At 67.9% G+C, this 57671-nt stretch carries 53 protein-coding genes; 39 read left to right on the top strand and 14 right to left on the bottom strand.

Annotated elements, in window-relative coordinates; translation table 11 throughout:
• Positions 1-36: 36 nt before the first annotated feature.
• Together DFR31_RS08505 and DFR31_RS08500 are read left to right on the top strand one after the other, a co-directional pair.
• The gene (locus DFR31_RS08505; RefSeq protein WP_121442260.1) at positions 37-1323 is read left to right on the top strand and encodes a metallophosphoesterase family protein; all 1287 of its coding nucleotides are present in this window, start codon (positions 37-39) and stop codon (positions 1321-1323) included.
• Positions 1320-4748 (top strand): hypothetical protein, encoded by a 3429-nt coding sequence (locus DFR31_RS08500; RefSeq protein WP_121442259.1) that lies wholly within the window; start codon positions 1320-1322, stop codon positions 4746-4748. The genes DFR31_RS08505 and DFR31_RS08500 overlap by 4 nt, the downstream gene beginning before the upstream one ends.
• A gap of 15 nt (positions 4749-4763) precedes the next feature.
• Here the strand turns inward: DFR31_RS08500 and dcd are convergent, their stop codons facing one another.
• From dcd to DFR31_RS08485, 3 genes are all read right to left on the bottom strand, one after another.
• Positions 4764-5330: a dCTP deaminase gene (dcd, locus tag DFR31_RS08495; protein ID WP_121442258.1), complete on the bottom strand. Its 567-nt coding sequence runs from the start codon at positions 5328-5330 to the stop codon at positions 4764-4766.
• Positions 5331-5484: 154 nt separating this feature from the next.
• Positions 5485-6843: a magnesium transporter gene (mgtE, locus tag DFR31_RS08490; protein ID WP_121442257.1), complete on the bottom strand. Its 1359-nt coding sequence runs from the start codon at positions 6841-6843 to the stop codon at positions 5485-5487.
• A 66-nt stretch (positions 6844-6909) separates the two neighbouring features.
• Positions 6910-7755, bottom strand: a complete 846-nt coding sequence (locus tag DFR31_RS08485; RefSeq protein WP_170153645.1) for a magnesium transporter MgtE N-terminal domain-containing protein — start codon at positions 7753-7755, stop codon at positions 6910-6912.
• A gap of 620 nt (positions 7756-8375) precedes the next feature.
• Between DFR31_RS08485 and DFR31_RS08480 the strand changes: the two genes are divergently transcribed.
• Together DFR31_RS08480 and DFR31_RS08475 are read left to right on the top strand one after the other, a co-directional pair.
• A complete protein-coding gene (locus DFR31_RS08480; RefSeq protein WP_121442255.1) occupies positions 8376-9248 on the top strand; it encodes an undecaprenyl-diphosphate phosphatase in 873 nt (290 codons plus the stop codon).
• A gap of 80 nt (positions 9249-9328) precedes the next feature.
• Positions 9329-11344, top strand: coding sequence for a M48 family metallopeptidase (locus DFR31_RS08475; RefSeq protein WP_121442254.1), 2016 nt, complete (start codon positions 9329-9331; stop codon positions 11342-11344).
• 6 nt (positions 11345-11350) lie between these two features.
• Here the strand turns inward: DFR31_RS08475 and crcB are convergent, their stop codons facing one another.
• Both crcB and DFR31_RS08465 read right to left on the bottom strand, forming a co-directional pair.
• The gene (crcB, locus tag DFR31_RS08470) at positions 11351-11707 is read right to left on the bottom strand and encodes a fluoride efflux transporter CrcB (protein ID WP_245971158.1); all 357 of its coding nucleotides are present in this window, start codon (positions 11705-11707) and stop codon (positions 11351-11353) included.
• Between the two features lie 5 nt (positions 11708-11712).
• The gene (locus DFR31_RS08465; RefSeq protein ID WP_211328274.1) at positions 11713-12075 is read right to left on the bottom strand and encodes a fluoride efflux transporter FluC; all 363 of its coding nucleotides are present in this window, start codon (positions 12073-12075) and stop codon (positions 11713-11715) included.
• 108 nt (positions 12076-12183) lie between these two features.
• Between DFR31_RS08465 and metG the strand changes: the two genes are divergently transcribed.
• The 9 genes from metG (at position 12184) to DFR31_RS08420 (ending at position 20426) form a co-directional block, all read left to right on the top strand.
• Positions 12184-14211: a methionine--tRNA ligase gene (metG, locus tag DFR31_RS08460; protein ID WP_121442251.1), complete on the top strand. Its 2028-nt coding sequence runs from the start codon at positions 12184-12186 to the stop codon at positions 14209-14211.
• A gap of 24 nt (positions 14212-14235) precedes the next feature.
• Positions 14236-14817, top strand: coding sequence for an electron transport complex subunit RsxA (rsxA, locus tag DFR31_RS08455; RefSeq protein WP_121442250.1), 582 nt, complete (start codon positions 14236-14238; stop codon positions 14815-14817).
• 64 nt (positions 14818-14881) lie between these two features.
• Positions 14882-15445: an electron transport complex subunit RsxB gene (gene rsxB, locus DFR31_RS08450; RefSeq protein WP_121442249.1), complete on the top strand. Its 564-nt coding sequence runs from the start codon at positions 14882-14884 to the stop codon at positions 15443-15445.
• Complete coding sequence (gene rsxC / locus DFR31_RS08445) at positions 15442-16983, top strand: electron transport complex subunit RsxC (protein ID WP_121442248.1); 1542 nt, start codon at positions 15442-15444, stop codon at positions 16981-16983. The genes rsxB and rsxC overlap by 4 nt, the downstream gene beginning before the upstream one ends.
• 2 nt (positions 16984-16985) lie before the next feature.
• Positions 16986-17975 (top strand): RnfABCDGE type electron transport complex subunit D, encoded by a 990-nt coding sequence (locus DFR31_RS08440; RefSeq protein WP_121442247.1) that lies wholly within the window; start codon positions 16986-16988, stop codon positions 17973-17975.
• On the top strand, positions 17972-18607 hold the full coding sequence (gene rsxG, locus DFR31_RS08435; protein ID WP_211328273.1) for an electron transport complex subunit RsxG: 636 nt from the start codon (positions 17972-17974) through the stop codon (positions 18605-18607). Before DFR31_RS08440 ends, rsxG begins: the two co-directional genes overlap by 4 nt.
• Positions 18608-18617: 10 nt before the next feature.
• Positions 18618-19295 carry an electron transport complex subunit E gene (locus DFR31_RS08430; RefSeq protein ID WP_121442246.1) on the top strand — a complete coding sequence of 226 codons (678 nt, stop codon included), beginning with the start codon at positions 18618-18620 and terminating at the stop codon, positions 19293-19295.
• Between the two features lie 28 nt (positions 19296-19323).
• Positions 19324-19959 (top strand): endonuclease III, encoded by a 636-nt coding sequence (gene nth, locus DFR31_RS08425; RefSeq protein WP_121442245.1) that lies wholly within the window; start codon positions 19324-19326, stop codon positions 19957-19959.
• Between the two features lie 17 nt (positions 19960-19976).
• Positions 19977-20426, top strand: a complete 450-nt coding sequence (locus tag DFR31_RS08420; protein WP_121442244.1) for a DUF1841 family protein — start codon at positions 19977-19979, stop codon at positions 20424-20426.
• A gap of 6 nt (positions 20427-20432) precedes the next feature.
• Here DFR31_RS08420 and DFR31_RS08415 read toward each other — a convergent pair whose 3' ends face one another.
• The 3 genes from DFR31_RS08415 to thiE form a co-directional block, all read right to left on the bottom strand.
• Entirely contained in the window at positions 20433-22424 is a 1992-nt protein-coding gene (locus DFR31_RS08415; RefSeq protein WP_121442243.1) for a VTT domain-containing protein, read from the bottom strand.
• A 67-nt stretch (positions 22425-22491) separates the two neighbouring features.
• Positions 22492-23781 (bottom strand): glutamate-1-semialdehyde 2,1-aminomutase, encoded by a 1290-nt coding sequence (hemL, locus tag DFR31_RS08410; protein ID WP_121442242.1) that lies wholly within the window; start codon positions 23779-23781, stop codon positions 22492-22494.
• Positions 23782-23841: 60 nt separating this feature from the next.
• Entirely contained in the window at positions 23842-24501 is a 660-nt protein-coding gene (gene thiE, locus DFR31_RS08405; protein WP_121442241.1) for a thiamine phosphate synthase, read from the bottom strand.
• A 124-nt stretch (positions 24502-24625) separates the two neighbouring features.
• Between thiE and DFR31_RS08400 the strand changes: the two genes are divergently transcribed.
• The gene (locus DFR31_RS08400) at positions 24626-24796 is read left to right on the top strand and encodes a rubredoxin (RefSeq protein WP_121442240.1); all 171 of its coding nucleotides are present in this window, start codon (positions 24626-24628) and stop codon (positions 24794-24796) included.
• 36 nt (positions 24797-24832) lie between these two features.
• Here DFR31_RS08400 and DFR31_RS08395 read toward each other — a convergent pair whose 3' ends face one another.
• Positions 24833-26158: an MFS transporter gene (locus DFR31_RS08395; RefSeq protein ID WP_121442239.1), complete on the bottom strand. Its 1326-nt coding sequence runs from the start codon at positions 26156-26158 to the stop codon at positions 24833-24835.
• A gap of 125 nt (positions 26159-26283) precedes the next feature.
• On the opposite strand from DFR31_RS08395, the gene DFR31_RS08390 reads away from it, so the two are divergent.
• The 14 genes from DFR31_RS08390 (at position 26284) to zapD (ending at position 41183) form a co-directional block, all read left to right on the top strand.
• On the top strand, positions 26284-27621 hold the full coding sequence (locus DFR31_RS08390; RefSeq protein ID WP_121442238.1) for a DEAD/DEAH box helicase: 1338 nt from the start codon (positions 26284-26286) through the stop codon (positions 27619-27621).
• Positions 27622-27641: 20 nt separating this feature from the next.
• Entirely contained in the window at positions 27642-28262 is a 621-nt protein-coding gene (locus DFR31_RS08385) for an acyl carrier protein phosphodiesterase (protein ID WP_121442237.1), read from the top strand.
• 90 nt (positions 28263-28352) lie between these two features.
• Positions 28353-29306, top strand: coding sequence for a TAXI family TRAP transporter solute-binding subunit (locus tag DFR31_RS08380; RefSeq protein ID WP_121442236.1), 954 nt, complete (start codon positions 28353-28355; stop codon positions 29304-29306).
• 66 nt (positions 29307-29372) lie between these two features.
• Complete coding sequence (locus DFR31_RS08375) at positions 29373-31490, top strand: TRAP transporter permease (protein ID WP_121442235.1); 2118 nt, start codon at positions 29373-29375, stop codon at positions 31488-31490.
• A gap of 115 nt (positions 31491-31605) precedes the next feature.
• Positions 31606-32034: a CBS domain-containing protein gene (locus DFR31_RS08370; RefSeq protein WP_121442234.1), complete on the top strand. Its 429-nt coding sequence runs from the start codon at positions 31606-31608 to the stop codon at positions 32032-32034.
• Positions 32035-32050: 16 nt separating this feature from the next.
• Complete coding sequence (locus tag DFR31_RS08365) at positions 32051-32884, top strand: motility protein A (RefSeq protein WP_121442233.1); 834 nt, start codon at positions 32051-32053, stop codon at positions 32882-32884.
• A complete protein-coding gene (locus DFR31_RS08360) occupies positions 32874-33659 on the top strand; it encodes an OmpA/MotB family protein (protein ID WP_211328272.1) in 786 nt (261 codons plus the stop codon). The genes DFR31_RS08365 and DFR31_RS08360 overlap by 11 nt, the downstream gene beginning before the upstream one ends.
• Before the next feature lie 81 nt (positions 33660-33740).
• On the top strand, positions 33741-34889 hold the full coding sequence (locus DFR31_RS08355; RefSeq protein ID WP_121442232.1) for a GGDEF domain-containing protein: 1149 nt from the start codon (positions 33741-33743) through the stop codon (positions 34887-34889).
• Complete coding sequence (locus DFR31_RS08350) at positions 34886-35569, top strand: rhomboid family intramembrane serine protease (RefSeq protein ID WP_121442231.1); 684 nt, start codon at positions 34886-34888, stop codon at positions 35567-35569. The genes DFR31_RS08355 and DFR31_RS08350 overlap by 4 nt, the downstream gene beginning before the upstream one ends.
• Positions 35570-35787: 218 nt before the next feature.
• Positions 35788-37524: a type IV-A pilus assembly ATPase PilB gene (gene pilB / locus DFR31_RS08345; protein ID WP_121442230.1), complete on the top strand. Its 1737-nt coding sequence runs from the start codon at positions 35788-35790 to the stop codon at positions 37522-37524.
• Positions 37525-37548: 24 nt separating this feature from the next.
• A complete protein-coding gene (locus DFR31_RS08340; protein ID WP_121442229.1) occupies positions 37549-38802 on the top strand; it encodes a type II secretion system F family protein in 1254 nt (417 codons plus the stop codon).
• 16 nt (positions 38803-38818) lie between these two features.
• Complete coding sequence (locus DFR31_RS08335; RefSeq protein ID WP_121442510.1) at positions 38819-39682, top strand: prepilin peptidase; 864 nt, start codon at positions 38819-38821, stop codon at positions 39680-39682.
• Positions 39683-40339, top strand: coding sequence for a dephospho-CoA kinase (coaE, locus tag DFR31_RS08330; protein ID WP_121442228.1), 657 nt, complete (start codon positions 39683-39685; stop codon positions 40337-40339).
• Positions 40326-41183, top strand: coding sequence for a cell division protein ZapD (zapD, locus tag DFR31_RS08325; RefSeq protein WP_121442227.1), 858 nt, complete (start codon positions 40326-40328; stop codon positions 41181-41183). The genes coaE and zapD overlap by 14 nt, the downstream gene beginning before the upstream one ends.
• 26 nt (positions 41184-41209) lie before the next feature.
• On the opposite strand, the gene DFR31_RS08320 is transcribed toward zapD, so the two are convergent.
• The 3 genes from DFR31_RS08320 to secA are packed head-to-tail and all read right to left on the bottom strand — an operon-like array spanning position 41210 to position 46115.
• Positions 41210-42157 carry a Nudix family hydrolase gene (locus DFR31_RS08320; RefSeq protein ID WP_121442226.1) on the bottom strand — a complete coding sequence of 316 codons (948 nt, stop codon included), beginning with the start codon at positions 42155-42157 and terminating at the stop codon, positions 41210-41212.
• A 7-nt stretch (positions 42158-42164) separates the two neighbouring features.
• On the bottom strand, positions 42165-43370 hold the full coding sequence (gene argJ, locus DFR31_RS08315) for a bifunctional glutamate N-acetyltransferase/amino-acid acetyltransferase ArgJ (protein ID WP_121442225.1): 1206 nt from the start codon (positions 43368-43370) through the stop codon (positions 42165-42167).
• Positions 43371-43379: 9 nt separating this feature from the next.
• Complete coding sequence (secA, locus tag DFR31_RS08310; RefSeq protein ID WP_121442224.1) at positions 43380-46115, bottom strand: preprotein translocase subunit SecA; 2736 nt, start codon at positions 46113-46115, stop codon at positions 43380-43382.
• A 111-nt stretch (positions 46116-46226) separates the two neighbouring features.
• Here secA and DFR31_RS08305 point away from each other — a divergent pair, with 111 nt between their 5' ends.
• Entirely contained in the window at positions 46227-46685 is a 459-nt protein-coding gene (locus DFR31_RS08305) for a DciA family protein (RefSeq protein WP_121442223.1), read from the top strand.
• Between the two features lie 9 nt (positions 46686-46694).
• Here the strand turns inward: DFR31_RS08305 and DFR31_RS08300 are convergent, their stop codons facing one another.
• Entirely contained in the window at positions 46695-48224 is a 1530-nt protein-coding gene (locus DFR31_RS08300; RefSeq protein ID WP_121442222.1) for a DUF1631 family protein, read from the bottom strand.
• A gap of 170 nt (positions 48225-48394) precedes the next feature.
• On the opposite strand from DFR31_RS08300, the gene DFR31_RS08295 reads away from it, so the two are divergent.
• The 10 genes from DFR31_RS08295 (at position 48395) to DFR31_RS13865 (ending at position 56558) form a co-directional block, all read left to right on the top strand.
• Complete coding sequence (locus DFR31_RS08295) at positions 48395-49444, top strand: class I fructose-bisphosphate aldolase (RefSeq protein WP_121442221.1); 1050 nt, start codon at positions 48395-48397, stop codon at positions 49442-49444.
• Positions 49445-49740: 296 nt separating this feature from the next.
• Positions 49741-52053 (top strand): putative monovalent cation/H+ antiporter subunit A, encoded by a 2313-nt coding sequence (locus DFR31_RS08290; RefSeq protein WP_121442220.1) that lies wholly within the window; start codon positions 49741-49743, stop codon positions 52051-52053.
• A 1-nt stretch (position 52054) separates the two neighbouring features.
• The gene (locus tag DFR31_RS08285; RefSeq protein WP_121442219.1) at positions 52055-52477 is read left to right on the top strand and encodes a Na+/H+ antiporter subunit B; all 423 of its coding nucleotides are present in this window, start codon (positions 52055-52057) and stop codon (positions 52475-52477) included.
• A 1-nt stretch (position 52478) separates the two neighbouring features.
• Positions 52479-52826 (top strand): Na+/H+ antiporter subunit C, encoded by a 348-nt coding sequence (locus DFR31_RS08280; RefSeq protein ID WP_121442218.1) that lies wholly within the window; start codon positions 52479-52481, stop codon positions 52824-52826.
• Positions 52823-54328: a Na+/H+ antiporter subunit D gene (locus DFR31_RS08275; RefSeq protein WP_121442217.1), complete on the top strand. Its 1506-nt coding sequence runs from the start codon at positions 52823-52825 to the stop codon at positions 54326-54328. The genes DFR31_RS08280 and DFR31_RS08275 overlap by 4 nt, the downstream gene beginning before the upstream one ends.
• The gene (locus DFR31_RS08270; protein WP_121442216.1) at positions 54325-54804 is read left to right on the top strand and encodes a Na+/H+ antiporter subunit E; all 480 of its coding nucleotides are present in this window, start codon (positions 54325-54327) and stop codon (positions 54802-54804) included. Before DFR31_RS08275 ends, DFR31_RS08270 begins: the two co-directional genes overlap by 4 nt.
• A gap of 11 nt (positions 54805-54815) precedes the next feature.
• Positions 54816-55088, top strand: coding sequence for an MrpF/PhaF family protein (locus tag DFR31_RS08265; protein ID WP_121442215.1), 273 nt, complete (start codon positions 54816-54818; stop codon positions 55086-55088).
• Complete coding sequence (mnhG, locus tag DFR31_RS08260; RefSeq protein ID WP_211328271.1) at positions 55081-55500, top strand: monovalent cation/H(+) antiporter subunit G; 420 nt, start codon at positions 55081-55083, stop codon at positions 55498-55500. Before DFR31_RS08265 ends, mnhG begins: the two co-directional genes overlap by 8 nt.
• Positions 55501-55531: 31 nt before the next feature.
• The gene (gene nadC / locus DFR31_RS08255; protein ID WP_121442214.1) at positions 55532-56389 is read left to right on the top strand and encodes a carboxylating nicotinate-nucleotide diphosphorylase; all 858 of its coding nucleotides are present in this window, start codon (positions 55532-55534) and stop codon (positions 56387-56389) included.
• Between the two features lie 10 nt (positions 56390-56399).
• Positions 56400-56558 (top strand): hypothetical protein, encoded by a 159-nt coding sequence (locus DFR31_RS13865; RefSeq protein ID WP_170153644.1) that lies wholly within the window; start codon positions 56400-56402, stop codon positions 56556-56558.
• Here DFR31_RS13865 and DFR31_RS08250 read toward each other — a convergent pair.
• The gene (locus DFR31_RS08250) at positions 56555-57334 is read right to left on the bottom strand and encodes a tetratricopeptide repeat protein (protein ID WP_147436965.1); all 780 of its coding nucleotides are present in this window, start codon (positions 57332-57334) and stop codon (positions 56555-56557) included. The two genes, DFR31_RS13865 and DFR31_RS08250, sit on opposite strands and share 4 nt — an antisense overlap.
• Positions 57335-57671 lie beyond the last annotated feature (337 nt).

Raw genomic sequence — 57671 nt, 5'->3', positions numbered from 1 at the left:
TGATACGTCAGCCAAACAGACGATGCACCGATACCCATGACGCTTGATATCCTCGCGGTGGGCGACCTCCACCTGGGCCGCCGCCCCGCCGGACTCCCCGAATCCGTCACCCTGCACCACGACCCCGCCGAGCTCGGCCCCGCCGCGGCCTGGCAGCGCCTCGTTACCGCCGCGATAAAGCATGGCGTGGATGCCGTGCTCTTCGCCGGCGATGTGGTGGAGCGGGAGCAGGACTTCTTCGAGGCCTACGGGCTGCTCCATACCGGCGTCCGGCGCCTGGTGGATGCCGGCATCCGCGTCATCGGTGTCAGCGGCAATCACGACACCGCGGTGCTCCCCCGCCTGGCGGAGGAACTCCCCGGCTTCGAGCTGCTCGGCGCCAATGGGCGGTGGCAGACCACCCGGATCAGTGGCCGCAACGGCAGCGAGGTGGAGGTCCACGGCTGGTCCTTTACGGAGGCGCAGCGCGCTGTCAGCCCCTTGGCCGGGCATCAGTTCCCACCGGCACCCTGCCCGAGAATCGGGCTGCTCCACTGCGACCGGGACCAGAGCGACAGCCCCTACGCCCCGGTCAGCTCGGCGGAGCTGGCTGCCAGCGGGCTGGACGCCTGGCTGCTTGGCCACATCCATCAACCCGATGCGCTCTCTGCCCACAGCCCCTCGGGCTACCTCGGTTCCGTCAGCGCCCTGCGCCGCACCGAAACCGGGCCCCGTGGCCCCTGGCTCTACCAGTTCGACGGCGGTGGTGTTGCCAGCCTGCAGCAGTGGCCGCTGGCACCGATGCAATGGTACGAATTAAGCGTGGATCTGGGAGACCTTTCCGATGCGGCCGATGGTCGCGCCCGGCTGCTCACGCGGGTCCGTGAACTGCAGGAAGAGGCCCGGGCCCAGGACTGGCAACCGCGCCTCGTGGGCGTGCGCGCGCGGCTCACCGGCCGCACGAACCTCGGCGGTGCGGTGCACGAGCACCTGACCGGGGCGCTGCGCGACAATCCCCTGCTGCCCGGCCCACCCGGTGTCTTTGTCGACCGCATCCGGCTGGAAACCCTGCCGGAGCTCGACCTGGCCCAGCTGGCCCGGGAGGCCAGCCCCGCCGGGCTACTGGCCGCACAACTTCTCACCCTCGAGGCCGGGCCGACCGACGCCGACTGGCCCGGCCTGATCCGGGACGCCCGGGAAGCCCTCGCAGCCGAGGCCGGGCACAAACACTGGCAAGACCTGGAAGCCGTCCCGCTGGACGACGACGCCGTGGCGGACTGGCTCTGGCAGGCCGGCACCGCCACCCTGGACGCCCTGCTCGCCCAGAAGGCCGCCGACGCATGAAGCTGACTGCGCTCCACATCCAACAGCTGCCGGGCATCGAACCCGGCTTTCAACTCGATGACCTGGACCCCGAGGTCAATTTGCTGCTCGGCCCGAACGCCTCGGGCAAGAGCAGCGTGGTCCGCGCCCTGCGCCACCTCATGGAGGCGCGCAACGATGACCCACCGGGGCTGATCCTGTCCGCCACCTTCAGCGACGACGCGCACCAATGGCAGGTGGAGCGACTGGGCCGGGATATCCACTGGCGCCGCGATGGAACGCCCTGCGCCCCGCCTCCCCTGCCCGGCGCGGACGGGCTGGGTTTCTACTGGATCGGGCTGGATCGCCTGCTGGAATTGACCCGCGAGGACCGGGCGGTGGAGAGCGCGCTGCGCCGGGAGATGCAAGGCGGCTACGACCTGCAGAGCCTGCGCGACCACCCCCTGCTGACCCTGCCGCCGCGCCGCGGTCACCAGGCGGCGCGCGAGGTGCTCCAGGGCGAACAGGCACTCCGCCAGCTGGAGCGCGCCCACCAGGCGCTGGCCGCCGACGAGGCCAGGCTGCCCGCCATCCGCGAGGAACTGACCGCTGCCCGGGCCGCCCGCGAACGCCAGGAGGCCTGCCAGCTCGCCCTGCAGGCCCTGGAGGCCGCCCGCGCCCTGCAGGAGCAGGAGGAACGGCTGGCCGCCTACCCCGATCCGATGCCGGCCGGTCTCACCCGGGCGCGCGTGGACGAGCTGGAACGCCAACTCGCCGAACAGGGGCGCGCCCTGCAGCGTGCCCGGGAGGACCGCGATCGCGCCGAAGCGCAATGGCAGGGCACCGGCCTGGCGGAGGGCTTGCCGCCAACCGACGAGTTGCAGACGGCATCCAGCGAGGCCCAGCGGCTGGCCCGCCTGGAGGAGCAGGTGGTGCAGCGCCGGGCCCGGCTGGAGGCTGCCCGCCACGCCGCCGCCGAGGCGGCCCGCGCGCTGGGCCGCGACCCTGGCGAGGACGCCAAGCTGCCACCGCTCTCGCCGGACCGGCTCGCCGGACTGGAGGAGCGGGCGCGGAAGGTGCACGCGGCTGACGAGCGGGTCCAGGCCCTGGAGGCTCGGCTGGAAGCCCTCGGCGATGCCCCCGACAGCGACCCACCCGCCCCACTGGAGCAGGGCGCTCATGAACTGCGCCGCTGGCTGCGCCAACCGAAGCCCCAACCCCTGCAGTGGTTCGGCCTCGGCCTCACCGCCTTGGGTGGCACCGGCACTACGGCCCTCGGGCTCACGTTTGGCCACTGGCCCACCGTCGCCAGCAGCCTGGTCGTGCTGGCCGGCCTCGGGGCCAGTGGCGTGGTGCTGTGGCGCCAGCGGGACCGTCGCGACAGCCAGGCCCGCTTCGCCGACCTGCCGCTGACGCCCCCGGAGGACTGGACGGAGACCGGCGTCCACCAGCGCCTGCAGGCGCTGGAACGGGCCCATCACCAGGCACGCAGCCGCGAGCAGCGGCGCCATGAGGCAGATCAACTGCACGCCGAACTCACCCGTGCCCGGAGTGACCAGTCGGCTGCTCGGCAGGCGCTGCAGGCCGACGCCGCCCCCCTCGGACTGGACGCCAGCCTGCCCCTCTCCCTGGAGCGCACCGCGCACCTCCTGGCCCGCCACCAGCAGGCACGGGAGGAGCTGGCGCGCGAACAGGCCGCGTTGACGCGCCAGACCCAGGACATGGACGAACTGCGCGCTGCCGTCCAGACCCGACTGGCCCACTGGGACGCCGCCCCTCGGCAACTTGCCGGCGAACAACTTACCGGCGAGAAGCTGACCGCCGCCGTGGACGCGCTGCGTGAACGCGCGCAGACCGCGGAACGTGCCCGTCAAGGCGTGGACAACGCGGACCGACTGATCCAGGACCGGGCCCGGCAACAGCGCGATACCCAAGAGGCCCTGGAGCAGCTCTACCGGGACGCCGGTCTTACGCCGGCGCAGCGCCCCCTGCTGCTGGAGCGCATCGACCAGCTGGAGGCCTGGCAGGCCTGTCGCCAGGCGCGCGATGAAGCCCGCAGCAACTATCGCCTGCGACGACGTGACCTGGAGGACCGGGCCGGCGGCGACATCCTGGAATGGCTGGAGTCGGGTGACGAGCCGGCCCTACGCCGCGCCGCCGACGAGGCGGCCGAGCGCGCCGCACGGGTGGAGGCCCTGCAGGAGGAACGCGCCGCCATCAACAGTCGCCTGGAACAGGCGCGCCGGCGCCACGACCTGGAGGAGGCCCTGGCACGGCGGGACGAGGCCCGGGAGCGACTGACCGAAGAGCGGGACCACGCGCTGCGCGCCAGTGCCGGGCGCTTCCTGCTGGACCGGGTGGCCCGCCGGCACGAGCAGGACCACCGCCCCGAGGCGCTGGCCCGCGCCGACCAGCTCTTCGGCCGCTTCACCCACCAACGCTACGGGCTGCGGCTCAGTCCCTCGCAGGCGCTACAGGCCGTCGACCACCGCAGCGACCGGCCCCATCCCCTGGATACCCTGTCCACCGGCACCCGCATGCAGCTGCTGATCGCCCTGCGGGTCGCCTGGCTGGAACAGCTGGAGCGTCAGACCCGGCCCCTGCCGCTGATCCTGGACGAGGCCCTGACCACCACCGACCCGGAGCGTTTCCAGGCGGTTGCCGGCAGCCTCGCGGCCCTGCTGGAAACCGGGCGGCAGGTCTTCTACCTCAGCGCCCAGCCGGAGGATGCCCAGCGCTGGGAGACCGCCCTGGGCCGCGTGCCCCACTGCGTGGACCTGGCCACCCTCCGCGCCAGCGGGCGTGCACTCTCCGAACAGCAGCTGCAACTGCCAGCGCAGGCAACCGTACCGGATCCTGCCGGACACACCGCCGAGAGCTACGCCCAGGCACTGCAGGTACCGGGGGTCAACCCGTGGCAGCACGCGGGCGAGATCCACATCTTCCACCTGCTGCGCGACCAGCTGGATACGCTCCATCGGCTGTTACGGGACTTCCGGATCCGGTACGCGGGGGAGCTGGAACGCCTGCTGGCGGACCCGGCCCTGCGCGAACAGCTCCCAGAGCCGCTCCACCAGCAGCTGCACTGCCGGCTCCAACTGGCACGGCACTGGCTGCACGCCTGGCGCCGGGGGCGCGGGCGGCCGGTCACCCGGGGCGTGCTGGAGGCCAGCGGGGCCGTCAGTGAGACCTTCATCGCGCGCGTTGCGGAGATCAACGACGCCCACGGAGGGGACGCCCGTGCCCTGCTGGAGGCCTTGCGGAACGGCGAGGCGTCCGGATTCAGAAAGGCGAAGATCGATGAACTGGAGGCCTACCTGCAGTCGGAGGGCCACCTGGACCCACAACCAAGGCTGGACAGCGCCGAGCGCTACCGCGCCGCGCTGGCCAAGGTGGAGCTGCCACTGGAGGCGATCGGGCGCGACGCCCGGGTCATCGACTGGCTGGAAGCGGCCCTGCTGGCCTGAGCCACCCGGTGCGGTTCACCCCCGGGGCAGGGTCACACCGCGCTGGCCCTGGTATTTGCCGCCCCGGTCCTTGTAGGAGGTGTCGCACTCCTCGTCGGACTCGAAAAACAGCATCTGCGCCACACCCTCGTTGGCGTAGATCTTCGCCGGCAGCGGGGTGGTGTTGGAGAACTCCAGGGTGACGTGCCCCTCCCACTCCGGCTCCAGCGGCGTGACATTCACGATGATGCCGCAGCGGGCATAGGTGGACTTGCCCAGGCAGATGGTCAGCACCGTACGCGGGATGCGGAAATACTCGACGGTGTGCGCCAGGGCGAAGGAGTTGGGGGGGATGATGCAGACATCCGACTCCACGTCGACGAAGCTGCGACTGTCGAAGGCCTTGGGATCGACGATGGCCGTATTGATGTTGGTGAAGATCTTGAAGTGCGACGAGCACCGCACGTCATAGCCGTAACTGGAGGTGCCGTAGGAGATCACCTTCTGGTCATTGACCTCGCGCACCTGCCCGGGCTCGAACGGCTCGATCATGCCGGTCTGCTCGGCCATGCGGCGAATCCACTTGTCTGACTTGATGCTCATGGGCCTCGAAGTACCGCTCCTTGGGGGTTACCGCCCGCCAGTCTACCGGGAATGGACCGCGAATGCGCCCCCGGTGGGGACCACCGGGGGCACGGACAAGCGCAGCAGGATATCCACCCAGTCCATGGCGCACCTCCGGCGTGCGGGCCGCCCGTCAGGCGGCGCCGCTCACATCCAGCATCGCCGTGGCGATGGCGAAGTAGATGAGGATGCCGAAAATATCGGCGATGGAGGTGATCAGCGGCGCACTGGCAGTGGCCGGGTCCAGCTTGAAGCGGGCCAGGATGAAGGGCAGCAGCATGCCGACCATGCTCCCCATGAAGACCACGGCCACCATGGACAGAGCGACCACGTAGGCGATATCCATGCCACCGCGGTAGAACCCGAGGAAGGATACGGCCACCGCCAGGGTCACACCCAGCGCCACGGAGACCATGGCCTCCTTGCCCCACAGCCCGAGCCAATCCTTCGATCTGACGTCACCCGTCGCCAGACCACGCACCATCAACGTGGCGGACTGGGTGCCGGCGTTACCCGCGGTGTCCACCACCAGCGGCAGGAAGGTGACCAGCACGATGACGGCGGCCAGGGTGTCCTCGTAGGCGCCGATGATCTCGCCGCCGAACATGTTGATGAAGACCAGCAGCACCAGCCAGCCCACGCGACGCTGGTAGAGAGCCCAGAGGCTGGCGTCCCGCAGGCCCAGGTTGAGCACGCCCACACTACCCAGCTTGTGGAAGTCCTCGGTGGCCTCGGCCTCGGCCACGTCCATCACGTCGTCGAGGGTGACGATGCCCAGCAGCACGCCCTCGGAGTCCACCACCGGCAGGGCCGAGAGGTCGTAGTGCTGCACCGTCTCAACCGCCTTCTCCCGATCCTCGAAGGCAGAGACGCTGATGTAGCGGTAGTCCATGACGGACTCCACTTCGCTGTCAGGCTCCGCCAGGATGAAGCGGCGGATGGACAGGGCGTCCAGCAACTTGCCCTCGCTGTCGGTGACGTGGATGACGTTCACCGTCTCGCCCCGCTCTTTCTGGGCGCGGATGTGGGCCAGCGCCTGCTCGATGGTCCAGTTCGGCCGCACCGAGATGTACTCGGGCGTCATGAGACGACCGACGGATTCATCCGGGTAACCCAGCAGCTGTTGCGCACGCCGGCGGTCCCCGGCAGGCAGCATTTCCAGCAGTCGCTGGGTGGCCGGGGCAGGCAACTCCTCCAGGAGTGCGGTCCGGTCGTCGGGCGTCAGATTGGCCAGCACCTCCCGGGTCTCCTCGTCGGTCATGTCCTCGAGGAGGGCATCCTGGTTGTCCGGCGAGAGGTAGGCGAAGACCTCGTTGGCCTGGTGCCGGGGCAGAAGCTTGAAAAGGAAGATGCGTTCTGCCTTTTCAAGCTCCAGCATGATTTCGGCGATGTCCTGCGCGGCCTCGTCGGCAACGGCTTCCCGGACCTCACTCCACCGGCGCTCGGCCAGTGCCTGCTGGATGCGGGGAACCAGCGTGTTTTCTTCTTCCATTGTTTACGCCTCCTGCAAATTGGGCGGGCCGCCCCGTCACTGTAGACGGGGCGGGTTAATGTGGTGTTAAGCCAAGGTGCCGAAGAACAGCGTGACCATGAGGGGCAGCCCCAGCAAGCCACCCGTGACGAGTCCCAGGCTGAGCATGCGCCGAAGCCCGCCCCCACGGCGACGGGCCCGCACCTCGTCAACGGTAACCGGGGGCAGGTCGCGACCATGCAGCGCACCGGCCAGGGCACCCCGCTCGTCCAGCACCGGCAGCACACCGACGCCAGCGCGGGCCATCAGGCCGCGAACCCCGCTCAGGGCCTGCTCCGGGGTCAGTGCCAGACCGATACCCAGCAGTTGCCGCTCCACCGGCGCCGCGGCCTCACGGCCGGCCAGGCTTCCCCGGGTGACGAAACCGAGGTAGCGGCCACGCTCATCCACCACGAACAGCACGTGGGCCTGGTGGCGGAGGAGTTTCTTCATGGCCCCCTCCACCGGCGTACCCCGGGTCACGGCCAGGGTATCGGGGCGCATGTACCGGCCCACTGCCCCGGTCGGCTGCTCCAGGGCGCCGAGCAGGGCCTGGCGGCGCTCCGCCGGCAGAGCACGCAGAATGTCCTGCAACCGGTTGACCGGGGTCTCGTCCAGTGCCAGGACCAGTTCCGGCAGCGGTACGGGGGTCAGCAGGCGGGCGGCAGCCTCCGCCGGCAGTGCACTGAGCAGACGCTGCCGCGCGCCCACGCTCATTCCGCGAAAAATCTTCAGGGCACGGCGGTAGGGCAGGCGGTTGAAGAGGACAGGGATATCGCTCCCGTCCAATGCGGAAAACAGACGCACCTGCTGGGTGATATCGAGATGCAGGCAGAGTTCAGCCGCGCGGCGGGTGCGGCCGAGATGCAGGTTATGGATGATGGCTTCGATCATGGCTCCGGCTCCATGGGTCAGGCATACGCGAGCGTTTTCGCCCGGTCGCCGGAGCCGGTGCATCAGCCTGGGAACGCGCCTCGTTGCGGGGACACAGGCACCATGCCACCGGCGTCCGCCAACCGGACACCACGGCGGGCCGACGGCGGCTGGCCGTCGGCGCTGGTACTCGGTAGCGGAACGTCGTCGTCGGTGAGCATGGTCACCTCCCGGCATAAGGCCCTGGCGCGCGGTGTCGCGCGACCGCACTGCCACTAAGCGCTGGGAGGGGTTGCCGACTGCTGGAGCTCGGCTGTGAAGACCCGCTGCGGCCTGATTACCGCGCGGGATTCTACGGGCGCCGTGCCCGGGGGGAATCAGGCGGGGTAATACAGGCTCGCCTCAGCGCCGCCATTGGCGTGGCCAGGGCTGGTTAAATTGAAAGTCGATCTAGGGACCGATGGGTTCATCAACGGCTGCGCGGCTTTGAGTTAACCGCACTACCTCTTGTGGCCTAAAACCGTTTCACAAAATAACCCCGTTTCCCGCTGCCTGTCAAACTGAGCAAGGCTGTCTTGACCACTCACACCGGGCCGGGTAGAAGGAGCGCTTCACCGCCCCACCCAAAAGGATTTCATCGCATGGCCTTGTGGATAGCCGCCCTGCTTGGGGTCATTCAGGGCATCTTCATGTTCCTCCCGGTCAGCTCCACCGCTCACATGGTGCTGACCGAGCACTGGCTCATCGCACGCGGGGAGACCCTGCCGCCGCCGGAGAGCCCGGAGATGATCCTGTTTGCGCTAGTGGTCCACGTGGGCACGCTGGTCTCCATTGCGGTGGTGTTCTGGCCCAGCCTCTGGCGCTTCAGCGGGAACGCCCTGGGGGGCGCCTGGGAGTGGGCCGGCCGGGGTGGTCGCGGCGGGCTGCCCCTTTACTGGCGGCTCTTCTGGCTGGGCATGTTCTCGGTACTGTGCACCGGGGTGCTGGGCCTGACCCTGAAGGCCACCTTCGAGCACATCTTCGGCTCACCCATGATGATCGCCGGCACGCTCACCCTGACCGGCATCCTGCTCTGGTGGACCGACCGGCTGGCCCCGCGCCGGCGTGGGTTGAAGGGCATCAACCTGAAGGTGGCCGGTGTCATCGGCCTGGCCCAGGGCTTTGCCCTGATGCCCGGGCTCTCCCGCAGCGCAATGACCATCGTCTTCGCCCTGTTCACCGGGCTGAAGCGCCGCTGGGCGGCCGAGTACAGCTTCTTTCTGGCGATCCCCACCATCTGCGCGGCCACCCTGCTCCAGGCCATCGAGGTCTACCGCCTGGGGCTGCCCAACACCGTGGGCTTCTCGGCGCTGGCCGTGGGCTTCGTGGTGGCCGCCATCGTCGGCATCATCTCCCTGAAACTGGTGATCTACTTCTTGTATCGGGCGCGCCTCAAGGTATTCTCGTTCTATGTCTGGGCGCTGGCGCTGGGCATAGCCACCGGGTTGATCGACCTGGCACCTGCTGCGGGCTGACGGCAACGCCGGCGCGCCCCCGCCCCAACGGGCCACCGCCCCGCGATCACCGTTCCAACAAGGGATGAAGGAACACCGACATGAACTTTTTCGAGCATCAGGACCGTGCACGCCGCACCACCCTCTGGCTGATCCTCTTGTTCGTACTGGGGGTGATCGCCATCGCCGTGGTGGTCAATGCCCTGGTGCTGTTCTTCCTGGGTGAACCACCCCCGGCCGGCGCCCCGCCGGCGCGGTGGGTCGAGGACAACCTGGAGCTGTTGATCACCTCCACGGTGCTGGTGGTGGCCGGCATCGGGCTGGCCAGCGCCTTCCGGGTGGCCAGCCTCTCCGGCGGCGGCAGCAAGGTGGCGGAGATGCTGGGCGGCACCCGCGTCACCCCTGACACCCGCGACCCCAAGCGGCGCCAGCTGCTCAACGTGGTGGAGGAGGTGGCGCTGGCCTCCGGCACGCCGGTGCCCGATGTCTACGTGCTGGAGGAGGAGAAGGCCATCAATGCCTTCGCCGCCGGCTACAGCCAGAGCGACGCCGCCGTGGCAGTGACCCGCGGTACGCTGGAGAAGCTGAACCGCGAGGAACTGCAGGGCGTGGTGGCCCACGAGTTCGCCCACATCGTCAACGGCGACATGCGCCTGAACATCCGCCTGATGGGGGTAGTGTTCGGGTTACTGGTGCTCACCGTGGTGGGCCGGTTCATGACCCGCGCCATCTTTGTCGGCGGCGGCAGCCGGGAAGGCAAACAGGCCGCCATGGGCATCGCTGCCCTGGGGCTGGCGCTGATCCTGGTGGGGGCGCTGGGGGTGTTCTTCGGCCGGCTGATCAAGGCGGCGGTCTCGCGCCAGCGCGAATTCCTGGCCGACGCCTCGGCGGTGCAGTACACCCGCAACCCGGACAGCATCGGCGGTGCGCTGAAAAAGATCGCCCTGCACAGCCGCGGCTCCGGCCTGGAATCCCCGGAGACCGAGGAGGTCAGCCATATGCTGTTTGCCTCGGGCTTTGCCTCCATGAGCGGGCTGCTGGCCACCCACCCGCCGCTGGAGCAGCGCATCCGCGCCGTCGACCCGCAGTTCGACCCCGAACGCGACCTGGCCGCGCTGGCGCAACAGGAAAAGCGCCGCAAGGAGGCCCGGGCTGAAGCGGAAGCGGCCGCCCGCCAGTCACGGGAAGAGGCACAGACCGGTGGGCGCAGCGGCATTCCCGGCGTCACCCCGCTGCCCGGCATGGAGGCCCTGCCCCAGGGGGCCATCCTGGCGGCGATTCTCGCCGACGTGGACCAGCCCGACACCCGCCGCCACCAGGGCGCGGCCCGCCTGATCGAGCGCCTGCCCGATCCGCTCACCGATGCAGTGCACAGCGACCAGGCCGGTCTGGCGGTGCTCTACCTGCTGATCAGCGACGACCGCAAGGTGCGGGACCAGCAACTGCAGCAGGTGGCAGAGGACTGGGGGGACGAGGCCGCAGAGACCCTGCAGGGGTGGCTTGCGGCCGACTGGACCCTGGCACCGGACCAGCGCCTGCCGGTGCTGGAACTGGCCCTGCCCGCGCTCCGCCACCAACCGCGGGAAGACCTGGCGGCATTGCAGGCCACGGTGGAGGCGCTGATCGCCAAGGACGGCCAGGTCTCGGTGTTCGAGTTCGCGCTGGCACAGCTGTTCAACGGGCACCTGCGCGATGTACTCAACCCCAGTGGCGCGGACCGCGGCCACGCCCGGGTCAATGCGGATAAGGTGGAGGGCATCCGCCAGCTGCTCTCGGTGCTGGCCGCGGCCGGCGCGGAGGGCGACAAAGAAAGCGCCCGGGCCGCCTATGCCGCCGGCATGGCCGTGCTCTACCGCGAGAACCAGCCTCCCAGCTACGGGATCCCCGAGAACTGGCCCAAGGCCCTGGGCACGATGCTGCCCCGACTCGACCGCCTCTCCCCGGGCAACAAGCGCAAGCTGGTGGAGGCGATGGTGGCCACCGTGGCCCACAACGGGCAGGTGAACATCCGGGAGGCGGAGCTGCTGCGCGCGCTGGCCGCCGCACTGCACGTCCCCATCCCGCTGATCCTGCCGACGACGGCCGAGGGCGCGGCGCACGAGGGCGGGGCCGAATAACCGGCCTCAGTCCCGCGCCAGGGCTATACCGGCCGCAGCCCCGAGCAAGGCCACCAGAAGCGTGGCACCCACGTACAGCGCGCCCCACACCCAGGCCCCGTCCTGCAACAGGGCCAGGGTCTCCAGGCTGAAGACCGAGAAGGTGGTGAAGCCGCCACACACCCCCGTCATCAGAAACTGCCGCAGGTGCGGCGCCAGTGGCCAGGCCCCGTCCGGTGCCGTGCGTATCGCCACCCAACCGATGACCAGACACCCCAGGCCGTTCACCAGCAGCGTATCCCAGGGGAAGGCGCCCCAGGGGGCCAGGCCGAGCAGGTACCGCAGTGCAGCGCCCAGCGCCCCACCCAGCGCGACCCAGATCATCACCCTCACAGGCCACCCCCCAGCCATAAGCCGAACGCGGCCGCCCCCAGGCAGCCGGTGAAGGAGATCAGCACGTAGAGTGCGGCCACCGCTCCACGGCCGTCGTCGATCAGCTGCACCGCCTGGAGCCCGAAGGAGGAGACCGTGGTGAAGCTGCCACACACGCCGAGCATGAACAGCAGCGCCAACTCGCCGCCCGGCGCCAGCACCGTGGCCAGCCAGCCGATCAGCAGCGACCCGAGGCCATTCACCGCCAACGTGCCCCAGGGAAAGTCCCCGGGGACCCGGGCCGTGACGGCGGCATTCAAGGCCCAGCGCGCCACCGCCCCCGCGGCCCCGCCCAGCGCGACCCAGAATAATCCCTGCAAGATCAACCCCCCAATGTGCCACCGGCGACAATCTGGCATACTGTACGGCTTATTCGAGTCGCCCCGAAACCGGGCCGAACCCGCTCACCAACCCCAAAAGACACCGGCATGACGCGAAAGATACTGGTCACCAGCGCCCTACCCTACGCCAACGGCCCCATCCACCTGGGCCACCTCGTAGAGTACATCCAGACCGATATCTGGACCCGCTTCCAGCGCCTGCGCGGCCATGAGTGCTACTACGTCTGCGCCGACGACGCCCACGGCACGCCCATCATGCTCAAGGCGCGGGAGCGGGGCATCAGCCCCGAGGAGTTGATCGCCGAGGTGGGCGAGGAGCACCAGCGCGACTTTGCCGACTTCCTGATCGAGTTCGATAACTACCACAGCACCCACTCGGACGAAAACCGCTACTTCGCCGAGCTGATCTACTCGCGGCTGGACGAGGCCGGCTACGTGGACCGCAAGGTCATCAAGCAGGCCTACGACCCCAAACTGGAGATGTTCCTGCCCGACCGCTACATCAAGGGCGAATGCCCCCGGTGCGGCGCGGACGACCAGTACGGCGACTCCTGCGAGGCGTGCGGGGCCACCTACACCCCGGCGGAGCTCGAGAACGCCGTCTCGGTGGTTTCCGGCGAGCGCCCGATAGAGCGCGAGTCCGAGCACTACTTTTTCCGCCTGCAGGAATTCGAGGCCATGCTGCGGGAGTGGGCAAGCCCCGAGCACCTGCAGACCGAGGTGGCCAACAAGCTGGCGGAGTGGTTCGAAGACGGCCTGCGCAGCTGGGACATCTCCCGCGATGCGCCCTACTTCGGCTTCCGCATCCCCGGCACCGAGAACAAGTACTTCTACGTCTGGCTGGACGCGCCCATCGGCTACATGGCCAGCTTCAAGAACCTGTGCGATCGCAAGGGCATCGACTTCGACGAGTGGTGGAACCCGGACTCCAGCGCCGAGCTCTACCACTTCATCGGCAAGGACATTATCTACTTCCACGCCCTGTTCTGGCCGGCGATCCTGCACGGGGCGGGCTTCCGCACGCCCAACGAGATCTGCGCCCACGGCTTCCTCACGGTCAACGGGCAGAAGATGTCCAAGTCACGCGGGACCTTCATCATGGCCCGCACCTGGCTGGACCATCTCGACCCGGAGTACCTGCGCTACTACTTCGCCGCCAAGCTGGGCGCCAGCGTCCACGATATCGACCTCTCTCTGGACGACTTCACCCAGCGGGTCAATTCCGACCTGGTGGGCAAGCTGGTGAACATCGCCAGCCGCTGCGCCGGGTTCATCAACAAGCGCTTCGAAGGGCGCCTGGGCGACACGCTGGACGACCCGGCGCTCTACCGGCAGTTCACCGCGGCCGGGGAGCACATCGCCGAACTCTACGAGAAGCGCGAGTTCTCCCGCGCCATGCGCGAGATCATGGCCCTGGCCGACCAGGCCAACCAGTACGTGGACGAGCAAAAGCCCTGGGTGCTGGCCAAGCAGGAAGACCAGGCCGACCGGGTGCAGGACATCTGCACGCTGGGGCTCAACCTCTTCCGGGTGCTGGTGGTCTACCTCAAGCCGGTACTGCCGAGGCTGGCCGCCGATGCCGAGGCCTTCCTGAACCTGCCGGAGCAGGACTGGGCCGACGCCAAGACGCCCCTGCTCGACCACGAGATCCGCAAGTTCAAACCGCTGATGACCCGGGTGGACCCGGACAAGGTGGAGGCCATGCTGGAAGACTCCAAGAAGACCCTACAGCCCAAGGGTGACCCGCAACCCGCCGAGGACAGCCCCCTGGCCAAGGACCCGATCGGCGAGCAGATCGAGATCGGCGACTTCACCAAGCTGGACCTGCGGGTGGCCCGCATCGAAAAAGCGGAACACGTGGCGGGCGCCGACAAGCTGCTGCGCCTGGAGCTGGACCTGGGCGGGGAGACCCGCCAGGTGTTCGCTGGCATCAAGCAGGCCTACCAACCGGAAGACCTGCAGGGCAAGCTCACGGTAATGGTCGCCAACCTCAAGCCGCGCAAGATGAAGTTCGGCGTCTCCGAGGGCATGGTGCTGGCTGCCGGCCCTGGTGGCAGCGACCTGTACGTGCTGGAACCGCACGAGGGTGCCCAGCCGGGGATGCGGGTCAAGTAAGCCCCGGCCACGCCGGCTGACGCCATGACGGAACTGGCACTGATCCTGGTCTCGACGGTCCTGGTCAACAACTTCGTGCTGGTGAAGTTCCTGGGGCTCTGCCCCTTCATGGGCGTCTCGCGGCAACTGGAGACGGCCATGGGCATGGCCCTGGCCACCACCTTTGTACTCACGCTCTCGGCGGTCTGCAGTTACCTGGTCCACGCGTACCTGCTGGCGCCGCTGGGGGTAGAATACCTGCGCACCATCACCTTTATTTTGGTGATCGCGGTGGTGGTGCAGTTCACCGAGATGGCGGTTCGCCGAGCCAGCCCGCTGCTGCACCAGGTGCTGGGCATCTACCTGCCGCTGATCACCACCAACTGCGCCGTGCTCGGCGTGGCGTTGCTCAACCTGCAGGAGCAGAACAGTTTCCTGGAATCCGCGGTCTATGGTTTCGGGGCGGCCGCCGGCTTCTCGCTGGTACTGGTGTTGTTCGCGGCCCTGCGCGAGCGACTGGAGGTGGCCGATGTGCCCCTGCCCTTTCGCGGCGCTTCGGTGGCGCTGGTGACAGCGGGCATCCTGTCCATGGGCTTCATGGGCTTCGCCGGCCTGGTTCGCCTTTAGCCAAGGCGGCCCGCCCGGCGACACCCGACGACGGCCACCGGCCTGAACGGTCACGGAGTCGATCATGCTGACATCCATACTGGCAATCACGGCCCTGGCTCTCGGCAGCGGCGCGCTGCTGGGCTTTGCCGCCGTGCGCTTCCGGGTGGAGGGCAACCCCATCGCCGACCAGGTGGATTCAGTCCTTCCCCAGACCCAGTGCGGCCAGTGCGGATTCGGCGGCTGCCGCCCCTACGCCGAGGCCATCGCCGCCGGCGAGGCCGAGATCAACCGCTGCCCGCCGGGGGGGCAGGACACGGTCCAGACCCTGGCGGACCTGCTGGGCGTGGAGCCCCTGCCGCTGGACGAGGAACGGGGCGAGACGCCGGACACCCCGCGGGTGGCCTGGGTGGACGAGTCGGTCTGCATCGGCTGCACCCGCTGCATCCAGGCCTGCCCGGTGGACGCCATCCTGGGGGCACCGAAACAGATGCATACGGTGATCCGGGACGAATGCACCGGCTGCGACCTCTGTGTGGACCCCTGCCCGGTGGACTGCATCCACATGGTGCCGGTAGAGCTGGACCTGGCGGAGTGGCACTGGCCACTGCCCGCCGACGGGCCGCGCTCCAGCCGGGAGGCGGCGTGAGCGGGCCGTTGCACGGCTTCCGCGGCGGGCTCGACCTGGATGGCAGACGGCATACCCGCGATCAGGCCATCCGGCCCGGGCCCCTGCCCCGCACCCTGGTACTCCCGCTGCACCAGCACATCGGTGAGCCGGCCGAGCCGGTGGTGGCAGTGGGCGACACCGTGCTGCGCGGCCAACCAGTGGCCCGCGCTGACAACTACGTCTGCGCCCCGGTGCACGCCAGCAGTTCGGGCACGGTGATCGCCATCGAGGACCGCCCAGTCCCCCACCCCTCCGGCCTGTCCGCGCCCTGCATCGTGATCGAGACCGACGGTGAGGACCGGTGGGCCCCGCCGCTACCGCCCATCGACGACCCGACGGACACCCCGGCGCGGGTCCTGCGCGCCCGTATCCGCGAGGCGGGCATCGTCGGCCTGGGCGGCGCAGCCTTCCCCACCGCCATCAAACTCAACCCGCCCGCCGATACGCCGCCGGACACGCTGATCGTGAACGGGGTGGAATGCGATACCCACCTCACCTGCGACGACCGGCTGATGCGGGAGCGGCCCACGGAGATATTATCCGGAGCGGCCATCGCTGCCGGCATGCTGGGCGCCGGACGGGTCCGGGTCGCCGTGGAGAGCGACAAGCCGGAGGCGGCCCACGCACTGGAGCGGGCCCTCGAGGACAGCGGGCTGGCCCACGGTCCGTTGGCCTGGACCATTGACCGCATTCCCGAACGCTATCCCGCCGGCAGCGAACGGCAGTTGATCGAGAACCTCACCGGGCGCCGGGTGCCGCCGGACGGCCTGCCCAAGGACGTCGGGGTGATCACCAGCAACGTCGCCACCTTCGCCGCCATCCACCGGGCCGTTCTATACGGCGAGCCGCTGACGCAGCGCATCGTCACGGTGACCGGCGATGGCGTCCGCCAGCCGGGCAACCTGGAGGCGCGCATCGGCACGCCGGTCAGCGAACTGGTCGCCCATTGCGGCGGCTACCACCCCCGGGTCGCGCAACTGGTGATGGGCGGCAGCCTGATGGGCCGCTCCCTGCTGGACGACGCCGTCCCTGTCATCAAGGGCACCAACTGCCTGCTGGCCGCCACCCCGGCCGAGCTCACCCCGTCGGCACCGGCGATGCCCTGCATCCGCTGCGGCGCCTGCGCCGAGGTGTGCCCGGAGGCCCTGACCCCGCAACAGATCTACTGGTACACCCGCAGCCGCGACTACACCCTGGCGGACGACTGGGGGGTGTTCGACTGCATCGAATGCGGCGCATGCGCCTGGGTCTGCCCCAGCCAGATCCCGCTGGTGCAGTACTTCCGCCACGCCAAGGGCGCCATCGCCGAGCGGGAGAAGGAGCAGGCACGGGCGGAGTTGGCCCGCCGCCGTCATGAATTCCGCCAGGAACGGCTGGAACGGGAGAAACAGGAACAGGCCGAACGGCGCCGTCGCAAGAAGGAGGCCCTGAAGCAGGGCAAGGACGACCGCAAGGCCACCATCAACGCCGCCCTGGCCCGGGCCCGCCGAAAGAAGTCCGCGGAAAAGGAGGACTAGCCCTGGAATTCCCCCGCCGCAGTTCGCCGCATCAGACGGGCGCATCGGGCGTGGCCGCGGTCATGCGCCAGGTGCTGTATGCGCTGGTGCCCGGCACCCTGGCACTGGCCTGGTTCCAGGGCACCGGGGTGCTGGTACACCTGGCGGTGGCGATTCTCGTGGCCCTGGGCACGGAGGCGCTGGTCATGCGCCTGCGCCGGCGGCCGGTGGCCCCGGCACTGGCGGACGGCAGCGTGCTGGTCACCGGCTGGATCGTGGCCCTGGCCATCCCGCCCCTGGCCCCCTGGTGGGTGACCGCCAGCGCGGTCTTCTTCGGAGTGCTGTTCGGCAAGCACCTGTACGGCGGCCTGGGCTACAACCCCTTCAACCCCGCCATGGTGGGCTACGTGATGGCGCTGATCGCCTTTCCGCGGGAGATGACCTACTGGTTCCCGGCGGCCGCGCCGGGGGACTGGCCGGTGGACGCAGCCGCCGCCATCCGTGCAGTACTGCTGGGGGCCGATGAGGCCACGCTGGATGCCCTCACCGGCGCCACGCCGCTGGACCTGGTGCACGCCGGCACGCCGCCCAGCGGCGTGTTCATGCTCGAGGCCGGACCCGGCTGGGTGGTGGCGCCGCTACTGTTCCTGGCCGGCGGGCTGTGGCTGATGCATCAACGGCTGATTGACTGGCGCATCCCCGTCGCCATGCTCGGTACCATGGCAGTGCTGGCCGCACTGCTCTGGCTGCTGCCGGGTGAACGGCCGGCACCGCTGTTCCACCTGCTGGCCGGCGGCACCCTGCTCGGGGCCTTTTTCGTCGCCACCGACCCGGTCTCCGCCGCCACCACGGTGCGGGGCCGCTGGATCTACGGTGCCGGGATCGGGGCACTGGCCCTGCTCATCCGCGAGTTCGGCGGCTACCCGGATGGTGTCGCCTTCGCGATCCTGCTGATGAACGGCGCCGCACCCTTCATCGACTACTGTTTCCGGCCACGGAGGGGCACGGGATGACGTTGCGCAACATCCTGCTGGCCGGCGCTATCCTGGGCGGCTTTGCCGCCGCGGGTACCACGTTGGTGGTGATCACCCACGAGTTCACCGCAGAACGCATCGCCGACGAACGCGAGGCCACTTTGCTGCAGCGGCTGAACGAGGTGCTGCCGGCGCACCTTTACGACAACGCCCTGCACGAGGACACCCGGCAGGTCCCGGGAGACGCGCTGGGCCGCCCGGGGGAGTCGCTCACCGTCTACCGGGCCTGGCAGGGTAACGAGCCGGTGGCGGCGATTCTCACCGTGGTGGCACCGGATGGCTACAACGGACAGATCCGACTGCTGATGGGCGTCATGCTGGACGGCACCCTCACCGGCGTGCGGGTGGTACAGCACCAGGAGACGCCCGGACTGGGCGATCTCATCGAGGCGGACCGCTCCGACTGGATCCACGATTTCGCCGGGCGACGGCTCGGCGACCCGCCCGCCGAGCGCTGGACGGTAGAGCGGGATGGCGGCGATTTTGACCAGTTCACCGGGGCCACGGTGACCCCGCGCGCGGTGGTCCATGCCGTGCGGCGGGGGCTGGAGTGGTTCGAGCGCCACCAGACTGCCGTGTTCCCGGAACTCGACGACCCCCACCGAGGCTGAGAGGCGTCTCATGAGCACCGACGCGTTACCGACCACCGAAGCCCCCCGCGCCCCCTCCCCTTTCCGAACGCTGTCCCGGCAGGGGCTGTGGGAGAACAACCCGGCGCTGGTGCAGTTGTTGGGGCTCTGTCCGCTGCTGGCGGTCACCGGCACCGTGGTGAACGCGGCCGGGCTGGCCCTGGCCACGCTGCTAGTGCTGGTGGCCTCCAACCTGACGGTGTCGCTGATCCGCCACCATGTGCGATCGGAGGTGCGCATTCCGGTGTTCGTCCTGGTGATCGCCTCCTTCGTGACCGCCGTGGAGCTGATCATGGAGGCCTGGTTCCACCCGCTCTACCTGGTGCTCGGCATCTTCATCCCGCTGATAGTCACCAACTGCGCCATTCTCGGCCGGGCCGAGGCCTTTGCTGCCCGCAATCCGCCGGGGCGCGCGGCCCTGGACGGGCTGATGATGGGCGTGGGTTTCGGCGCCGTGCTGCTGGCCCTCGGCGCCCTGCGCGAGCTGCTCGGCCAGGGCACGCTGCTGGCCAACGCCCACCTGCTGTTCGGCGAATTCGGCCACCGCCTTCAGATCACGGTTATCCCTGACTACCCGGGCTACCTGCTGGCACTGCTGCCGCCGGGGGCCTTCATCGGCCTGGGCCTGCTGCTGGCGGGCAAGAACTGGCTGGACCAGCGCGGCAATTGACCCTGCAGATCGGTTATCATCCCGCATCATGACCAAGGCAAAGATCAAGGCACTGTTCAGCCGGCTCCGGGAACACATGCCCGAGCCCACCACCGAACTGGAGTACAGCACCCCCTTCGAGCTGCTGGTGGCCGTCGCCCTGTCCGCCCAGGCTACCGACGTGAGCGTCAACAAGGCCACCGCCAAGCTCTTTCCGGTGGCCAACACGCCGGAGGCCATCCTGGAGCTGGGTGAGGAGGGGCTCAAGCAGTACATCCGCAACATCGGGCTGTACAACAGCAAGGCGGCCAACGTCATCAAGACCTGCCGAATCCTGCTGGAACGGCACGGTGGCGAGGTGCCGCGCGACCGCAAGGCCCTGGAGGCCCTGCCGGGCGTCGGTCGCAAGACGGCCAACGTGATCCTCAACACCGCCTTCGGCGAGCCGACCATCGCGGTGGACACCCACATCTTCCGGGTCAGCAACCGCACCGGTCTGGCCCCGGGCCGAACGGTGCGCCAGGTGGAGGACAAGCTGCTGCAGGTGGTACCGGAGGAGTTCAAGCGGGACGCCCACCACTGGCTGATCCTGCACGGGCGCTACACCTGCGTGGCCCGCAAGCCCCGCTGCGGGGCCTGCGTCATCGAGGACCTGTGCGGCTACCCGGACAAGGTCGACCCCTGACCCCTGCGGAGGCACTGATGTTCTTCACCGACCGCGAACAGATGCGCCGTTTCTACCTGGACGCCTGGCGCAAGTACCAGGCGGGGCAGGTGCTCCAGCCGCTGGAGGCCATGGTGGGCGAGGTGGTCGCCCAGCACCCGGAGTACCACAAACTACTGGAGCAGCCCGACAAGGCCCTGCAGCGCGATTACCTGCCGGAGGATGGCGAGACCAACCCCTTCCTGCACATGGGCATGCACATCGCCCTGCGCGAGCAGGTGAGCACCGACCGCCCGGCCGGTATCCGACGCATCCACCACAACCTCAGCCAGGCCCTGGGCGATCCGCTGGAGGCCGAACACCTGATGATGGAGCCGCTGGCCGAGGGGCTTTGGCAGGCCCAGCGGGAGGGGCGCGAACCGGACGAAGCCGGCTACCTGCGGGCCTTGGAGCAGCTCGAGCGACGCCTCGCGCGGCGGCGACGCTGACCCGGCTCAGCGTTGCGGCTCCGGCAGGGGCCGGAGGAGCGGCATCACCCGTGCCGGCAACCCCGGCTCCACCCGCAGTAGAGCCCCCTCACCGGCCAGCAAGACCGCCAATTCCTGCTTTTCGGCCATGTCCACCGGCAGGCCCTCGGTCCATACCACGGGCCAGCCCGGGTACACCCGCTCCTGTTCCAGACTGCCCAGCCAGAGCTGCTGCGGCGTATCGACCAAGTGCAGGGTCGCCGGCCACAGCCGGAGCACCCAGCGCTTGTCCTCGGCCACCGGCAGCACCCGGACCAGCGCCGGCAACCGACCGCGGTGCCAGCGGGGCAAGGGCGGGAAGGCCTCCAGCCCCGGCTCCGGCTGCAACCAGCGCAGGGCACCGGTCAGGCCCCGATCCGGCGCCTGCCACCCCGCCTGGTCCAGCTTGCGCTCCAGCTCACTGGGTCCGGTGAGCCACTGGAAGTCCACCGGCCGTCGCCCGCCATCCAACCAGCGCTGCTCCCGCCCCTGTCCGGCCGGCAATTCACCGGTCAGCCAGTCGGACAGGGTGGCGACGGGCCAGCCCGAAGAGAGCGCGATGCGCTCGCGCAGCAGATCGGTGTGCTGCACCGCATGCAGACCACCAGCGAGGACGAGCACGGCGACCACCAGCAACGGCAGTGGCCGTTCCGGCCGGCGCCGACTGGTGTTCAACCGGGCGAGCACCACCAGCCCAGCGGCCACCGCCCCGAGCAGGAACCCGCCCAGCGCGTCCACCACCCAGACCCGGCCTACCAGTACGGCCGCCCCGGCCACCCCGAGCAGGACCAGGCCACCGAGCAGCAGCAAGGGCCGCCGCAGCACGCCGTAGGTGGCGGTGGCCAGCACCACGCTGGCGATCAGCAACGCTGCCAGCGCCGCCATGTCGGGGTCGGGAAAGTGGTGGGCCGGCGCGCCCGGGTAGAGGGGTTCGACATCGATGGCACCCAACCACCAGCCCAGGCCCCAGCCCCCGGCCCAGGCCAGCACCACGGCCCCCCCCAGGGCCAGGACCACCCGGACCCGGCCCTGCAGGATCAACCACAGCAGGCCGATAGCCAGCGCTGGCGCCCAGGCGGCGGCATCCACCAGCAGGGCCGGCAGCCAAAGCGCCTGGTGTAAGCCGGCCGGCAGCAGGAACTGGAAATAGCCGAGGATCGACTCATCCGGCAGTGTGGGCCCGCCGAGCAGCCAGATTCGGGTACTCAACACCGCCAGCAGGGCCACGGCCACCCACCATAGCCGCCCGAGGTGATGGCCCAGCGCGCGGAACGCCTGCCGTGAGGGCCACAGGGCCTGGCCCAGCAGCGGGTGCATGCGCCCCCAGCGTCGGGCCTGCCACGCGAGCCGCGTCCCCCAGCGACGGAGCAACCGGCGCAGGTGCCGGTGCCAGACCCACCAGAGCAGCCAGAGCGCGAGCAACACCATGGCCAGCAGCAACAGCAGCCGGGTGGTCACCGCCATCGCAACGGCCATGGAGGCACCCAGTACCATCCCGGGAAACAGGTAGGCCGGTGCCCAGACCACAGCGGAGAGCAGGTTCGCCAGCATGAACCGGCCCGGCGGCATGTGCATCATTCCCGCCACGGCGGGGATGATGCCGCGGATGGGCCCGACAAACCGGCCGAGGATGACGCTTTTGGCGCCGTGGGCCTGGAAGAAGGCGATGCCCTTGTCGAGCACCCCGGGGTAGCGACGCAGCGGCCAACTGCCCCGTAGCCAGGGCCCGTAGCGCGCACCCAACCCATAGCTGACAGAATCGCCCAGCACCGCGCCACAGTAGGCCGCCGCCAGGCTGGGCCAGAGCGGCAGATGGCCGCCACCGATCAGCACCCCGGTGGCAAAGAGCAGCACCGCCCCGGGGACGATAAGCCCTGCACCGACCAGCCCCTCGGCGAAGGCGATCAGGAACAGCAGGGCCAGCGCCCAACCGGGGTTGGCGGCCACCCAGTCCAGCGACGCGGCAAGCCACTCGGTCATGACAACCGGCCCCGACCCGGCATAGAGCGGGGTACCGGCCCACCGGGCCGGCACCCGCGACGCCGGCTCAGCGGCTCGCCACCCGGGCGAAGGCCTTCTCCGCCGCCGCCAGCGTCTGTTCGATGGCCGGGGTGTCGTGGGCGGTGGACAGGAACCCCGCCTCGAAGGCGGAAGGCGCCATGTACACCCCTTCGTCCAGCATGGCGTGGAAGAAGACCTTGAAGGCCTCCAGGTCGCAGGCCTGTACGTCCTCGAAGGTGGTCACCGGCGCCTTGTCGGTGAAAAACACCCCGAACATGCTGCCCGCCTGGTTGAAGGAGACCGGCACGCCCGCCGCCTGCGCACGCTCGCGTAGCCCGTCGATGAGGGTCGCCGTGGCCTCTTCCAGGGAGCGGTGCACCTCCGGCGTGTCGACCAGCGAGAGGTTGGCAATGCCGGCCGCCATGCCCACCGGGTTACCGGAAAGGGTGCCCGCCTGATAGACCGGCCCCTCGGGCGCCAGGCTGGCCATGATATCGGCCTTGCCGCCGAAAGCGCCCACCGGCATGCCACCGCCGATGACCTTGCCCAGGCAGGTGAGGTCGGGGGTGATACCGTAACGGCCCTGCGCGCACTGCACCCCCACCCGGAACCCGGTCATCACCTCGTCGAAGATGAGCACGCTGCCGTGATCGTCGCAGCACTCGCGCAGGGCCTCCAGAAAGCCGGGCACCGGGGGCACGCAGTTCATGTTGCCGGCCACCGGCTCGACGATCACCGCGGCAATCTCGTCACCCATGCGGCCGAAGCACTCGCGCACCGCCTCCGGGTCGTTATACGGCAGGGTGATCGTCTGTTCCACCACCGCCTCCGGCACCCCCGGGGAACCGGGGATGCCCAGGGTCAGGGCGCCGGAGCCGGCCTGCACCAGCAGGGCGTCCACGTGGCCGTGGTAACAGCCGCGGAACTTGATGATCTTCTCCCGACCGGTATGCCCGCGGGCCAGGCGCAGGGCACTCATGGTGGCCTCGGTGCCGGAGTTCACCATGCGCACCCGTTCCAGGCTCGGCAGCATGGCCTTCAGTTTCTCCGCCATGCGCACCTCCAGCTCCGTGGGGGCGCCGAAGGAAAGCCCATGGGCCGCGGTCTCCTGCACCGCCCGCACCACCTCCGGGTGGGCGTGGCCGGCCACCATCGGCCCCCAGGAGCAGACGTAGTCCACGTAGCGTTTGCCGTCCTCGTCGTACAGATACGGCCCCTCGGCGCGGGCGATGAAGGGCGGCTCACCGCCCACGCCGGTAAAGGCGCGCACCGGGGAGTTGACGCCACCGACGATGTGCTGGCGGGCGCGTTCAAAGAGCTCGTGGGAGCGCTGCATGGGGATCTCCTCAGGCATTGTCCGGATGGGTGAATGCGTCGCTGCGCCGATTGTATCAGGCTAGCCGGCGGCCTCGCCGTCACGGAACAGCGGCGCATAGGCGCGGGCCGCCGCCGTCACGTCCGCGGCCCCGAAGACGTCGCTGATCACAGCCAGCGCATCGGCCCCCGCTGCCACTACCGGCCCCGCCTTCGCCGCGGTGATACCACCGATGGCCACCACCGGCACCTGCAGGCGGGGGCGCACGGCACGCAGCATCTCCGGGGTGGCCCGCACCGCGTGCGGCTTGGTCGGTGACGGGAAGAAGGTGCCGAAGGCCACGTAATCGGCTCCCTCCGCCTGCAACTGCACGGCACGCTCCGGGTCGTTGTAGCTCGACGCGCCCACCAGCCGCTCGGGCCCCAGGGCGGCGCGGGCATCGGCGACGGCCCCATCCTCCCGGCCCACGTGCACCCCGTCGGCCGCCACGGCGACCGCCAGTTCCACGTCGTCGTTGACGATGAACAGCACGCCGTGGCGCCGGCAGAGTGCCGCCAGGGCCTCCGCCTCGCCCAGCCGCCGGGCCGCATCGCGCCCCTTGTCCCGGTACTGCACCATCCGTGCGCCGCCGCGGATGGCCTGCAGCACCCGCTCGGGTAGCCGTGCCGGCGGCTGCAGACCGGCGTCAGTGATCACATAGAGCCCCCGGACCCGGCGGCGGAGCTGTGCGCGCTGCGACATGGCTTTTCCTGAGAAATATTCAAGGTTACAGTTGCATTCTGCCTCGGGATCCTGCCCCCCAAGGGGTGACGTTCCGTCAGGCATACACGGCAAACGCTCACAGCTAACTGTAAAGGGTTTAACGATGGAATACCGCTCCTGGATGTGCGTGGTCTGCGGCTGGATCTACGACGAGGAAGAGGGGTTGCCCGAGGAGGGCATCAAGCCCGGCACCCGCTGGGAGGAGATCCCGGACGACTTCAAGTGCCCCGAGTGCGGCGCCACCAAGGCCGAGTTCGACATGATCGAGGTCTGATCCCGCACGCCGTGCCACCCCGGTGGCGCGGCCCCCTCAGGGCGGTGCGGTCACCGCGGCCCGCCGCCCCCGCGCCTCGTCCACCGGCCAACTGACCAGGAACGCCACCGCGAACAGCAGCGCGCAGAACAGGATGGCCAGGTGCAGGCCCACCAGCACCTGCAGCCCCCCCATTAGCACCAGGCTGAAGGCACCGGCCAACTTCAGCGACAACCCCCAGAACCCGAAGAACTCCGCCGCGTGCCCCTGGGGCGCGAAGGCCCCCACCAGAGCCCGCGTGGTGGACTGGCAGGCCCCCAACGCCGAGCCGGCCAGCGTGCCCACCACCAGGAAGACGTACTGCGCCTCCCAGTTCACGCCCAGCCAGTCACGGGCAAAAGCGCTCAGCTGCGGGGTGGCGTAGATGCAGCAGACCGCCACGATCCAGAGCAGCACCGTCACCCGGTAGGTGCGCAGGCCGCCGAGCCGGCCCTGGAACAGGCCGAAGCCCACGGCGCCCACCGCCGCGCTGATCTGCACGATGACGAACATCAGCGTCCGCACCCCCTCGTCCCAGCCGATCACTTGGGCGCCGTAGATGAAGGAAAAGGCGATGATGATGTACATGCCGCTCATGGCGAAGAACGTGGAGAGCAGAAAGACCGCCAGGTCCCGGTAGCCCTTGAGGTTCGCCAGCGTGCCACCCACCCGCTGCAGGCCAAGTCGGACATAGCCCGTGCCCGACGGCAGCGCCCGGGGCCGGCCCCGCTCCCGCAGGAAGATGAACGTGGGCATGGCGGCCACCAGGAAGAAGGCGGCCGCCCACGGCCCCACCCAGCGGATGCGGTCAAAATTCTCTTCGCTCACGTCCCCGAGGTAGAGCAGCACGAAGACCGCCGAGAACATTCCGCCCACGTAGCCCAGCGCCCAGCCGATCCCGGAGATCGCCCCCAGCTTGTCCGGCGGCCCCAGGTCGGGCAGGAAGCTGGCGATGAAGGCCTCGCCGATGGAGTAGGCGAAGTTGGAGATGATGATCAGCAGGACGCCCAGCATGGCGTAGCCCGGCGCCACGAAGTAGAGCGCAGCGGTGGCCACCACGGTCAGGAGGTAACTGGCGAACAGGAACTGCTTGCGCCGGGCGGTGTAGTCCATCACCGCCCCGGCCACCGGCGAGCAGACCACCACCAGCAGGTAACTGGTGGCCAGCGCCAGGCTCCAGAGCAGGTTGCCCAGGCGGTAATCGGGCCCGTCCCCCACGATCACCCGCGTGAACAGGTCCCCGAACACCACGGTGATAATGAGCAGGGTGTAGGCCTGGTTGGCGAAGTCGAACATCGCCCAACCGAAGATCTCCCGCTTGGGTGCCAGCGCCCTGTCCGTCATCCATCACTCCCCGTTTGCATGACCGCCCCGGAGGCTAGCGTGCACGGCGCGCGGCGCCCCCCTGACCGCCACCCAACCGGATAAAGGCGAGAAAAGCAAACCGATTTCCGGTAACCTACGCGCCCATGAAAAACGAACACCTCTCCGATACCCGATTCGACACCCTTGGCCTGCACGACTCGCTGATGGACGGCCTCCAGCGGGCCGGCTTCGAGTACTGCACGCCCATCCAGGCTGCCACCCTGCCGAAGGCCCTCGAGGGGCGCGACATCGCCGGCCAGGCGCAGACCGGCACCGGCAAATCGGCCGCCTTCCTGCTCGCCACCATGCAGCGTCTCATGACCGTGCCGGTGGAGGAAGGCAAAGAGGGCCCCTGGGCGATCATGCTGGCCCCCACCCGCGAACTGGCGCTGCAGATCCACCGCGACGCCCTGCAGCTGGGCCGTTACACCGGGCTGAAGTGCGCTGCGGTCTACGGCGGCACCGGCTACGAAGCCCAGCGCAAGCAGCTGGAAGAAGGGGTCGATATCATTATCGGCACCCCGGGGCGGATCATCGACTTCTACAAGCAGCGCGTCTTCCAGCTCGACCACATCGAGGTGTTGGTGCTGGACGAGGCCGACCGCATGTTCGATCTGGGCTTTATCGCCGACATCCGGTACCTGATGCGGCGCATGCCCAAGCCGGATCAGCGCATTAACCTGCTGTTCTCGGCCACCCTCTCCCACCGGGTGATGGAGCTCGCCTACGAGCACCTGAACGACCCCGAGGTGGTGCGTATCGAGTCCGAGCAGATCACCGCCGACCGGGTCCGCCAGAAGCTCTACCACGTTTCCAAGGACGAGAAGATCCCCCTGCTGCTGGGCCTGGTCCAGAACGAGGAGGCGTTCAACCGCTCGATCATCTTCGTCAACACCAAACGGGCCGCCGACCGGGTAACGGGCTACCTGCTGGGCAACGATATCGAGGCCGCGGTCATCTCCGGGGACATCCCGCAGAAAAAGCGCGAGGCCCTGCTCAAGCGTTTCCAGGACGGCGAGCTGCGCTTCCTGGTGGCCACCGATGTGGCTGCGCGGGGGCTGCACATCGAGGATGTCTCCCACGTTATCAACTATGACCTGCCCCAGGACCCGGAGGACTACGTCCACCGTATCGGGCGGACCGCCCGCGCCGGCGCCAGCGGGGATGCCATCTCGCTGGCCTGCGAGGAGTACGTCTTCTCCCTGCCCGATATCGAAAGCTATATCGAGCAGCGCATCCCCGCTGAAATGCCCTCGAGCGAGTTGATGGTCGAGCCCAAACCGCCGAAGCGCATCCAGCGCAGCCGGCCCGGCGGCAAGGGCGGCCGCGGCGGTGGTCGCCCCGGTGGCGGTCGCCGCCGCCCGGGGGGCGGGCGCCGCAATGGGGGCGGCAACGGCGGTGGTAAAGGGGGCGACTCCGGCGGCGGCCCCGGCAACGGCTGACACCCCGGACCGGGGCCCGCATGAACCACCTGGCCCACCTGCAACTCGCCGATGGCCCCGCCGAACGGCTGGGCAACCTGCTGGGGGACCACGTCCGCGGGCGTCTCGACCCCGCGCGCTGGAGCGGCGGCGTTTACCGCGGGCTGCACCTGCACCGGCGCATCGACAGCCTGGCCGACCACCACCCGGCCGCGGCCCGATTGCGCCGCCGCTTCCCGCAGGGCCAACGCCGGTACGCCGGCATCCTGCTTGACCTCTGCCACGATCATTTCCTGATCCGCCACTGGTCCGCGCTGGAGGACACCCCCCTGCGCGAGTGGACCGGTCAAGTCTACGCCGAACTGGCGGAGAGCCGGTCGGCCATGCCTGCCCCGCTGCGCGATGCCCTGCCCACCATGATTGAGCGAGACTGGCTGCGTGCCTGCACCCGGCTGGACGGTCTGGAGCAGGTGCTGGCGCGCATCGCCCAGCGCTTGCGCCGTCCCCGGCCCTTGCTGGACGCGGGCGCCTGGCTCAGGCCGTTTTACCCGGAACTGGAAGGCTGTTTTCTCGAGCTTTACCCGGCGGTTCGGGCCACCGTGAGCCGCGAGCGGGCCCGTCTCCGTGTAGAAATGCGTGCATCGGGCCGGCCGGCAGGCTAGATTGATACGCAGGCGCCCACCGCCGGTCCCGAACCGGTCCCCCGTATAACTCCAGGCGCCCTGATCCGATCATCCGAGGAGGAAGGAGTCATGCGTCGATCCAGTCTGATCGCCCTGTTCACCCTGCTGGCCGCCAGCCTGGTCGCCCTGCCCGTCCAGGCCCGCGACCTGACCTTCGGCGGTGCCTCCATCACCGGCGTCTATTACCAGGTCGCGCAGCACGGGTGCCGCCTGCTGGAGCAACACAAGGACGACTACAATTGCGTGGGCCGGCCCACCCAGGGCTCGGTGTTCAACATCAACGCCCTCTCCCAGGGCTCCATCGACTTCGGAGTCGCCCAGTCGGACCGCGCCTGGCAGGCCATCAATGGCGAGGCGGAATGGGAGCGGCGCGGTGCCTTCGAGGAGTTGCGCAGCCTGTTCGCCATGCACCCGGAGACGGTGATGCTGGTGGTGCGTGCCGATAGCGACATCCACTCGGTGGAGGACATCCAGGGCCATACCATCAACATCGGCAACCCGGGCTCGGGCCAGCGCCGCAACGCCATGGACGTGCTGGAGATCTACGGTATCGACCCGCGGGACGACATCCGCGCCCGCAACCTGCAACAGCACGAGGCCTCCCGCGCCCTGGTGGACGGCCAGGTGGACGGCTTCTTCTACACGGTGGGCAACCCCAGCGCTGCCATCGAGGAGCCGGCCAACTCGGTGGATATCCGCATGATCCCGATCAACTCGGATGCCATCCGCGAGTTCGTGGAGGAGCGGCCCTACTACGTGATGACCGCCATTCCCGGTGGCACCTACCCCGGCGTGGACGAAGACATCGAAACCTACGCCGTCACCGCCACCGTGGTGACCCATGCCGACATGGACGAGGACGTGGTCTACGACCTGACCGCCGCCGTGTTTGAACAGATGGATGACCTGCGCAACGCCCACGCCGCCTTCCGCCACCTGGAGCCCGAGGCCATGATGGAAGGGGTCTCGGTGGACCTCCATCCGGGCGCCCTGCGCTACTACGAGGAACAGGGCTGGCGCTGAGCCCCGAGGCCCGCCCCATTCCCCGGGGCGGGCTCCACATCCAACCATTCCAGGCTCACCCCTTGAATGAGTGAACGTGATGGTCAGCAGCAGGCCCGGGCCATGGCCCAGGCCGTGGAGACGGGTGCGCGGCAACCCCGCGGGCGCATCGCCATTGCGGCCATCACCCTGCTCTGCCTGGCCTGGTCGGCCTTCCAGCTGGCCATCGCCTGGGACCCCATCGACACCCAGATCGCCCGGGTCTGGCACCTCGCCTTTGCCATCACGCTGGCCTTCCTGCTCTTCCCGGCCCGCCACCGGCCTGCGCCTCGTTGGCTGCAACCTCTGCGCCGGATCGGTCTGTTCCTGGACAACCGCCATCGCATTCCCTGGAGTGACATCCTGCTGGCCCTGACCGCGGCCGCCGCCACGCTATGGATCTGGTGGGACTACGAGGAGATTCTCTGGCGCGCGGGGCTGCCCGAAACCCAGGACATCGTCTTGGGGATTGTCCTCGTCGGGCTACTGCTGGAGGCGGCGCGGCGGACCCTGGGCTGGGCTCTGCCGGTGCTGGCGGCGCTGTTCCTGGCCTACTGCTTCGCCGGCCCCTGGATGCCAGGGTTACTGCGCCACCGAGGTGTTTCCCTGGAGGTCCTGGTCAATGACATGTACCTCAGCGACTCCGGCATATTTGGCGTGCCGCTGGGGGTCTCGGTGGGGTTCGTCTTCCTGTTCGTGCTGCTGGGAGCACTGCTGGAGCGGGCCGGCGCCGGCAAGTACTTCATCGACGTGGCCTACTCCGCCCTGGGCAGCCTGCGCGGTGGCCCGGCCAAGGCGGCGGTCTTCGCCTCCGGGCTGACCGGGTCGGTGTCGGGGTCGTCCATCGCCAACACCGTCACCACCGGCACGTTCACCATCCCGCTGATGAAGCGGGTGGGGCTGCCGCCGCACAAGGCGGCGGCGGTGGAGGTGGCCGCCTCCACCAACGGCCAGCTGATGCCGCCGGTAATGGGCGCGGCAGCCTTCATCATGGCGGAGATCGTCGGCCTGCCCTACCTGGACGTGCTGCGGGCGGCGATCATCCCGGCGCTGGTGGCCTACATCGCGCTTTTCTACGTGGTGCACGTCGAGGCCTGCAAGGAGAACGTGGCGGTGGTGCCGCGCAGCCAGCTGCCGCCCTTCTGGTCCACCCTGCTGCGCGGCCTGCACTACCTGGTGCCACTGCTCATGCTCATCTGGTTCCTGGTGGTGATGCGCCGCTCGCCGGTGGCCTCGGCGCTGCTCGCCATACAGGCCACCATGGTGATCATGCTGGTGCAACGGCCGATACTCGCCTACCTGACCCACCAGCGGCTGGGCGCCCCGGCCCCGCTCCACCGGGTCCTCGGGCAGGCACTGCTGGGAGGTGTGGGCGACATTCTGCGCGGCATGATCGGCGGGGCACGCAACATGGTGGCCGTGGGCGTGGCCACCGCCACCGCGGGCATCATCGTCGGCGTGGTCAGCACTACCGGGCTGGTGGGGCGGTTCGTCAACGTCATCGAGGTGCTCTCCATGGGCAGCCTCTACCTGATGCTGGGGCTCACCGCGCTCACCTGCATCATCCTCGGCATGGGCCTGCCCACCACCGCCAACTACATCGTCATGGCCACCCTCACCGCGCCGGTCATCGTGCAACTGGGCGGCGATATGGGGCTGCTGATCCCGGTGATCGCCGCCCACCTGTTCGTCTTTTACTTCGGGATCCTCGCCGACGACACACCGCCGGTGGGGCTGGCGGCCTATGCCGGGGCAGCCATCGCCCAGAGCCCACCGCTGCAGACCGGCGTGCAGAGCTTCAGCTACGACCTGCGCACCGCGATCCTGCCCTTCGTGTTTGTTTTCAACACCGAGTTGTTGATGATCGCCGGGCTGGACGACGGCGGCCGGATCATCTGGCAGACCGACCCGGTGATCATCGGCTGGACCTTCCTGACCGCGCTGGCCGGGCTGTTCGCCCTGGTCTCGGCCATCGCCGGCTACGCCGGACGCCACTGCAACGGCCTGGAACGCCTGGCCCTGGTGGGCCTGGCTCTACTGCTGTTACGGCCGGACTGGCTAGCCGACCCGAGTGGCCTGGCCCCCTGGGTGGTACAGTTGGGGTGTCTGACGCTGTATGGTGCGCTGTACAGCTGGCAGCGGTGGCGGGCGCCGGTGCCCGCCTGAGAAGGCTTGCTCACTCCCCTTACCCGCAGGCCAGCAAAGTGCTAGTTTTCGCTTAACACCTTTGCCACTCATCCTTCGCTAACCAGCCGGGGATCACGGAACAACCGGAGCGACCATGTACGAGTTCGTGAATTACCAGGTCAAGGACTACATGACCCGCAGCCCCTGCACCATCAGTCCGGACACCGAGTTGCGGGAGTTGGAGGCGCTGTTCTCCCGGCACGATTTCAACGGCGTGCCGGTAGTGGATCAGGACAACACTTTGCTGGGCGTGGCCACCAAGTTCGACCTGCTCAAGGCCTTCACCTTCCAGCCCACGGCCATGATCCCGCCCTACGAGGCCATCATGTCGCGCAAGGTGGCCGATTACATGACCCGCGAACCGGTCACCACCTACCCTGACCGCCCCCTGACCCGGGTGCTGCAGCGGATGGTGGAAATGCGCACCAAGAGCTTCCCGGTGGTGGAAAACGACCAGGTGGTCGGCGTCATCGCCCGCGAGGACATCCTGCGGGCCCTGGAGGACGCCACCCGCGCCAACTGAGCGCCAGGGAGACGGCATGAACCCATCCACCCTGATCGGCATGCTCGGCGGCCTGGGCATGCTGGTCGCCGTGCTCTTCTTCGCCGCCGAGGAGCCGACCGCCTTCATCAACCTGCCGGGCCTGGCCATCGTGCTCGGCGGCACTTTCGCGGCCACCTTCCTCAGCTACCCGCTGAAGGAGGTGCTGCGGGTGTTCGGGCTGTTCGGAATCGTACTGCGCAACGAGCGGCTCTATACCCGGGACGACATGGAGGAGCTGATCCAGATCTCCCGGCTCTGGCTGCGCGGCGATATCCGGGCGGTGGAAAACGCGCTGGACAAGGTCTCCAACCCCTTTCTGCGCACCGGGGTGCAACTGCTGATCGACCTCACCCCCGAGGAGGACATCCTCGACCTGCTGCAGTGGCGCATCTCCCGCCTCCGGGCCCGAGAGCGCGCCGAGGCGCAGCTCTTCCGGGTCATGGCCAGTTTTGCGCCGGCCTTCGGCATGATCGGCACCCTGGTGGGGCTGATCAACATGATGTTCATCCTGGACGAGGGGGACATCGCGGTGATCGGCCAGCACATGGCCGTCGCGCTGCTCACCACGTTCTACGGGATCCTGTTGGCCAATATGGTCTTCAAGCCCATCGCCGTGAAGCTGGAACGGCGCACCGAGCAGCGGGTGGTGCTGATGAACATGGTGCTGCAGGGGATCTCCATGATGTGCCAGAAGCGCAATCCCACCCTGATGCGTGAGACGCTGAACTCCTTCATGGCGCACTACAAGGACGAAATCCACGACCCCAGCATCCGGCTGGACACGGAGAACGGGGCCCAGGAGGCGGAAGGGGCCGGCCGTGGCCGCTGAGGAACCCGCAGGCGGCCAGGCCAGCTCCGCGGTGCACCGGGGGCGCTTCGCCCAGTGGCACGTGGAGCCGCCCGAGGACCAGGAGGGGGAGAGCTGGCTGCTGGTCTACCTGGACGTGATGACGCTGTTGCTGGTCATGTTCGTCGTGATGCTGGCCTTCATCGACGATCACGCGGGCGTGACGCCGCAGGATCCGGGCATTTTCGCTGGCCAGACCGGGGTGGGCGAGGCCGTCCCGCCCACCGGGGCGCCAAGCGTGCTTGAGGGCGAAAGGGGCCCGCTGGACGCCCATCCGGACATTCTGGACCCAATTGAAGAGCCCGAGCACCGGCCGGAGGAGTCCGCCGACCCGGCCATGCAGGCGGAACTGGATGCCCTGGGCGATGATATCGACGTCCTGGTAGAGGCGGGGAGCATCAGTTTCCGGATCAGCGACGAGATCCTGTTCCCCTCCGGCGAGGCGGAACTGACCGACGAGGGTCTGGACGTCCTCGGTCAGCTGGTCCCGGTGCTGCAGGCCAGCCCCCACCGGATCACCGTGGAGGGCCACACCGACAACGTGCCCATTGCCACCGAGCGTTTTCCGTCGAACTGGGAGCTGTCCACCGGGCGCGCGACCCGCGTCGTGCGTTTTCTCCAGGCGCAGGGCATCGACGCCCCTCGCCTGCAGGCCACCGGACTGGCGGAGACCCGGCCGATTGCCGATAACGCCACCCCCGAGGGCCGGGCCCAGAACCGGCGGGTGGAACTGGTGCTGCAGACTGCAGGGGAGTGATCCGACCCGCTTTGTGGTCCGTCAGGATTGCAGGCATACTTGACCGGCTTACCCCTACGAACCAAAGGGCATTAACACGGAATGATCAACAAAGCCCCCAAGCACCCCTTCAGGCTCTGGCTCCAGGGATTGAGCCTGCCTGATCTCCTGGACGTCCGGGGCCATTCCCCGGACTTCTCCGGCTCACGCGCCGGCTATATCAACACCCGGATCCAGCCACTGGCACTGGTGCTCGCGCTGCTGATCCCCGCCTGGATCCCGGTGGACGCCCTGTTCATGCCTCAGGGCGAGTTCATGGTGATGGCCGGGCTGAGAGTGGTCGCCGGCACGGCGCTGCTCGTGCTGTTTTTCGGTTGCGCACGCAATCAACTGACCTTGTCGCAGGCCCGGTTCCGGCTGGCGGTGCTGATGACCGCGCCACTGCTCCTGTATGCCGCCGCCCGGCTGGTGCTCAACGGCGACGTGGCACCGGGGCTGATCCTCGGCTACTCCTTCTTCCCCGTGCTTACAGTGGTCATGCTCACGGTCTTCCCGCTGACCCTGCGGGAGGCGGCCAGTTTCACCCTGCCCGTGGTGCTGCTCTACGCTGCCCTGGAGGTCGCGCTGGGCCGGAGCACCGACCTGCAGAGCATGGGCGGGCTCTGGCTGCTGGTGCTGGTGACCCTGGTGGCCATCTGGTCGGTGATGGGCCAGCTCCTGATGCTGCTGCGCCTTTACCGCCAGGCCACCCGCGACCCGCTGACCGGCCTGTTCAACCGCCGGGCCCTGACCGAACAGATCGAACTGGAGCGGGCACGCAGCCGTCGTCACGGCCGACCGCTGACCGTGCTGCTGTTCGATCTGGACCGGTTCAAGCGCATCAACGACACCCACGGCCACCTGCTGGGCGACCGGGTCCTGCAGACGTTTGCCCGGGTGGTCGAGGACAACCTGCGCGAAACAGACCACTTCGGACGCTGGGGCGGTGAAGAGTTCCTGGCCGCGCTGCCGGAGACCGGGACCGAGGGGGCGCAAACGGTAGCGGAACGCGTGCGCCAGGCCTGCGAACAGGCCACCCTGCCCCTGGCCAACGGACAACGCCTCGGCTTTACTACCAGTATCGGTGTGGCCACCCTGCAGCCGGAAGAAAGCCTGGATTCCCTGTTCAACCGGGTGGACGAGGCCCTATACAATGCCAAGGCGTACGGCAGAAACCGCGTGGTAGAGGCAGAGGCCCCGACCAGAGAATGAATATCCCCGCTGAACCCCGATTCACCCTGTTCCCGCCGGTCATCACCTTCCTGCTGATCGTCAACGGGGTGGTGTTCCTGCTGCAGGGGTTCATGGGGCCGATGCTCATCACGCATTTTGCCCTGTGGCCGCTGGGCACCCCGGAGGCCATGCCCTTCATGGGCCGGCTGACCCAGGTGCCCGACTTCCAGGTCTGGCAACTGGTCACTTACGGCTTTCTCCACGGCGGGCTGTTTCACCTGTTCGTGAACCTTTTCGCCATGTGGATGCTGGGCGTGCAGGTGGAGAACGCCTGGGGCTCACGGCTTTTCGCCATCTACTTTCTCATCTGCGTGATCGGGGCCGGGTTGGTGCAACTGGTGGTGGCCACGCAGATGGCCGCCGATGGCGACATTTACCCGACGGTCGGCGCTTCCGGCGGGGTGTTCGGCATCCTGCTGGCGTTCGGCATGATGTTCCCGAACCAGCGCCTGATGCTGATCTTTCTGCCGGTCCCCATCAAGGCCAAATACTTCGTCCTGGCCTACGGCGCCTTCGAACTGTTCGCCGGCATCACCCGGACCGATGCGGGCATCGCCCACTTCGCACACCTCGGGGGCATGGTGGTGGGGCTCCTGCTCATCCAGTACTGGCGCGGACGGCTGCCCATCAAACCGCGCCGCCAGGTTTTCTGGTGGTAGGCCCTGTGGCGTCGCCACCAGGGGCCGAAAAACGAGTGATCCGATGGGTATTCTCCGGTGGGCCTTGTCCGCTACCTTAGTGACTCACACGGATTACATGTTCCAATCCACAGAATGGACCCCCATAATCAGGGCACCCGGTCTGGCGGTCACGCCGCTGTGATAGGCTTTTGCCATCCCCTGGTGGGCGAATCCACGGAAGACAGGATCACGGGTATATGGTCACTGCAAACCCCAGCGTGAGATTGAGTGGTCTCGCAGGCCGCCTGGTGCGGGAAGGACTGCTCAACGAGGACACGGCCCGCCGGCTCACCGAGGAGGCGCTGAAAAAACGCCGCCCGCTGATCAGTCACCTGGTCGAGTCCAAGGCACTCCCCGCCCACGAGGTGGTCCAGCAGGCAGCCATCGAATTCGGCATCCCGGCGCTGGATCTCAACGCCGTGGAGATCGACACCGCCGCCATCAAGCTGGTCTCCGAAAAGCTGATCCGCACCCATAATGCCCTGCCGCTGTTCCGCCGCGGCAAACGCCTCTTCCTCGGCGTGGTCGACCCCACCAACCTGGAGGCGCTGGACGAGATCAAGTTCCACACCGGACTGACCACCGAGGCCATCCTGGTGGAGCCGGACAAACTCGCCCAGGTGATGGAAAAGGCCCTGGAGCAGGCCGCCGGGGGCGACTCCGCACTCAAGGAGCTGGATCTCGAGGATGACCTTGAAAACCTGTCCATCTCCAGCGGCGAAGATGAAGACGACGCCGAACCCACCTTCGGGAAAGAGGGCGAGAAGGACGACGCGCCCGTGGTGCGGTTCGTCAACAAGCTCCTGCTCGATGCCATCCGCAAGGGCGCCTCGGACATCCACTTCGAGCCCTTCGAGAAGGAGTACCGGGTCCGCTTCCGACAGGACGGTATCCTGCACGAGGTGTCGAGGCCGCCAGTCAACCTGGCCGGGCGGCTGGCGGCGCGCCTGAAGGTCATGTCGCGGATGGATATCGCCGAGAAGCGGGTGCCCCAGGACGGGCGCATCAAGATGAGCATCTCGCGCAACCGGGCGATCGACTTCCGTGTCAGCACCTGCCCCACGCTGTTCGGCGAAAAAGTGGTGCTGCGTATCCTCGACCCGAGCAGCGCCCAGATGGGGATCGACCAGCTGGGCTACGAACCGGAGCAGAAGCAGCTCTATCAGGACGCGCTGAGCAAACCCTACGGCATGATCCTGGTCACCGGGCCCACCGGCTCGGGCAAAACGGTCTCGCTCTACACCGGCCTCAATATCCTTAACACCCCGGATCGCAACATCTCCACCGCCGAGGACCCCTCCGAGATCAACATGCCGGGGGTCAACCAGGTCAACATCAACCCCAAGGCGGGCCTGACCTTCGCCAGCGTCCTGCGCGCCTTTCTCCGCCAGGACCCGGACATCATCATGGTGGGTGAGATCCGCGACCTGGAAACGGCCGAGATCGCCATCAAGGCCGCGCAGACCGGGCACCTGGTCCTCTCCACCCTGCACACCAACGACGCCCCGCAGACCCTGACCCGCCTGGCCAACATGGGCGTACCCGCCTACAACATCGCCTCGTCGGTGACGCTGATCATCGCCCAGCGCCTGGCCCGGCGCCTCTGCAGCCACTGCAAGACGCCGGAAGACGTCCCTCGCGAGGCCCTGCTCGAGGAGGGCTTCACCGAGGAGGACCTGGACGCCGGTGTCACCGTGTACGCCCCCCAGGGCTGCGAGCACTGCACCGAGGGTTACAAGGGCCGGGTAGGCATCTACCAGGTAATGCCGGTATCCGAAGAGATGGGGCGTATTATCATGGAGGGGGGCAACGCCATCCAGCTGGCCGACCAGGCCGCCAAGGAGGGGGTGAATGACCTCCGCCGCTCCGGCCTGCTGAAGGTCATCCAGGGTGTTACCAGCCTCCAGGAAGTCAATCGGGTCACCAAGGACTGATCACCGCTACCAGGGAACTGATTTATGGCCGTCGCCACCGCAAAGAAAACCAGTCGCAAGAAACCCAAGCAGCAGCCGGTCTTCAACTGGGAGGGCACCGACAAGCGCGGCGCCAAGGTCAAAGGCAGCATGCACGCGGAAAACCCGCTGACCCTCAAGGCAGAGCTCCGCCGCCAGGGCATCATCCCGATCAAGGTGCGCCGGCGCTCGCCGCTGGAGGAGATGCTCAATTCCGGCAGCAAGAAGATCAAACCGTCCGATATCGCCTATTTCAGCCGCCAGCTGGCCACCATGCTGCAATCCGGTGTCCCGCTGGTGCAGGCATTGGACATCGTCGGCAAGGGAGACGAGCACGCCGGCATGCGCGAGCTGGTCGGCGAGATCAAAAATGACGTGGAATCGGGCACGGCGCTCCACGTGGCGCTGCAAAAGCACCCGCGCTACTTCGACGACCTGTTCGTCAGCCTGGTGGCGGCCGGTGAATCGGCGGGTGTGCTCGACACCCTGCTCGACAAGATAGCGACTTACAAGGAAAAGACCGAGTCCATCAAGGGCAAGATCAAAAAAGCCCTGTTCTACCCCACGGCCGTCATCGTGGTGGCCATCGTGGTCACGGCGATCCTGCTGATCTGGGTGGTGCCGCAGTTCGAGTCGCTGTTCCGCGGTTTCGGGGCCGACCTGCCGCTCTTTACCCAGATGGTCATCAACCTGTCGGACTTCATGCAGAGCTACTGGTTCGTGATGCTAGCGGGGGCCATCGGGCTGGGCTGGGCCTTCAGCACCGCCCGACGAAAATCGAAACGCTTTGCCCAGAACCTGGACCGGTTCTCGCTGAAGATCCCGGCCATCGGCACCATCCTCTACAAGGCGGCCGTGGCCCGGTTCGCCCGCACCCTGGCCACCATGTTCGCCGCCGGCGTGCCCCTGGTGGAGGGCCTGCGGTCGGTGGCCAGCGCCACCGGCAACTACGTCTTCGAGTCAGCGGTGCTGCAGATCCGGGAGCAGGTGGCCGCCGGCCAGCAGTTGCAGATCTCCATGCGCCTGTCCAATGTCTTCCCCAACATGGCCATCCAGATGGTCTCCATTGGTGAGGAGTCCGGCTCACTGGACAGCATGCTGAGCAAGGTGGCGGACTACTACGAGGAAGAGGTGGACAACGCCATCGACAGCCTGAGCAGCCTGCTGGAGCCCATGATCATGGCCATTCTCGGCGTCCTGGTCGGCGGCCTGGTCATCGCCATGTACCTGCCCATCTTCCAGATGGGCTCCGCCATCTGACATGGTGGCCGACCTGATGACGGCGCTTGCCGCCAGCCCGGGGCTGGCGGCCCTCTGCGCACTGCTCATCGGCCTGGTGGTGGGCAGTTTCCTCAACGTGGTCATTCTGCGCCTGCCGGTCATGATGGAACGCGCCTGGCAAGCAGAAATCGCCACGAGTCAGGGCCAGGCTGTTCAGGCGGCGCCGGCCCCCTTCAACCTGGTCACGCCGCGATCCCGCTGCCCGCAATGCGGCCATGCGATATCGGCGCTGGAGAACATCCCGGTGCTCAGCTGGCTGCTCCTGCGGGGCCGCTGTCGGGGCTGCGGGGCGCGGATCAGCGCCCGCTACCCGCTGGTGGAGCTGGCCACGGGGCTGCTGTCCGCGCTGGTGGTGCTGCAGCTGGGGGTCACCAGCGAGGCAGCCTGGGCGCTGGTACTCACCTGGGCGTTGGTGGCCCTGTCCGGCATCGACATGGACACCCAGTTGTTGCCCGACAGCATCACCCTGCCACTGCTCTGGCTCGGGCTGCTGATCAACAGCTTCGCCGTCTTCACCGACCTGAGTTCGGCGGTCTGGGGCGCCGCCCTGGGCTACCTGGCCCTCTGGGGCGTTTTCCACGCCTTCCGCCTGCTCACCGGCAAGGAGGGCATGGGCTACGGCGATTTCAAACTGCTCGCCGCCCTGGGCGCCTGGATGGGTTGGCAGGCGCTGCCCGTGATCATTCTGCTCTCGTCGCTGGTGGGTGCCGTGGTGGGCGTGGCGCTCATGGTGCTCAAGAACCGCGGGCGCGACGTGCCCATCCCCTTCGGCCCCTACATCGCCGCGGCCGGTTTCATCGCACTGCTCTGGGGTGAAGACCTCACCCGTTGGTACTTCCGCGTCTCGGGGCTGGGCTGAATGGACAGTGCCCCGCCCCGCTCCCCCAGCGGCCCCACGCTGACCATCGGCGTGACCGGCGGCATTGCCAGCGGCAAGAGCACCGTCACGGCCCTGTTTGCCGCCCGCGGCCTGCCCGTGGTGGATACCGACCTGATCGCCCGCGAGGTGGTGCGCCCGGGCAGCGAGGGGTTGCGCCAGCTGGTGGCGGCCTTCGGCGAGGGCATTCTGACACCCGCTAGCGAGTTGGACCGGCCGGCCCTGCGGCGACGGGTCATGGGCGATGCCACTGACCGCAAACGGCTGGACGCCCTGCTCCACCCGCTGATCTTCCAACGGATGGAGCAACGGCTGGCGGCCATCCGGGCACCGGTGGCGCTGGTGGCCATCCCGCTGCTGGTGGAGACCGGTGCCCAACAATTCCTACACCGAATACTGGTTGTAGATGTACCCGAGACCTGTCAGATTGAACGCTTGATGGCGCGCGACGGGATGAACCGAGCCGACGCGGAGCGAATGCTCGCGACCCAGGCCTCCCGGGCGCAGCGCCTGACCCATGCCACTGATATCATCGACAACACGGGTAGGCCGGAAGACCTGCCTGGCGAGGTGGCCAGGCACTACCTTCGCTGGCTGAAAGTCGCAACAGGATTGGGAGCCGTCCATGCTGTGGAGTGACAATGACCTGTTACTGGCCACCGGCCTGCTATCCAGCGAGACCGACATGCATTCAGGCACCCCCCACGCCGACACCGAAACCCTGATCATCTACGAGCAGCCCCTCAACGAGCGCATCCGCACCCTGCTCCGGCTGGAGCACCTCTTCCGCACGGCCCGGCAGGGCCTCGAAGGCGACAGCGAACTGCACAGCCGCGTCTGCATCGATGCCCTGGTGGATGTGCTCGGCGTACTCTCCCGGGGCGATGTGCGCTCGGAAATGATCAAGGAGCTGGAGCGGCTGGCCAATGCCATGCAGGCGCTGCAGGACCGCCCCGACGTGGATGACACCCAGCTGCGGCGCTACACCGATGACTGCCAGGCGATCATCGACCGGCTGCGCGGAGACCGCACCCCGCTGGGCCAGGCCATGCGCGACGATGAGCTGATCGGCAGTATCTCCCAGCGCTCCGCGATGGGGGCCGGCACCTGCGGATTCGATGTGCCGGCCTATCAGATGTGGCTGGAACAACCGGCGGCGGCACGCCGCACCACGCTGGAGCGCTGGTTCAACGCCTTTGAGGACCTGGGCGTGGCCACCGCCCTCATTCTGCAGCTGTTGCGCGGCAGCGCGGCGCCGCGGCACCGGCGGGCGGAGGGTGGAAGCACCCAGATCAAGCTACCGCGCAACAACGATTTCCAGCTCATACGCGTGGGGGTACACCCCGACCTGGGGGTCTTCCCGGAGATCAGCGGCAGCCGCTACTTTGTCACCATCCGTTTCATGGAGCAGCCGGACACCCGCGAGCGGCCCGAGCCGACCGGTGAGTCCATCCCCTTCAGCCTCCACACCTGCGCGATCTGACCCACCGCCGGCGCTAAGGCGCGGCCTCACTCACCGCGCCGGAAGCCGGTGATGCCGGCCACGCCATGCGCCCCGGCCGCCCACGCGCTGCCCAGGGCCTCCGGCCCGAGCCCCCCGAGCGCGTACACCGGCAGGGCCAGCCCTGCGGTCCACTCCTGGAAGCGCGCCCAGCCCAGCGGTACTGCCCCGGGGTGTGACCGGGTGGCCGCCACCGGCGAGAGCAGGGCGTAATCCAAACCTAGCGCCTGGGCGTGGGCCAGCTCCTCCGGCCCGTGGCAGGAGGCACCCACACGGGCAAACCCCTCGGGACGCCCCTGGCAGGCCATCAGCCGTCGCGCCGTCAGATGCAGCGCATGCCCGCCGGCCTGCCGGACCTCTTCCGGCGCCGCGTTGGCGGTCACGTCCACGCCGCGGGGGCCGAGCCGGCCCAGGGCCAACTTCAACCCCTCGGCAAAGGCTGGCCCGCTCCATCCGGGCAGGCGCAGTTGCAACCAGGCCCCGCGGGCCGGCACGGCGAGCTGATCCAGCCAGCCGGCCAACGCCTCCAGGTCGTCCACGGGCAGGGCCCGGGTAATGATGAGAAAGGGGGGCAGCCCGAGTCGTCTGATGATGGGGAGGTTGGCCTCGGGGAAGCGGCGGTGGGCAAGCTCCGGGGCGGTGAGCCAGGCCAGCGGCTGCCCCTCCACGCCACGGGGCTCCCCCCGCCAATCGGTCACCCGGTGTACGTCCAGGCAGACGTGGCGGTCGGGGTAGTCGTGGTGGATACGCATCAGCGGGGAGGTGGCCGTGGGCACGATGGCCAGCTCCTCTTCCAACTCCCGGGCCAGTGCCACGGTCACGTCCTCGCCCGGCTCCACCTTGCCGCCGGGAAACTCCCAGCAGCCGCCCTGGTGCAGGTGCTCTGCACGGCGCGCCACCAGGATCCGCTGCCCGGCGTCGAGGATGACACCCACGGCCACGTGGATACGCTTCATGACGGAATCAGGTGCGGTATTCGGCGTTGATACGCACGTAGTCGTAGGAGAAATCACAGGTCCAGACGGTCGCCTCGGCGCCGCCCCGTCCCAGGCCGATGCGAATGGTTACCTCGGGCCCCTGGATACGGCGGGATGCCTCCGCCTCCTCATAGGCCGCGGCCCGCCCCCCATGCTCAGCAATCCGGTAGTCGTCCAGGTCGATGGTAACGCCGTCCACATCCAACCCATCGATGCCGGCCCGGCCCACCGCGGCCAGGATCCGACCCCAGTTGGGATCGGCCGCGAACAGCGCAGTCTTGACTAGGGGCGATTCCGCCACGGTGAAGGCAACCTGCTCGGCCTCCGCCTCGCTGGCCGCACCCGCCACCTGGACATTGATCAGCCGCGTCGCCCCCTCGCCGTCGCGGGCGATCGCCCGCGCCAACTCCACGCAGAGCCCGGTCAGCGCGGTCTGCAGGCGCTCGTGGTCGGCCTGATCAGCCGGGGCCACGCCGGCACGCCCGGTAGCCACCAGCACGCAGGCGTCGTTGGTGGAGGTGTCCCCGTCCACCGTCACGCGGTTGAACGACTGGCCCACCGCGGCGCTCAGCAAGCCCTGTAACCCGGCCTGATCGATTTCGGCATCAGTGGCCAGGAAGGCCAGCATGGTCGCCATGTTGGGGCGGATCATGCCCGACCCCTTGGCCATGCCGGTGAGCGTCACCTCACCGCCAGACAGGCGCACCCGGCGGGAGGCCAGCTTGGGGCGGGTATCGGTGGTCAGGATGCCCCAGCCCGCTTCCTCCCAGCCATCGGGGCTCAACGCGGAGAGCGCGGCCGGCAGGCCCGCGGTGATACGGTCCACCGGTAACGGCTCGCCGATCACGCCAGTAGAGAAAGGCAGGACGGCCTGTTCCCCGGCACCGACCTGCTCGGCCAGCGCCCGACAGCAGGCGTGGGCATCGCGCATGCCCTGCTCACCGGTGCCGGCGTTGGCATTGCCAGTGTTGATCAGCAACCAACGGGGGCTCCCGGCGGCCAGGTGGGCGCGGGCCACGTGCACCGGCGCCGCGCAGAAACGGTTGCGGGTAAAGACCGCCGCGCACCGGCTGCCCTCGTCGAGGGCCATGACCACCAGATCGCGGTGATCCGGCTTCTTGATGCCCGCACAGGCAGTCCCCAGACGGACCCCGTCCACCGGTAGAACGGCGGATGACGACTGCTCACTCATCCCTCGCCCTCAGGTCAGCTTGCCGCAGCACTGCTTGTATTTCTTGCCCGAGCCGCAGGGGCAGGACTCGTTGCGCCCCACCTTGCGGCCGAAGGGCTGCTGCGCGGCCTGTTGGGCCGGCTGGGCAGCGCCGGGGGCCTGCCCCTGCTGACCGGACTGGCCACCGCCCTGCTCTGAGAAGCCGCTGGCCTGGGCGTGGCGGTACTGCATCTCGCCCTGCCGGCGGCGCTGTTCCTCCACGGCCTCCACGTCCTCTTCGGCGCGCACGCGGACGCGGCAGAGCAGGCCGACAACCTCACGCTTCAGCCCCTCCAGCATCTCCTGGAACATGGCGAAGGCCTCGCGCTTGAACTCCTGCTTGGGGTTACGCTGGGCGTAACCGCGCAGGTGAATGCCCTGGCGCAGGTAGTCCATGGCCGCCAGGTGCTCCTTCCAGGTCTTGTCTAGCACCTGCAGCATCACGGCCTTCTCGAACTGGCGCAGTACCTCGGAACCCGCCTGCTCCTCCTTGGAGCGGTAGTGCGCCTCCACCTCGTGATGGATGCGCTCGCGCAGGGTCTCCTCGTGCAGGCTGTCATCCTCGTCCAGCCACTGCTGCACCGGCAGCTTGAGCCCGAAATCCGCCTCCAGGGTCTCTTCCAGGCCGCGCACATCCCATTGCTCGTCGATGGAGCCCGGCGGGATGAACTCGGAGATGACGCTGTCGATGACATCGTTGCGCATGGCATCGACCGTCTCGGAGATATCCTCCGCCTCCAGCAGCTCGCGGCGTTGCTGGTAGATGACCCGGCGCTGGTCGTTGGCCACGTCGTCGAAGTCCAGCAGGTGCTTGCGGACGTCGAAGTTGTACGCCTCCACCTTGCGCTGGGCGTTTTCGATGACCCGGGAGACCATGGTGCTCTCGATGGCCTCGCCCTCCTCCATGCCCAGGCGCTGCATCATGCTGGACATGCGGTCGGAGGCGAAGATGCGCAGCAGACTGTCCTCCAGCGACAGGTAGAAGCGGGTGGAGCCCGGATCCCCCTGCCGCCCGGAGCGGCCGCGCAGCTGGTTGTCGATGCGCCGCGACTCGTGGCGCTCGGTACCGATCACGTGCAGGCCGCCGGCCTCGATCACCCGGTCGTGGCGCGTCTGCCAGTCCTGTTTGATCTTTTCGATCCGCCCCTCGCTGGCATCGTCACCCAGCTCGGCCAGTTCCGCGTCCAGGTTGCCGCCCAGGACAATGTCGGTACCGCGACCGGCCATGTTGGTGGCAATGGTCACCGCGCCCGGCAGGCCGGCGTTGGCGATGATCTTCGCCTCCTGCTCGTGGTTCTTGGCGTTCAGGACGTTGTGCGCGATCTTCCGCTTACGCAGCTGATTGGAGAGCAGCTCCGAGGCCTCGATGGAGGTAGTGCCCACCAGCACCGGGCGGTCGTTTTCCACGCACCACTCGATGTCCTTGATGATGGCGTCGTACTTTTCAGCGGCCGTCCGGTACACCAGGTCCGTCATGTCGTCGCGGACCATGGGCCGGTGGGTGGGGATGGAGAGCACCTCCAGCCCGTAGATGTGCTGGAACTCGAACGCCTCGGTGTCCGCCGTACCGGTCATGCCGGCCAGCAGGTCGTACATGCGGAAGTAGTTCTGGAAGGTGATGGACGCCAGGGTCTGGTTCTCGGACTGGATCGGCACCCCTTCCTTGGCCTCCACCGCCTGGTGCAGGCCCTCCGACCAGCGCCGGCCCGGCATCGCACGGCCGGTGAACTCGTCCACGATGACGATCTTGTCGTCCTGGACCAGGTAGTTGACGTCCTTCTGGAACAGGGTGTGGGCGCGAAGGGCTGCGTTCAGGTGGTGGACCAGGGCGATGTTGCGGGCGTCGTAAAGGGTCTCGCCCTCCTCCAGCAGCCCCTCCTCCTGGAGCAGGCGCTCGATGTTCTCGTGCCCCTCCTCGGTGATGTGGGCCTGGCGCGCCTTCTCGTCCAGGTAGTAATCGCCGGGGCCCTCGTCCTCCTCCTGGCGCTTGAGTTTGGGCACGATGCGCGACATCTGCTGGTAGAGCTCGCTGCTCTGCTCCGCGGGCCCGGAGATGATCAACGGCGTACGCGCCTCGTCGATCAGGATAGAGTCCACCTCGTCGACGATGGCGAAGGCCAGGTCCCGCTGGACCCGGTCCTCGGGCCGGAAGGCCATGTTGTCGCGCAGGTAGTCGAACCCGAACTCGTTGTTGGTGCCGTAGGTGATGTCGGCCGCGTAGGCCTCGCGCTTCTCCTCGCGGCTCTGGCCGGGCACCACCACGCCCACCTTCAGGCCGAGAAACTCGTAGATCCGACCCATCCAGGCGGCGTCACGCCGGGCCAGGTAGTCATTGACCGTGACCACGTGTACGCCACGGCCGTTCAGGGCGTGCAGATAGACCGCCAGGGTGGCTACCAGGGTCTTGCCCTCACCGGTCTTCATCTCGGCGATCTTGCCCTGGTGCAGTACCATGCCGCCGATGAGCTGCACATCGAAATGGCGCATGCCCACGGCACGGCGGGCGGCCTCTCGGCAGACCGCAAACGCCTCGGGCAGGATGTCGTCCAGCGTCCGCCCCTGCTCCACCTGTTCGCGGAACGCCTGGGTGCGCGCCCGCAACTCGTCATCGGAAAGGGCCTCAATATCGGGCTCCAGCGCATTGATGCGCTCCACCTGCTTGCTCAAGCGCTTGACGGCGCGATCATTGCGGGTGCCGAAGACCTTTTTGGCGATGGCGCTAAACATGAACTCTCCCGGGGAGACAACTCGGATTTGATCGATGGTTCGCGAAGCGACCTACTATATATCATATGGCTGGGGGTCGCATGACCCCCGACGGAGCGCTGGAGGACGCCCATGAACCGGCCCGGAAAACCGCAGCGACTGAACCATTGGTTGAACCAGCTGCCGGTGGAACAGCGCACCATGCGCCAGCTCAGCCACTTTGCGCGACTGGCCAACCGACTGAAGGGGGAGATGCCACCGGAGCTGCAGGGCCCCTGGAAGCTGGCGGCCCTGGATGCGGAACGGCTGCTACTGGTGACGGAGGACAGCCTCTGGGCCACCCGCCTGCGCTACCTGGAGGCACCGCTGCTGGATGCCGCCGAGCGCATCTCGGGCCTGCGCCCGCGCCAGCTGGAGGTGCAGGTTCGGCCCACCAAGGCCCGCGAAAGGCGCCGGGGGCCGCCCCGCAAGGCACCGGGGCCGGAGGCCATCGCCAGCATCCGGCAAAGCGCGGCCCATGCGCCCGAGCCGCTACGCCAGGCCCTGCTGCGCCTGGCTGACGACATGGAGGCTTACGGGAAGAAGGGCTGAGCCGGCGGCTCAGTCCTGCTGGCCGGCCTGCCGCTCCTTGAGCCGGCGAACCACGTCGGCCAAGGCGCTGTTGAACAGCCGGTTGTCGTCCAGGATCAGCACCGAGGAATCAGCCAGCCCCCCGGCCAACTCATCCACAGTGGTCTCCAGCACCTTGAAGCCGGCCCGGTTGGCGAACACCATGACCTCACCTTCCTGGCGCCGCCCGGCCAGACGACCCTGCAGGCGCCGGCCATGGTCGCGGAGGAACTCGAACCAGGTCCCCACCGGCACCCGCCGCAGGCGCTGGCCGTTGGCCTCCAGGTCGCGCGGGTTGGCGCCACTTCCCTCCGCAGCCACCGCCACCGGCGCATCCGCCAGCGAGGGGTCCGCGGCCCGCAGGCACTTCAGGTGCTCCGCCTCCAGGGCCCGCAGCAGCTTGTGCATCTCGAACGGGTTGTAGAGCACCCAGGAGAGGCCTTCCGCCAGTTCGTGGAGCAGCAGCGGGATCTCCACCACCAACTGCTGCTGCACCTCCGGGTCCTCATGCCGCTCCACGCTCCAGAGCAGGCGCTCCATCAGGGCGCACTGGCGGACCCAAGTCTCACTGTCCACGCCCTCTTTCAGGCAGGTGATAAAGAGCACCCGGGCCCAGGTGTCCTCCAGCAGTTCCCGCACCAGCCGCGGCGGATTGCGCCCTTCCAGGCACCGCCGCACCTCCCGTCGGACCCGCTCACGGGCGGCCTCCACCTGATTCCGGTTGGCCTCCGCCTCCTGCCGGATCCCGCGACCACCGTCTCCATCGCCGCGCTTCCCGGCCGCCCCCTCCGCGGGAGCGCCGTACCCCGGATCCCGCTCCAGCGGCCCATCGGCCCGTGGCGACAGGGGCCGGACCGGGACCACCGGTGCCCGCCCGGTGATTGCGGTCTCTACCTCCGCGTACAGCGGCCCCAGCCCCCGCATCAACTGACGATCGAACAGCTTCAGCAGCACCAGCCGGGGCTCCAGAGCGAACTGCAGCATTTCCGTGGCACGGGCGAACAGCCGGGCCAGGCAGGCCGGGTCAAGCGGGTTGTCTTCCTCGCGGACTTCGGCTCCCGGGTACTGTTGCCCGAGCAGGCGGGTTACCTCCACCAGCTGTGGACTGAACCGCCGCCGCGCCTTCGCGGCCAGAGCGTCCACCGCCAGGGCCATTTCACGGGCCGAGTGGTCTGCGGGGTCGGCCGGGGCGCCCGGCGTGTCGGTGTCGCCGGCCTCGTTGCTGCTGGGGAGCCTGCTGAAACGGTACTCCAGGCCGGCCCGGAATATTTCCTCCAGCTCGTGCCGGCGCAGGCGCAGATCCCGCATGGCGCGGAGCCAGGCGTCCCTGGCGCCGTCCCCGACAGCAGGGTGGGCACCATCGAACAGCGCGTCGTCGGCCTCGTCCAATACACGGCGGATCAGCGTCAGCAGCCGCTCGTCCACAAGCCCACGGACCCGTTCCACCGCTTCCGGCATGGGCTGGGAACGGTTGGCCGACTCCCGGCGCAGGTAAACGACCTTCCCTCCGGTGTTCGACACAGGTCCTCCATTACTGGCTGTTGAATCCGCTATGCTGATGCCGACGCGGGGCAAAGCCGATATACTTTGCCGTTTGCCGCGCCCACTGGGCCGGGTGCGACAGCCCCCGCCGCCATTATTGTCCGCAAGGGGCCGGGCTGTGCAAGCGCGAACCGAACAGGAGGAGAACCATGACGGATATTGAGGCCGTACTCGGCAACGAAGCGCAAAACCTGCTGGAGCATCGGTGCGAGGGCATAAGCCGCGAGCACCTGCATCTCCCCGGCGGGGACTACGTGGACCGGGTCGTTGCCCAGAAGGACCGAAAGCCCGCCGTGCTGCGCAACCTGCAAAGCCTCTTTTCCACCGGGCGGCTCGGCGGCACCGGGTACCTGTCGCTGCTGCCCGTGGACCAGGGGGTGGAGCACTCCGCCGGCGCGTCCTTTGCACCCAACCCGGCCATGTTCGACCCGGAGCACATCGTGCAACTGGGGATTGAGGGCGGCTGCAACGGCGTGGCCTCCACCCTGGGGGTGCTCTCCTCCGTGGCGCGGCGCTATGCCCACCGCATCCCGTTCATCGTGAAGCTCAATCACAACGAGCTGCTGACCTACCCCAACATCCACGACCAGACCCTGTTCGCGCAGGTAGAGCAGGCGTTCGACATGGGGGCGGTGGCGGTGGGTGCCACCATCTATTACGGCAGCCCCGAGTGCCGCCGGCAGATCATCGAGATCAGCGAGGCCTTCGCCCGCGCCCATGAGCTGGGCATGGCCACGATCCTCTGGGCCTACCTGCGGAACAACGACTTCAAGCAGGACGGCACCGACTACCACGTCTCCGCCGATCTCACCGGCCAGGCCAACCACCTGGCGGCCACCATCAACGCCGATATCGTCAAGCAGAAGCAGCCGGAGAATAACGGCGGCTATAACGCGGTCGGCTTCGGCAAGACCCACCCCAAGGTGTACGACGAGCTGACCACGGATCACCCCATCGACCTGACCCGCTACCAGGTGGCCTGCTGCTACATGGGCCGAGCCGGGCTGATCAACTCCGGCGGTGCCTCCGGCGAGAACGACCTGCAGCAGGCGGTGCGCACCGCGGTGATCAACAAGCGGGCCGGCGGCATGGGCCTGATCTCCGGGCGCAAGGCCTTTCAGAAGCCGCTGGACAAGGGCGTGGAGCTGCTGCACGCCATCCAGGACGTCTACCTGGACGAACGCATCACGGTGGCGTGAGCCACGGACACCACCCCGACTGCACCGGGGTGGTGCACTGGCACCGCGCGACGCGGGCATCTGTATATAATAAGTGTCGCGCCCGGTTATGGGGCGTTTTTGCCCAACGCTTCAACAATTTAGCGACACCAAGGCGCTTGCCTTTGACGGCCCCCTCCGTTATCTTGCGAGGCCGTTATCGGCATTTCTCATGCCGCCTGCATAACTCGAACAAGCCATTGCCCACCCGCCCGGACTCGGGCTCCGGCCGGCAAGCCGGTCGGCACGGTGGGCCTATGACGGGGTAACCATCCGCCATGCTGCTAGCCGTACTCTCGGGGTTTCTGGTGGCCATTGCCGCACCCTGGCTGTATCAATCGCTGCAGGACCGTGCCGGTTGGGTGCTGGCCTTGCTGCCGGCCGCGTTGACCGTGTACTTCGCCACCTTCCTGCCGCAGGTGATGGCCGGGGAGGCGGTGCTCATTCACTACGACTGGGTACCGGGGCTGGAGATCAACCTGTCCTTCCTGGTGGACGGGCTGTCGTTGATGTTCGCCCTGCTGATCAGCCTGATCGGCACCTTCATCGTGCTCTACGCCAGCGGCTACCTGAAGGGCGACGAGTACCTGCCGCGCTTCTACGTGCTGATCCTCTCCTTCATGGCCGCCATGCTGGGGCTGGTGCTGTCGGACAACCTGATCACGCTGTTCGTGTTCTGGGAGCTGACCAGCATCATCTCCTACATGCTCATCGGCCATAACCACGAGGACAAGGAGGCCCGCAAGTGCGCCCTGCAGGGCCTGTTCGTCACCGTGGGTGGCGGCCTGGCGCTGCTGGCCGGGCTGATCCTGATGGCCGGCGTGGCGGGCAGCTTCTCGCTGCACGAAATCCTCAACGACGGCGATGTGCTGCGGGACAGCCACCTGTATGTGCCCATCCTCATCCTGGTGCTGGCGGGCTGCTTCACCAAGAGCGCGCAGGTGCCCTTCCACTTCTGGTTGCCCAACGCCATGGCTGCGCCCACCCCGGTGTCGGCCTACCTGCACTCGGCCACCATGGTGAAGGCGGGCGTCTACCTGCTCGCCCGCCTCAACCCGGGTCTCGGCGGCACCGAACTGTGGATGACCATCCTGCCTATCTTCGGTGCGCTGACCATGTTCACCGGCGCCTACCTGGCGGTGCGCTCCACCGGCATCAAGCGGGTACTGGCCTACTCCACGGTGATGGCCCTGGGCACGCTGACCATGCTGGTGGGCATCGGCACCGAGACGGCGATGATCGCGTTCGCCTGCTTCCTGATGGCCCACAGCCTGTACAAGGGCGCCCTCTTCATGGTCGCCGGGGCGGTGGACCACGAGGCGGGCACCAAGGATGTGACCAAGCTCGGCGGGCTGCGCCGCAAGATGCCGATCACCGCCACCTTCGCCGCCATCGCTGCGCTGTCGCTGGCCGGTATCCCGCCGCTGTTCGGCTTCGTGGCCAAGGAGCTGCTGTTCGAGTCGGTGCTGGAGGCCGGCGGCCTGGCCTTCTTCCTGTCGGTCCTGGCCATGGCCTCGGCGGTACTGGTGATCGCGGTGGCCGCCATCGTCGCCATCCGGCCCTTCTGGGGACAGCTCAAGGAAACCCCGAAGAAGCCCCACGAGGCCCCGCTGCCCATGCTGCTCGGGCCCATCGTGCTGGCCTCGCTGTCGCTCTTCTTCGGCGTGCTGGTCTTCATTCCCGATGCCCTGCTGGTGCAGGCCACGGTGCTGGCCGTCTACGGCGAGCCGGTGGACTTTTACCTGTCGCTCTGGCACGGCATCAACGCCCCGCTGATGATGAGCCTGGCCAGCCTGGTGCTCGGTACCCTGCTGTTCCTCAACTGGGACCGGGTCCGGGGTGCCATGGGCAAGCTGGACTGGCTCTACGACCGGGGCCCGGAGGCGGGCTACTTCAAGGTCATGGAGGGGCTGGTCTGGACCGCCGACTGGCAGACCCGCGTCCTGCAGAACGGCTACCTGCGTAACTACATCATGACCATCGTGCTGACCACGGTGGGCCTGGTGGGCTACGCGCTGTTCAGCCGCTATGACGTGAGCCTGGTGGCCTTCGGCGAGATCCGGCTGCACGAGTACGCGGTGGCCGGTCTGCTCGTGGCCTCGGCGCTGTTCGCCTGCATCACCCAGTCTCGGCTCGGGGCGGTGGCCTCGGCGGGCGTGTTCGGTTTCGCCATTGCGCTGATCTTCATCCTGTTCAGCGCACCGGACCTGGGCATCACCCAGATCCTGGTGGAGACGCTCACCGTCATCCTGCTCATCCTGGTGCTGTTCCGGCTGCCCGGGTTCATCAACTTCTCCTCGCCCGGGGCGCGACTGCGCGACGCCGGCGTTGCGTTGCTGCTGGGCGGCCTGATGACCCTGCTGATTCTGACCACCGTGGAGCACCAGTTCCATGCGCCGATCTCCGAGTGGATGATCGACCGCAGCGTGCCGGAGGCGTACGGGCGGAATATCGTCAACGTGATCCTGGTGGACTACCGGGCGCTGGATACCCTGGGCGAGATCTTCGTGCTGGGGCTGGCAGCCATCGGGGTCTACGCGATGATCAAGCTCAAGGCTGAGAATCGCGTCAAGGACGAGAAGGAGTGCTGATATGGGCCATTCACTGATCCTGCAGACGGCCGCGCGCTTCCTGCTGCCCCTGCAGCTGCTGTTCTCCATCTTCCTGCTGCTGCGGGGCCACGACGAACCCGGCGGCGGGTTCATCGCCGGCCTGGTGGCCGCCGGGGCGTTCGCGCTCTACCTGTTCGCCTTCGGCATCCCGGCCACCAAGCAGCTGCTCCGGGTCTCGCCGCACGACCTGTTCGGCTGGGGGCTGTTCATCGGCACCCTGGCCGCGGTGCCGCCGCTGTTCATGGACCTGCCGCTGTTCACCGCCCTGTGGTGGGACGTGCCGGTACCCATGATCGGCGAGATCAAGCTCAACACCCCGCTGCTGTTCGACGTGGGGGTTTATCTGACGGTGCTCGGCTCGGTACTGGCCATCGTCATCGCACTGGCAGAAGCGGAGGACTGACGTGGAACCACTACTCGCCATCGTGGTTGGGGCGTCCTACGCCGCCGGCATCTACATGATGCTCCGGCGCAGCATCGTCAAGCTGGTGATCGGGATCATCCTGTTCTCCAACGCCGCCAACCTGCTGTTCTTTACGTCCGCCGGCCTGACCCGCGGCGCACCACCCCTGATCCCCGAGGGGATGCTGGGCCCCGAGGGCGCGGTGGCGGATCCGCTGCCCCAGGCCCTGGTGCTGACGGCCATCGTGATCGCCTTCGGCGTGCTGGCCTTTGCCGTGGTGCTGATCCACCGTGCCTACGAGGTGGTGAAGGCCGATGATCTGGACCAGATGAAGGATACGGACACGTGAGACCCGAGGTCGCTCTTCCCATACTGATCCCGCTGCTCGCCGGCTCGCTGTCGCTGGTGGTGTGGCGCTCCGTGGTGCTGCAGCGCTGGATTGCCGTGTTCGGCACCGGCGCCCTGCTCTACGCCAGTGTCTGGCTGCTCATGACCACCCACCGCGAGGGGCACGTGGTCATGGAGATGGGCAACTGGCCGGCACCCTTCGGCATTGTCTTCGTCGCCGATCTGCTGGGCGCCATCATGGTGGTGCTCACCGGCATCATGGGCTTTGCCGTGGCGCTCTACTCACTGGCCACCACCGGCAAGGACCACGAGAAGTTCGGCTACTTCCCGCTGATGCACCTGCTGCTGGCGGGCGTGGCCGGGGCGTTCCTGACCGGCGACATCTTCAACATGTTCGTCTGGTTCGAGGTGATGCTGATCGCCTCCTTTGCGCTGCTCATCCTCGGTGGTGAGCGGGCGCAGATGGAGGGGGCGATCAAGTACGTCACCCTGAACCTGATCTCCTCGATGATCTTCCTCACCGCCATCGGCCTGCTCTACGGCCTGGTGGGCTCGCTGAACATGGCGGATATCGCCTACAAGCTGCAGACGGTGGAAGAGCCCGGTCTGGTCACCGTGATCGGGATGCTGTTCATGATCTCCTTCGGGGTGAAGGCCGGTGCATTCCCGCTCTTCTTCTGGCTGCCGGCCTCCTACCACACGCCGCCGGTGGCGGTCTCGGCGCTGTTCGCCGGCCTGCTGACCAAGGTGGGTGTGTACGCCCTGTTCCGGGTGTTCACGCTGATCTTCAACCAGGATGTGGAGTTCACCCACAACATCCTGCTCTGGGGCGCGGCGCTGACCATGCTCACCGGCGTGCTGGGCGCGGCGGCGCAGTTCGAGTTCCGCCGCATCCTGAGCTTCCACATCATCAGCCAGATCGGCTACATGATCATGGGTGTAGCGCTGTACACGCCGTTGGCCATCGTCGGTGGCGTGTTCTACATCATGCACCACATCATCGTGAAGACGAACCTGTTCCTGGTGGCGGGCGTGGCCTACCGCCTGCTGGGCAGCTACGAGCTGAAGGACCTAGGCGGGCTCTACCGCAAGCGGCCCTTCCTCGGCTTTCTGTTCCTGATACCGGCGCTGTCTCTGGCTGGGCTGCCGCCGCTGTCGGGCTTCTTCGCCAAGTTCGTCATCATTCGCGCTGGTCTTGAGGCCGAGGAATGGGTGGTCACCGGCATAGCCTTGCTGGTGGGGCTGCTCACCCTCTACTCCATGATCAAGATCTGGGCCGAGGCGTTCTGGAAGGCGGTGCCCGAGCACAACCAGAACGCCCACCGGCTGGACAGCCAGGATAGCCAGCTGTGGCTGATGTACACGCCGATCATCGGCCTGGCCCTGTGCACGCTGTTCATCGGCCTGTACGGCCAGCCCATCTACGAGCTGGCGGCCGCCTCCGCCGAACAGTTGATCGACCCGAGCCAGTACATTGAAGCCGTTCTGGGGGTGCAGCCATGATCGGATTTGCCTGGAATATCCTGCTCGGCCTGGCCTGGGTGGCGCTGACCGGTAACTTCAGCGGCCCCAACCTGTTCATGGGGCTGCTGCTCGGCTACTTGTCGCTGGCCATGATCCAGTCCCAGCTCTCGATCCTCGACGGCTACGCCCAGCGCGTTCCGCGGGTCATCGGCTTTGGCTTCTTTTTCATCGGTGAACTGATCAAGGCCAACCTGCGCGTGGCCCAGGACATCATGCGCCCGGAGATGGAAAAGGCCATTTCCCCCGGCGTGATCGCCTTCCCGCTGGAGGCGCGTTCGGATGTGGAGATCACCTTCCTGGCCAACGCCATCTCGCTGACCCCGGGTACGCTGAGCCTGGACGTCTCGGATGACCGGCGGGTGCTCTACATTCACGCCATGTACATGGCCGACGAGGCCGCACTGCTGGAAGACATCAAGAACATGGAGCGCAGGGTTCTGCGGATCCTGCGCTGAGGTGGGCCGGAATGCTTGATACGGTAATCGTTTTTGTCTACATCCTGCTGGCACTGGCGCTCATCCTGAGCTTCGTGCGGCTGGCCAAGGGTCCCAGCCTGCCCGACCGGGTGGTGGCATTGGAGTTGGTGGCCTCCATCGTCATGGGCATGATCGCTGTCTACACCGTCGATACCGGCGTGGACAAGTTCATCGACGTGGCGGTGGTGATGGCCCTGATGGCCTTCCTGGCCGCCATCGGCTTCGCCCGTTACCTTGAGAAGGGAGGTGAGCGCGATGACTGAGTTTTTATCTACGCTGTCCGGCCTGCTGGTCGGCTTCTTGCTGCTGCTGGGTGCCGGGTTCATGGTGCTCGCGGCCGTTGGCATCCTGCGCCTGCCCGACCTGCCCACCCGGATGCACGCCTCCACCAAGGCTGGCGCCCTGGGGGCCAGCCTGACCATGCTGGCAGTGGCCTTCCATCTGCCCGAGGGCGCCGTCGTAGCCCGGGCACTGGCGGTCATCGTCTTCATCCTCCTCACCGCCCCGGTGGCCGCGCATGTGATCGGGCGTGCCGGCTACTTCGTCGGTGTACCGCTGTGGAAAGGGACGGTGAAAGACGAACTAAAAAAGCACTACGACCCGGAGAGTCACAGCCTGGAAAGCGGCTTCGAAAGCCGGCGCAGCGAAACCGGCGCTGACCAGCCCGGCCGCTGATCCGCTACTCCAGCCGGGGAGAGCCAACACCATGTGCCCCACAAACGTTCGGCCACAACCGCCCGCCGCGGAACAGATTCAGGCGGACGTCACCCACGCCTTGGAGGAGGATCTGGGCACGGGTGATGTCACCGCGGAGCTGGTGCCGCGGACGGCCTGGGCCGAGGGTCGCGTCATCTGCCGCGAGGACGCGGTGGTCTGCGGGCGCCACTGGTTCAATGAGGTCTTCCGCCAGCTGGACGATCGGGTGGATATCCATTGGCAGGCCCGGGAGGGCCAGCGGACCGGGCCGGACGAAGCGATCTGCACCCTCGCTGGTCCGGCCCGCGCCCTGCTCTCCGGGGAACGGACCGCACTGAACTTCCTGCAGACCCTGTCGGGAACAGCGACCAGCGCCCGCCATTTCGCCGATATCGTCGCCGGCACCCACGCCCGCATACTGGACACCCGCAAGACGCTGCCGGGCCTGCGGGCGGCCCAGAAGTACGCCGTGCGCTGCGGCGGCGGCACGAACCACCGTCAGGGGCTCTACGACGCCATCCTGATCAAGGAGAACCACATCGTCGCCTGTGGCTCCATCGCCGATGCGGTGGCGGCCGCGCGGGCGCGCGCGCCGGAGTTATCGGTGGAGGTGGAGGTGGAGAGCCTGCCGGAGCTGGAGCAGGCCCTCTCCGCGGGCGCCGATATCATCATGCTCGACAATTTCAGCCTCACGGACGTGGAACGCGCAGTGGCCATCACCGCACGCCGGGCCCGGCTGGAAGTCTCCGGTAATCTGGGAGAGCAGGGACTGCGGGAACTGGCGGAGACGGGCATCGATTACATCTCCATCGGTGCGATCACTAAACACGTGCGCGCGGTGGACTACTCCATGCGCCTCAGCCTCTGACGCCGCCGCTATGCGCGCCCTGCTCTTCGGTGTCATTTTCATCCTGCTGCTGCTCATCGCCGCGGAGTTCCTGGTGACAAACGAACAGCGCACCGCCGCCCGCGTGCTTCGCTGGGTGGCGGTAGCCATCGGCATCCTCCTGGCCGCAGGCCTGCTGACCTGGGTCTAACGGCCCGGCACGCCTGGCGCCCGGTCCTCCAGATCCAGAACCAGACTCTCCCGGAGCCGGAGCAGGCGGTTCCGCAATTCGCCACCACGGTCGCGGCGAGCCAGCAGGTACCGGACAATTTTCAGAGCCCGACCGGATTGCCCATGCCGACGGAGCACATTCGCTGCCAGCATGTACAGGGGCCCAAGGTCCGGGTGGTTCGGGTACCACTTGTGAAAATCCGCGGCCAAGGCCAACGCCTCCCGGTCCCGGCCCAGAAACGCCAGCACGGATGCCAATGGCCGATGACAGTCGGGACGGCCCGGCCGGAAACTGCAATCAACCCGTCGAGCGCGCACGTAGATTACGGCAGCCCGCTCCAGCAGGCCCTGCTCCACGTAGTGCTCAATCAGCGGGACAGCGGCCTGGCGCAGTAGCTGGCCGTCGGCCAGGGCCGCGGCACAACGCAGGAGCAACCGCCGGGCATGGAATCCGGCCTCAGGGTGATCAACCAGCGGCACCAGGCAGTGGGCAGCCTGGCGGTAATCTCCCAGGCGCAGATCCGCGCGCGCCGCCATCAATTCCCGCTCAGGCACGCAGTCGGAGGCCCTCAGCCGTGCATCCCAATCGACGGGGGTCTTCAGTTGCATTGCACCGGGGCTGGGATCGAGCAGCCCCAGCGCGAGGCGATAGGGATCCGAGAGTTCCCCTTGCTTCTTCGGTCGGGGGGCGGCGGGCGCCGGCCTGGGCGCTGCCCGTGCCCCGGATAACGGGGCACCGGATTGGAACGGTTCCATCGTTCACTCCTCATTCCTTGATTTGTGTATGCAGGTCCAGCAAGCGGCATAAATAGCCCGCCGCCGCGAAATACACAACGCGGCATAAATTCGCATACAAGCTTCTCGGTTATGCCAGACCGATCGTCGCGAACAACTCCCCTGCTGAGCGGCGCGGTTTCACCCTGCCTCTGCAGACCGGATTGACGACCCCCGGCAATCGCCCTAGCATTGAACTCGATCAGGATGGATCCACCCCGCAATGCCACGGAGCCGGCATGCCCCAACACAACGGACTGTACCTCGCCCTGGCGCGCCCCGGCGCCGCCTCGGCCTCGCTGCCCCAGGTCACCGGGTT

Source organism: Alkalispirillum mobile (assembly GCF_003664325.1).
Taxonomy (GTDB): domain Bacteria; phylum Pseudomonadota; class Gammaproteobacteria; order Nitrococcales; family Halorhodospiraceae; genus Alkalilimnicola; species Alkalilimnicola mobilis.
This window is presented reverse-complemented; position numbering and strand designations above follow the sequence as displayed.

Coding starts and splice junctions, on each gene's coding strand:
- DFR31_RS08505 (WP_121442260.1), top strand. CDS start 37: ATGACGCTTGATATCCTCGCGGTGGGCGACCTCCACCTGGGCCGCCGC.
- DFR31_RS08500 (WP_121442259.1), top strand. CDS start 1,320: ATGAAGCTGACTGCGCTCCACATCCAACAGCTGCCGGGCATCGAACCC.
- dcd (WP_121442258.1), bottom strand. CDS start 5,330: ATGAGCATCAAGTCAGACAAGTGGATTCGCCGCATGGCCGAGCAGACC.
- mgtE (WP_121442257.1), bottom strand. CDS start 6,843: ATGGAAGAAGAAAACACGCTGGTTCCCCGCATCCAGCAGGCACTGGCC.
- DFR31_RS08485 (WP_170153645.1), bottom strand. CDS start 7,755: ATGATCGAAGCCATCATCCATAACCTGCATCTCGGCCGCACCCGCCGC.
- DFR31_RS08480 (WP_121442255.1), top strand. CDS start 8,376: ATGGCCTTGTGGATAGCCGCCCTGCTTGGGGTCATTCAGGGCATCTTC.
- DFR31_RS08475 (WP_121442254.1), top strand. CDS start 9,329: ATGAACTTTTTCGAGCATCAGGACCGTGCACGCCGCACCACCCTCTGG.
- crcB (WP_245971158.1), bottom strand. CDS start 11,707: ATGATCTGGGTCGCGCTGGGTGGGGCGCTGGGCGCTGCACTGCGGTAC.
- metG (WP_121442251.1), top strand. CDS start 12,184: ATGACGCGAAAGATACTGGTCACCAGCGCCCTACCCTACGCCAACGGC.
- rsxA (WP_121442250.1), top strand. CDS start 14,236: ATGACGGAACTGGCACTGATCCTGGTCTCGACGGTCCTGGTCAACAAC.
- rsxB (WP_121442249.1), top strand. CDS start 14,882: ATGCTGACATCCATACTGGCAATCACGGCCCTGGCTCTCGGCAGCGGC.
- rsxG (WP_211328273.1), top strand. CDS start 17,972: ATGACGTTGCGCAACATCCTGCTGGCCGGCGCTATCCTGGGCGGCTTT.
- DFR31_RS08430 (WP_121442246.1), top strand. CDS start 18,618: ATGAGCACCGACGCGTTACCGACCACCGAAGCCCCCCGCGCCCCCTCC.
- nth (WP_121442245.1), top strand. CDS start 19,324: ATGACCAAGGCAAAGATCAAGGCACTGTTCAGCCGGCTCCGGGAACAC.
- DFR31_RS08420 (WP_121442244.1), top strand. CDS start 19,977: ATGTTCTTCACCGACCGCGAACAGATGCGCCGTTTCTACCTGGACGCC.
- DFR31_RS08415 (WP_121442243.1), bottom strand. CDS start 22,424: ATGACCGAGTGGCTTGCCGCGTCGCTGGACTGGGTGGCCGCCAACCCC.
- hemL (WP_121442242.1), bottom strand. CDS start 23,781: ATGCAGCGCTCCCACGAGCTCTTTGAACGCGCCCGCCAGCACATCGTC.
- thiE (WP_121442241.1), bottom strand. CDS start 24,501: ATGTCGCAGCGCGCACAGCTCCGCCGCCGGGTCCGGGGGCTCTATGTG.
- DFR31_RS08400 (WP_121442240.1), top strand. CDS start 24,626: ATGGAATACCGCTCCTGGATGTGCGTGGTCTGCGGCTGGATCTACGAC.
- DFR31_RS08395 (WP_121442239.1), bottom strand. CDS start 26,158: ATGACGGACAGGGCGCTGGCACCCAAGCGGGAGATCTTCGGTTGGGCG.
- DFR31_RS08390 (WP_121442238.1), top strand. CDS start 26,284: ATGAAAAACGAACACCTCTCCGATACCCGATTCGACACCCTTGGCCTG.
- DFR31_RS08385 (WP_121442237.1), top strand. CDS start 27,642: ATGAACCACCTGGCCCACCTGCAACTCGCCGATGGCCCCGCCGAACGG.
- DFR31_RS08380 (WP_121442236.1), top strand. CDS start 28,353: ATGCGTCGATCCAGTCTGATCGCCCTGTTCACCCTGCTGGCCGCCAGC.
- DFR31_RS08375 (WP_121442235.1), top strand. CDS start 29,373: ATGAGTGAACGTGATGGTCAGCAGCAGGCCCGGGCCATGGCCCAGGCC.
- DFR31_RS08370 (WP_121442234.1), top strand. CDS start 31,606: ATGTACGAGTTCGTGAATTACCAGGTCAAGGACTACATGACCCGCAGC.
- DFR31_RS08365 (WP_121442233.1), top strand. CDS start 32,051: ATGAACCCATCCACCCTGATCGGCATGCTCGGCGGCCTGGGCATGCTG.
- DFR31_RS08355 (WP_121442232.1), top strand. CDS start 33,741: ATGATCAACAAAGCCCCCAAGCACCCCTTCAGGCTCTGGCTCCAGGGA.
- DFR31_RS08350 (WP_121442231.1), top strand. CDS start 34,886: ATGAATATCCCCGCTGAACCCCGATTCACCCTGTTCCCGCCGGTCATC.
- pilB (WP_121442230.1), top strand. CDS start 35,788: ATGGTCACTGCAAACCCCAGCGTGAGATTGAGTGGTCTCGCAGGCCGC.
- DFR31_RS08340 (WP_121442229.1), top strand. CDS start 37,549: ATGGCCGTCGCCACCGCAAAGAAAACCAGTCGCAAGAAACCCAAGCAG.
- DFR31_RS08335 (WP_121442510.1), top strand. CDS start 38,819: ATGACGGCGCTTGCCGCCAGCCCGGGGCTGGCGGCCCTCTGCGCACTG.
- coaE (WP_121442228.1), top strand. CDS start 39,683: ATGGACAGTGCCCCGCCCCGCTCCCCCAGCGGCCCCACGCTGACCATC.
- zapD (WP_121442227.1), top strand. CDS start 40,326: ATGCTGTGGAGTGACAATGACCTGTTACTGGCCACCGGCCTGCTATCC.
- DFR31_RS08320 (WP_121442226.1), bottom strand. CDS start 42,157: ATGAAGCGTATCCACGTGGCCGTGGGTGTCATCCTCGACGCCGGGCAG.
- argJ (WP_121442225.1), bottom strand. CDS start 43,370: ATGAGTGAGCAGTCGTCATCCGCCGTTCTACCGGTGGACGGGGTCCGT.
- secA (WP_121442224.1), bottom strand. CDS start 46,115: ATGTTTAGCGCCATCGCCAAAAAGGTCTTCGGCACCCGCAATGATCGC.
- DFR31_RS08305 (WP_121442223.1), top strand. CDS start 46,227: ATGAACCGGCCCGGAAAACCGCAGCGACTGAACCATTGGTTGAACCAG.
- DFR31_RS08295 (WP_121442221.1), top strand. CDS start 48,395: ATGACGGATATTGAGGCCGTACTCGGCAACGAAGCGCAAAACCTGCTG.
- DFR31_RS08290 (WP_121442220.1), top strand. CDS start 49,741: ATGCTGCTAGCCGTACTCTCGGGGTTTCTGGTGGCCATTGCCGCACCC.
- DFR31_RS08285 (WP_121442219.1), top strand. CDS start 52,055: ATGGGCCATTCACTGATCCTGCAGACGGCCGCGCGCTTCCTGCTGCCC.
- DFR31_RS08270 (WP_121442216.1), top strand. CDS start 54,325: ATGATCGGATTTGCCTGGAATATCCTGCTCGGCCTGGCCTGGGTGGCG.
- DFR31_RS08265 (WP_121442215.1), top strand. CDS start 54,816: ATGCTTGATACGGTAATCGTTTTTGTCTACATCCTGCTGGCACTGGCG.
- mnhG (WP_211328271.1), top strand. CDS start 55,081: ATGACTGAGTTTTTATCTACGCTGTCCGGCCTGCTGGTCGGCTTCTTG.
- nadC (WP_121442214.1), top strand. CDS start 55,532: ATGTGCCCCACAAACGTTCGGCCACAACCGCCCGCCGCGGAACAGATT.
- DFR31_RS13865 (WP_170153644.1), top strand. CDS start 56,400: ATGCGCGCCCTGCTCTTCGGTGTCATTTTCATCCTGCTGCTGCTCATC.
- DFR31_RS08250 (WP_147436965.1), bottom strand. CDS start 57,334: ATGGAACCGTTCCAATCCGGTGCCCCGTTATCCGGGGCACGGGCAGCG.